Origin of the sequence: Frankia sp. AvcI1 (assembly GCF_001420875.1) — a bacterium.
In the GTDB taxonomy this organism is placed as follows: Bacteria; Actinomycetota; Actinomycetes; order Frankiales; family Frankiaceae; genus Frankia; species Frankia alni.
The window spans coordinates 206617-248069 of sequence record NZ_LJFZ01000009.1 but is presented as its reverse complement, the minus strand read 5'-3'; the positions used below and the strand labels follow the sequence as shown (position 1 = coordinate 248069).

The following is a 41453-nucleotide window of genomic DNA, read 5'->3' as shown; positions in this document are numbered from 1 at the left end:
GGCCGGGATGCGTTCCGTGGGCGTGCCAGGGTGCGAGGTTCCTTCACCTTGATACGCCGCCGGGAACGCTCCGACCGTCCGGCCGGGATGCGTTCGGAAAACGGAAAGGGGCACCGGGCTAGGTGCGCCCGGTGCCCCTTTCGGCTAGGTGGCGTCAGTCGTCGGGAAGCGCTCCCGTCCGCCGGCGGTTGCGCCGCGTGGCGCTGTAAGCGAGCATCTCGCGCGCTTCGTCCAGTCGCTGTGTGAGTTCCTGGAGTTCGGACAGGGCAGCGTCACGGGTGCGCCGGACGGCGCGGCGGGACCCGTACTGTCCGCCGTAGAGTTGCTGTGCCGCGTGGGAGAGCGCTCCGGCCCGTCCGATGTCGTCCGCCTTGCTGCCTTCCGCGAGGACCCGATCCAGGACCGGGAAGTCCCGACCGTCCCCCCATGCCGAACCCCACACAACATCACTGTGACTGGCGAGGTAGCTTCCCACAGCGACGAATTCAGCGTGTGCCACGCCGCGCATGAACTGCTCACCCGGTGTCGCGTCGATTTCGTCGGGATCATCGTCCGACCGGAAGCCGTTCCGCATGGCTGCATCCTTCACCGCCCAAGCCATGATCATCTTTCGGTCTGCGACGAACTCCCGACCCTTGTGCGTCACGTAGAGCCAAGAATTCGGCTCACGGGTCGCGACCGACAGGGAGGCAGGCTGAAACCGGCCGCTGATCTTCGCGAGGTTCTGGGCGAACAGGAGTACCGCATCCTGGGTGACGTCGTCGCTGATGTCCGCCGTGCCGTACTTGCCGAACGGTCCGCCCGCAATCGTGGCGTTACCGTCCATCCGCTTGCGCGACCGGGTGAAGTTCACCTTGCGGCAGTACTTCCGCGCGATAGTCCGGATCTCCCGCCAGTCACTCTCAGTGACCCGCGCCATGTCGTCCGGCCGGACGCGTGAGCCCGGAAGCGCGGACGGCGTGTCCGACGTGAAAACGGCATTACCCATGACAGACCTTCCTTACAGGGGAGTGGTTCCCGGGGAGACTCTCTCACCCCCGGTGCCGATACCTAATTCTCCGCCTATACACGCCCGAATACAACCCCCATTCGTCCATCGATTCAAGATTCTTTTTAGGGGATTGTCGGACCAGAATCGCCGGACTGTCGACAACAGTGAAGGCGAAAGAGGGAAAGCGAGAGCAAAGGGAAGGCGAAAAGCAAAGACAAAAACCAAGAATAGAAGCCAAGAACAAAAACGGAAAGAACAACCACACAAGGGGCCGGTCTACCATCCGAAACCACAGATACTGAGCAGCCAGCGAACGCCAGNCGCCCACCGCATCCCACCCGAACGGGCCCGACCGATTATCAGCTCGTTACCTCGCGTCACAGTCTTGGCCCACTTAGGTACACCCAGCAGGCTTCTGACCTGCGCCACTGTGAGACGATCAGGTACTCGCTAAGCAGGTACGCGGTCAGGCCCCTGGTCGGGCCTGCGGTCAGGGCCTCACACAGGCCGTGTCCCGACCGTCACACTGCGCTTTCTGGGTGGGTGCGCCGACCGCCGAAGATCCCCACCCTTCAGCGACCGGATTTCTGGGCCGGATAGGCATGCGGTATCGCCGGCGGGCGAACGCGAGGCGTGTGGGGCGACACCGGGAGATGTCAGGGTCCGCGGATGGAATCCGCTCCCATCCGCAGAAGAATGCCCCATGGTTTGCGTCGACCAGCTGCCGCGGTACCGGCGTCAACGGCAGGCTCCTGTACGAGCCTATTGTCGGCGGAGCTCTTCGGTTAGAGAGAGGGCTGGTCCTTCTCGACGAGNTCGGCCAGTTGGGCCAGGGTCATGCGGGTGGCGATTTCGGCTTCGGCGGCGGGTATGGCGTCCGGGATGCCGTCGTGGGCGACGAGGACGGTGGTGGCGCCGGCTGCGGCGTCGCTGAGGGTGATCGTCACCGTGACGGCCGCGGCCGGGCCGTCGGTCTCGAAGACGAGCTGTTCGACGACCTGCGTGTCGGGGACGAGCCGCAGGACGCGGCCGTGGTAGGTGCCGGTGCGGGCAGCGATGGTGGTGGCCTGGGTGGGCTGGTCGCGGATGAGGGAGATCCGGAAGGTTCCGCCTTCGCGGCCCTCGAAGGTGTGGACCTGGGCGCGCATCCCGACCGGGGCCCGCCAGCGGGCGATCGCGTCGGGATCGAGCAGCGCGCGGTAGACCGCCGGCCGCGGCGCCCAGATGCGCCAGCTCACCCGCGTTGCGTACACGTCTTCGACGGTAGGCAGGCGAGNCGGACACGTCGCGGCGGGCGGCCCAGTCTCGTCTCGTCGTGGGACAGCTTGACGTGACGTGCACCATGTCCGCCTGGGACAGGGGATCACCCTGGAACCGGCCTGCCACCAAAGGTGACGACATCTTCGCAGNNAGGAGGGGCGTCGTCGCGCGATCGAGTTCGTGNGGCGNTCCGGTGGACCAGTGGCGGGCCGCTCGTGACATCGCCGAATCGGATTGTCATGTTTATGCAGATGGTGCAGCCTTGGGTGAAGTTCCCGTCACGCAGGGATGCGGGCATCCGCGCCCTGGAGGGGGTCGCTGCGCGGCGAAACGGTCGACACAGACCCGCCTGGTCTGTGGATCTTTCCGTGGGGGTTTGTATGACACTCGATGGGGAGCTGTCTGATCCTGATCGCCGCATCCTGTTGCACGATCTGAGACTCACGCTGGCGCCTGAGTGGCTGCCGGACGTGCTGGTGGNCTTGTCACGCGAGCCGATGTCGTACACCGGCCTGCTGGGCACGCTGCGCTCCTACGAGGTGGCCCGGGGGCGGCGGTGGGCGCAGCCGGTGATGCGGGATTCGGTGTTGCACCGGACGTTGCGCTGGATGCAGGACCGTGGGCTGGTCGAACGCGACCGGGGGCAGGAGTGGCCCTTCACCGCCGTCTACCGGCTGACACCGCCAGCGATGGACCTGGTCGGGCTGGTGCTGCCCATGGCGGAGTGGGCCGCGGCGCACGAGGATTTGCTGGAGCTGGACCGGCGGATCTGGGCGGAGCGGCGCCGGCGCAGGAAGAACAGCAGGAAGGCCCACCGGTCGAGGTCACGCTGAACGACTGTCCCGCGGGCCGCGCTGCATCAGCTGCTGGAAGAGGCGGTCGGTGTCGACGGNGGNCTGCTGGTCGAGGTCGGCCAGCGCGTCGACCAGTTGGCCGTAGGTGATTGGGATCGCGTCGTGTTTGCCGAGGTGAGCCTGGGTGCGGGCGATGTGGCGGTAGAGCTGCTCGTTGCACGGGTCGAGGCGGCGCAGCGTGTCGAGCAGGTCCAGACGCTCGGGGGNGTCCTCGCCGACGGAGGCGATGATGCTGGTCAGCGCATCGGTCACCTGCCGGCGCAGATGCTCCCGGTGGGCCTCAGCCCAGGTGCCGGTGAGGTCCTTGGCGAGGTGACCGGTGTAGAGGCCGGTCAGCGGCAGGATCGCGGCGATCTCCTGCGTGGTCGTCGTAGCCCGGCGGCGCGCGGCGAGCGCGTCCTGGACCTGCCAGAGGTCGACGGTGAGCAGGTCGGCGCGCAGCCGCCAGCGGCCGTCGTCCTGCTCGAAAAGATCGTCGATCGCCCCGCCGGTGGCGGTGCGCAGGGCGCGGCGCAGCGGGCTGAGAGCGGCGTAGAAGCGGTTGTCGATCCGGTGGCGGGGTTCGCCGTCGTCGGGCCAGACCGCCTCGATGAGGGTGTCGCGGTGGACCCAGCCGGAATGAGCGGCGAGGTAGGCCACGATTTCACGGCCCTTGATCCCGATGCCCTCGACGGCCTGGAAGTCACTGTCTGGCATTGGCCGGTAGGACAGCTGCCATCTACCGAACAGGGTGAGCAGCAGCGGCGTGGTCACCTCCGGCAGCCGCGGCGACGTCGCCGGCAGCGCGGCGGCCGGCACCGGCGGGGACGGCGCTTCCTCGGGCTCGGCCGCGGTGGCGCCCCCACCATCGCCAGATGGCCGCTCCTCCGGCTCCGGCCGCTGCTGCGCCTCGCTCGGGCCCTCGACGTCGGCCCTCGGGCCGCCGACGTCGGCCGGAGCCGGACGGGCGCTACTGGGGGGCGGCGCGGAGGTGGGGGGCGGGGGCGGGGGCCCCTGGGTAGGGTTTGCCCGCCGGAACTCCTCCTGGTTGGCGGCCGGCGCGTCGGCGTCGGTGAGCAGGTCGAGCAGCTGGGCGGTGTCGGTCTCCGGCAGGGTGAACAGGCGGCTGCCGATCAGCGTGGCGGCGATGTCGGGGCTTGCGGCACCGACGACACCGTCGGGTCGGACCCGGGCTGTCGCGCCGGGCCGCCACTGCCCGTACAGGATGCCGACGACACCGAGCGGGGAGCCGTTGTCGAGCACGGCCTGCAACCGGCGATCCGACGTCTGGTCGGGGGCCGCGACGACGACCAGGGGGGACCGGCGGGGGTCCTCCCCGGCTGCGGCGAGCCGTGCCCGGGTGACGACGTCGGCTTCGAGGCGGTCCAGCAGTGTGGCCAGGTCGGCGACGACGTGCAGCCGCTGCGGCGGTGCGGCGGTGGTCTCCTCGCCCAGCATCCGGTGCACGTCAGCATTGGGGATGAGGATTTCGACGGGGGCGGCGTCGGGCTGGTGACGTTCGGCAAGCAGGGCGACGAGCAGGGCGCGGATCGCCGGGTCGGCGCCGGGTCCGATCAGGCCGAGGCCGCGGGTGGCGGCCAGGTCGAGTGCGAGGGGCTGGCCGTCGCTGGTGGTGCCGACGACCCGGGTGCCGGAGGGGGCGGCGTGGGCGGTGGCGGTGGCTGCCGCGTGGCGGCGGCCGGTGACGTGCGGGTCGCCGGGCGGGCGCACGATGACCAGCTCGCCGTCTTCGTCAACGTCGGCGGTGGCCCTGTTGTAGGCGACGGCGAGCTGGCGGATGACCGGCGCCTCGTCGAGGTCGTCACGGTCACCGCTGCCGGGCACGTAGTGCCGGCGGCGCCACAGCCGCACGGAGAACAGTGCGACCACCAGCAGAGCGACCGCACCTACTCCGAGGTAGCCGCCGGAGGGGAACGGGACCCCTGGTGCCCGGGACGGGGCCGGGGCGGACGGGTGCGCAGACGGCACCGCCGGCGCGGTCGTGGGGTCGGGCGAGGCCGGGCCGGCAGACGGGCTGGCGGTCGCCGGCGGCGCGGCGCCGCCCGGGGTGGGTGCGCTGGCCGCAGGGGTCGAGGGGGCGGGCGGGCTGGTCGCGGGCGGGCTGGTTGCCGGCGAGGTCGACGGCGCAGGGCCGGAGGGCGCTTCGCCGGTCGGGGGTGTGGTCGCCGGGCTGGAGGGTGGCCGGCCGGCNGGGGGTGGGGTGGTGGCCGGCTGGTCGGGCAGGCGCAGCACCCAACCGGGGCGGATCAGGCCGGGCTGGGTCAGCGCCCGGCCGTCGGCCTGGACGACGCCGTGGTTGAGCGCCCAGATCTGGGGCCAGCGGGCGCCATCGCCCAGGCAACGGTCCGCGATCCTCCACAGCGAGTCGTAGACGCCGTTGGCCGGCAGCTGCACGACCACCGTCCCCGGCGCGGCGGCCGGCAGCGTGTCGGTCACGCTGGTGGCGGCGACCGGGACGAACCGAGGGGCGGCGGGCGCGGTGGCGACGGCCGGCGCCGCGACCGGCCCGCCGGTCGGGGTGAGGGGGCCGCGGGACTGAAGGACGGCGAGCAGGACCGCGCCCAGCAGGAACGTGGCCAGNCCCCGCATCCCGCCGACAGGCAGCGGTGGGCTGTGCGTCGGCCAGCGGGCGTCGCGGACGACGTCGGGTACCGCGAGGACGACCGAGACGGTGAACGCGGCCCACAGCGGCCACAGCAGGACCGCGAGGATGTCCACCAGCAGCGTGTCGTCCATCGGACCGGTCAGCCGCGCCTCGATCTCGTCCCAGGACGGCAGATGGTGGGGAAGCGGCCAGCCGATGAAATGCGCGAGCCCCCACGGCAGTCCGACGATCAGGGCGATCAGCGCGGCGAGGGCGACGGCGGCGCGGACGAGGCGGCCGAACGCCAGCCCGCCGGCGGCGAGCCGGCGACGGACGGGCCGGGCCCGGATCGGCCGGCGAGGGGCGGATCGACTCATAGGGCCGCTCCGGGGGCAGGTGGGGCGGGGTGGGCGCTGCCGGTGGCGGTGACGGTGAGCGTGTCCAGGCCGGCGATGCCCAGCAGCTGGTTGTGGTGGGTCACGGTGACCGTGACGGTCACCGTGTTGTCGGCGACGGTCGCGGTGCCGGTGGCGCCGGCCTGGGCGAGGTAGGCGCGGGCGGCGCCGGCCGCTTCGTCAGGCAGGAGGCGGACCACGCCGGTTGACCGGTAGGTCGTCAGGTCGAGCTGTTGGGCGCCGGCGCGGGCGGCCTCCTGCGCGATGCCCATCGCGGTGGTCTTGTCCGCGAGCGCCCCGCCGGCGTCCAGGATCAGGCCGCCGAACATGACGAAGGCGGCGGCCAGGATCACGACGAAGACGGTGACCGTCCCCTCGTCCTGGCCATCGTCACGCGGCCGGCGGGTCACGGNGTGTCCCCACGCTGGTCGCCGTGTTGATCAACCGGGCTGGTGGCGCTGGCGTGCAGGGTCGCCGCGCCCGGCATGGCCAGGAGGGCGAGGTCGTGCAGCTCAACGGTGCACGCCACGCGGACACGCACCAGCGCTCCCGGCGCCAGCCCGGCGGGATCGGTGTCGACCGTCAGGTCGCCGCAGGTGACCCCGGCGTCGGCCAACGCGGTCTGCGCCGTGGCGAGGGCATCGGNGCGGGCCTCGGTGGGAGTGCGGGCGATCGAGGCGGCACGGGCTGCCTGGTGCGCGACGTCGGCGATCCNCAGCTTCGCGTCGCTGATCCGGTAACACAGGACCAGGAACAGCAACATCAGCAGCAGTACCGGCATGACCAGCACGAGCTCCACCGTGCCCGAACCACGATCGCTACCCGAGGAAGGGGGCGTGCTCGACGCCACGACAGAGATCATGGGACTGTGGGAAACGCCGTGCGTTCGTCCCGGCCCGCTTCGTGTGCCCTCCTGTTGCCTGGGGCGTTCGGGGTCGGTGCGGTGCGTTGAGGGTGCATCGGGATTCCTGAAGGGTCGTCGCAGAACTCGACATCTGGTCGGTGGCGATGAAGCGGGGTGCCCGTGGGTCTTGCGGTTGTCCGCTCGATCGACGCGCCGCGGCAGCTGCGTTCGGTGCAGGACGAGGAGGACTTCGAGCAGGAACTGGTGGATCAGTTCGCTCTTGCGCGGGCGGGCGCAGGCCTGACGGACGCGCATGTCGCGCGGGAACGCGCGGTCGTGTTCGAGTTCGTCAGGTTCTTCGGGCGGCCGGTGTGGGCCGCGGCTGCGGCGGATGCTGACCGCTACCTGTCGTGGCTGCGCCGGGAGCGACGACTCGGCCCGGGGACCGTGCAGGCGAAGGCGTGGACCCTGGCTCGGTTCTTCGATTTTCTGATCAGCCGCTATCAGGGCGACGTGCACGCGTTGACGGGTCACGTGCTGGTTCAGCCGATTGATGAGTTCAACCGGCCGGCGAAGGNGGACTACGGGGCCGGGCGGGTCCCGCCGAGCGAGGCGGAGATCGACGCTCTGTTCGCGGCGTGGCGCGCCTCGCTGCCCGCGGCGAGAAAGTATTTGCCTGCTGCCCGTGACTACCTGGCGGCGTCGCTGTGGCGCCGGGCTGGACTGCGCATCCACGAGACGGTGATGCTCGACATCCGCGACTGGCGTCCCGACCTCGGCACGCACGGCAAGCTGCACGTCCGTTTCGGCAAAGGCAGCAACGGCCGGGGCCCGAAGACCCGCCTCGTCCCGGGCATCGACGGCGTCGACGCGCTGCTGGAATGGTGGCTGGTCGACGTACGCCACCAGTTCGGCGAGGACTGGGACAACCCGGACGCACCGCTGCTGCCAAGCGAACGGCGCGCCCGCGGCCACGCCGGGTGCACCCGCGCCGGCGACCACGCCCTGCGCACCGGCCTGACGAAGGCGGTCGACGTCTGGCTGCCGACCTGGTCGGGGCGGCTGAGCCCGCATGGGCTGCGGCACTTCTGCGCCTCGTCGCTGTACGCCCGTGGCATGGATCTCAAGGCGATCCAGGAGCTGCTCGGCCACGACTGGCTGTCCACCACGACCCACTACATCCATGTCCAGGCCGCGCACATCGAACAGGCATGGGAGGCCGCGAACACCCGTGTCGCCGGCCGGCTGCTGGCCGGGGAGGGATGAACCAGTGCGCTGGAACCTGCGGATGAAGGCCGCGGAACGCGGCATCTGGAAGTCGACCGAGTTCCGCCGCCAGCTCGCGGACGCGGGCCTGGAGATCAGCGCGGGGAAGATGTCGGCGCTGTGGACCGGAACGCCGACCACGATCCGCCTCGACGACCTCGATGTCATCTGCGCGGTGCTTGACTGCGGCCCGGAAGAGCTGCTGATCCGCGAGCCGGAGAAGGTCGCCGCGCGCCGCCCCCAGCAGGTCGCCGAGGCGCGGCCAGCGCAGGTCCTTACGCCGCGGTGGGGCCGCAACCGCAGCCTGCCACCGGCATGAGGCAGCCCCGCCTCTGCAAGGCATGCCAGGTCAAGCCGGTCGGTCTGAAGAGCTGGTTCTACTGCTACGACTGCAAACCCGGTGGCCCGTATACGCCGCCGCCGTGCCGGCGGTGCGGCTCCACCGCCGACTACTACACCGCTGGTGTGTGCGGCTGGTGCCACTGCGGCGGCAGCTTCCGCGTCGTCGACTCGTGCCGGGACTGCTTGGCNTGGGGCGTGACCCGGACCCACCGATGGCTGTGCCACGCCTGCATCGGCTGGCGCGAGCACAACCCGACGATCGGCGGATGCCTCGTGTGCGGGCAGCTGCGGCACATCGNCAGGGGCGGGTTTTGCCGGCTGTGCTGGCGCACCGCCGCCACCGCACACCGCGGTCCCGCCCGCACTATCGGCCGGACCTACATCCCGCTCGACGTGGTCGCCCTCAACCGTGACGGTCAGCAGCTGTTCCTCGCCAACACCGAGAAGTCGTCGCGCCGACGGGGGGCCCGAACCACGCTCACCCCACCCGCCGACGCCACCTCCAGCGCTTCGGCCGCGAGCGCCCCCACCGGAGCCGGCAGCCAGCGCCGCCATCGGCAGCCCCCGTTGTTCGACAACCGGCCACCGAGCTGGATGCAACGCCACGGCATCACCGACGCCCGCGACACCCGCACCGCCCGCGCGTTGGACGCCCTCGCCGGCGAGGTGGCCGCCCGGCACGGCTGGAGCCACACCTCGACGAAACGCGTGCGGCTCAACCTCAAGGTGCTGCTTGGTCAGCGACCGCCCGGACAGACCCTCATCCGGGCCACCGACGTCGACCAGCTTCTCGAGCACGGCCTGTTCGGTGTCGACCTGACCCGGATGGTGCTGACCGAAGCCGGCCTCCTCGACGACGACCGCACCCCGGCGGTCGACCGCTGGGCGGCTCGCCTCCTGTCTGACCTGCCGGAACCGATGGCAACCGAGATGGGCTCCTGGTTCCGGGTGCTGCGCTACGGCAGCCCCACCCCGCCCCGCGCGAAACCACGTGCTGCGAACACCGCCCGCTTCTGGCTGTCCGCGGCCATGCCCACTCTCCTGCACTGGGCTGCCGGCGGCCATGACTCGCTGCGCGAGATCTCGCGCGCCGACGTGCTCGCCGCCCTGCCCGCCGATCCCACCACGCGGCCCCGCGTCGGCGGAGCTCTCCGATCGATCTTCCGCACTCTCAAAGCGCACGGCTTGGTCTTCGTCAACCCGACCGCCCGCATCCGCATCGCGGCGCCAGCGCGGCGTCAGCCCTTGCCCGCTGATCTCGCGGCCGTCCGCGGAGCCCTCGTCTCGCCGGACCCCGCCACGGCGTTGCTCGCAGCGCTGCTCGCCTTCCACGGCATCCGCGCCGGACAGCTGCGCGACCTGCACCTGACCGACATCCGCGACGGCCGACTGCACCTCGACGGCCGTGTCATCCCCCTCGGCGCCCCGGTGCGGGCACGGCTGGCGGCCTACCTCGACCATCGAGCGTTCTCCTGGCCAGGCACGGCCAACGCGCACCTGTTCATCCACCACCGCACCGCAGGTCGGACCGGGCCGGTCGGCGCACGTTGNCTCAGTATCAAACTCGGCCTCGCTGCCAAGGTTCTGCGTGAAGACCGCATCCTCGACGAGGCCCTCGCGACCGGAGGCGACGTCCGCCGGCTGTGCGATCTGTTCGGGATCAGCGTGCAGGCCGCGACGCGTTACACCGAGATCGTTGGGCATCCTGCTCTCGGTCGTCGGTTGGACGAGTAGAAGGCCGACGACGATGCCGTACCGTAGTGCTTCCGCGCTCATGACCAGCTCCCATGCCACCGCCGAGATGCTCGCCCAGGCTCGGGCACTCCGCATGNGACGCGGGTCCAAGATCCAGCACTAGGACGAGGCTGTCGACGATGACGCTGCCGCCGGAGGACTTGAACCGCCTGATTGGCGAGAGGTTCTCCTCCAGAAACATCCATCCCCTGTTTCCGTCTGCCCCTCCGACCCAAGAACAGCTCGTCCGCCTGCGGGAAATCTTCGCCGGCCGCACCCCTCCCGAAATACCGTCTAACTATCTGACGGTTCCAGCTGCGGGGCGCATCATGGCCACGGGAACCTCGACACCCTTGATCCCAAATACCTTCGCCAGGCATCCAAGCGGTTTGATCGCGCCAGCCAGCAGCAGCGCCTTCCCGAGGCCGATCGATCAGGTGAGATACTACGCGACGGCAACAGATATTCTGGGCGCTCCTATCCCTCCCGACGAGGTGGTCCGGCTCCTCGCAACAAGATCCTGCATGACATTCCTCTACTTCTGCGCAGGAATGATGATCATGCTTGAATCGCCGGGAGCCGAGCCCGGCATCGAACGTCAATTTGTAGAATCGACGTTCGGCGGCGAGGCTCTGGACCGGGCGCGGACGCTCCTCGCAGCCGACCGGAAAATCTTGAACCCCCAAGCGCTGTTGGTGCTGGCCAAGATGGCACTGATTGTCAGTCCGACGGAAGCTCCACCCGGCGAGCCAGACGACTATCGGAACGTCGTCTTCGCGATGCTTGGCGTTGCGGATCTGCTCATGGAACGGCAGTCTGACGAGCGGCCCGCGGATCGCAACCAATGGGCTGGCCTGCCGGAGAAAACAGCGCTGGACCTCACATCCAGCCTCTACTTCCACAGCGGATCCAGCAGCGCACACGAAATCGCGCACTTTCGAAGAGTCTGGCGACAGCTTGTGCCGCAACTCGTCGCAGAGAAGCCGGAACAGTACCTCGACTTCGCCGGCACATTNCGCCAGGCGACAGGCGTACCATTTGACGACCTCGTCACCGTGACCGCGATAACCTGGGCGACGTGCGCACAGAGTGGACCAGTTATCAGACTGGACGACTCGGCCACTTCGGTTCTGCCGATGGAACGCATCAGGGCTGTCTTGGACCTGCTGTCCGCCGACCGGACCACCCTGGTCAAAGAGATCAACAGCGAGGCTGAGCAGCTCGGCTTCACGTGGACCTTCTCGACCTTCAGCCGCTTTCCCCTGGTCAGGCTCGCCCAGAACACCTATCTTCTTATGTCGCCCCGCCTGCTCTCGGGTCGAGTTTTCGGCGGCCTGATCTATCACGATGTCGAACAATATGTGAGGAGGGACAAAACTAAAAAAGGCCGCCTCATCGATCTCCGTGGTGACGCCATAGAGGCATACGCAGTCGAGGTTCTCAATCGAATCGCGCCGAAAGTCGGCGACCAGCGCCGAGTGTATCTTGAGAGTGACCTCCAGCTCGCTTACGGCGAGACCCAGCTCTGCGATGCGGTAATCGACTACGAAGACACATTCATTCTGGTAGAAGTGACATCGCGGCGCCTGACCAGGGAAAGCGTGGCCGGGCATACCATCGGCGACCTTGAAAAGGACATCGAGAAGCTGTGTGGCGATAAGGCGGAGCAGCTTGATTCTACAATCCGACAGCTCCAGGAAGACGAGTCCGCGCTCACNGGTCTGCCGAACCGTCCCCGCCGCCTTTATCACCCCGTGATCGTGGTAGACGACCACTTCCCCATCTCGCCAGTCACTATGAGCGGAATACGAAGCCACATTGCGAGCAGGGGATACCTGGGAGACGATCGGATCACCCAGCTGGAAGTGATTTCTCTCGACGAACTCGACCATGTCGAAGCAGTTGCCGAGGCCGGGGGGCCGACTTTCCAGCAGCTGCTGGAAGGTAAGAATAGCGCCCGCCTGCGGGATATGCACCTGGTCAACTACATGCGCGCCGAGCGCGGGCTGGTCTGGACCATGTCTTCCTCTGTGGACCGACTCTTCTCTGAACTGCTCCCAGAAGTGCTCGATATGATGACCCCTGGACCCCAGCCTGGACCCTAAGGGCGAAACGTGCCACATTGACCAGCGTGCCCGTTTCGGGAATTTAACAGCGCCCGCGACTATTCGGACTATCTGGTAGCGATGAGTGTACATATATATTGGGTGGTAAGGCCCGTAGATCGGTCGGCATCCCATGGCCATCCCCGCCGGTTCGTCGCTCATGGCGTGTCAGAATTCGCGAACCCACGGGTTTCCGGCCTGCGGGCTTCGACCGGTCCGGCCGCGTGGGCATCCACCCCGAGGTGAAGCCCCGGAACGACGCTGGCGGCGGTGCCGTGGACGTGGACGGCGGCACGCACGGCGTTCCGGGCGACGGTGACCTGCGGGTCGGTGAGGCTGCCACGACCGAGCTGGTCGAGTGTCGCCTGCGCCTGGGTCTCGCCGGCGGCTGCGCTGCCGCCGTCGGCGCGGGCCGCGGCGAGCGCACGGGTGGCGGTGGCCTGCGCGACATGGNTGGCATGCGCCCAGACCGTGACCTGCGCGAGCAGCATCACGACCGTGAACAGCAACGGCAATACGAAAATCATTTCGACGGTCAGCGCGCCGTCATCCCTCCTCCGGCCGGGAGCTGCTGCTGGTGTGCGGTCCGCGCACCGTCGCCGTGGGCGTGGCCGGGTGCTGGGACAGCTCGGGTGGGGGCGCTNCCGCCGCGCGCCGCGGTCACGGTTGCCGGGGAGGGCCCGGCGGGCAGATGCAGGGCGGCCGGAGCCAGGACGCCGTCTGTAGGGAAGCCGGAGAAGATGTCCATTCGGGCCCAGTGTTGCGCGGTGTACCCGTCCACTGGAGGCGCGTCGCGGATGTGTCGCGCCTTCCTGCACGTCTGGGCAGTGGTCCATTTCTTCGTGGCACCTGATCGTTCTTCCGTCGATCGCGGGTTCGCGGGGTTGGCGAGCGGCCGATTCCTGGTGCGGTCCGGGTCCGGGTAGGGGCCATCGAGATCTGCGGAATGGGAGCGGCATGNCGGAGCACCGCCGCCGCAGGTCGGACGCAGCCTGGCGTAGCCCGGAGCCTGCGGCAGTGGACAGACGGNCGGTCGCTGGACACCGAGTGGGCAGGCCGCTGGCTCGTTGGACATGTTCACCGGCCTCCCTACAGCGTCGAACCTTCACCGGCTGGGGGCGGGCTGCCATGGCCGGTCCCTATTTGAAGACGACGCTGCGCGCCGCGTCCAAAATTTGCGGGCCGAAAATTCCGATGACGGCGAGAGCGAGCGCGGCAAAGAACGCGATCCAGATCACGTTTTCGGTCGTGCTGCCCCGATCCTGCTCCGGATCGTCGGGTGGCTGCCCGAGTTTCGCGAGGTAAAGCGCCCACCAGGAACGGAGGAAGGTGAACATGGCGGTCTCCCCGAAGAGAAGCGACTTCTACAACGACTGTGTGATCTTGTCCATGGCAGGATAGAAAACAAACAAAATGAATCCGGCTGCTATCAGGACGCCCGGGATACTCATCCGTTCGGTGGCGGCGTTGGCGTCGGCTTCGGCGTCCTGACCCTGACGGGTTCGCAGCGCCGCGGCCTTGGCGTCCAGGGACTGGNGGACCCGGGCGCCCTCGGTGCCGGCGAGTGCGACCGCGTCGGCAAGTTCGGTCAATTCGGAAACCTGAAGATCGTTTCCGAGGCGGCCCAGTGCTTCCCACGGACTGATCCGGGTTTCCCGGGCCGTGCGCAGCGCCCGGCGTAGTGCGGCGAACGGCCATCCCCGGCCGATGCCCGCCGCGTCGGTCAGCGCGCTTTCGACGCCTGCGCCGCCGGCGAGCAGGACTTGGATGAGGGAGAGGTAGGCGGACAGGGCGTGGCGGACCGCCGCTCTCTGGCGGCTGGCGTCGGCTTTCACGGTGAGGTCCGGCAGGAGGAATCCGACGACGCCGAGCAGGATCGCGGCGGCGGCGGGCACCGCCCAGGGAAAGGGCCGCCCCCCGGCGACGAAGGCCACGCCGACCACGGATGGGAACAGCAGGCCGGCCAGACCTGCCGTGGCTTTCTCCGCCAGGTGGGCGTCGACGGACCGCCCGAGCACGGCCAGGTCCCGGCGCAGCGCGTCGGTCGGCAGCCCGGCGGCGCGCAGCAGGCCGACGAACGGCCGGCCCGCCCGCACCGCCCAGCCGTCCTGCTCGACCGGCACCGTTGCGGGGGCGGCCGGCGCCGCTGGGGCGGGGTCGAGGCGGGCAAGGACCTCTTCCAGGGACGGCCGGGGTGGGAACAGTCCCACCGCAAGCGCCCACAGGCCGACCCCGACGCCAGCGGCCAGCAACATCAGCAGCACGCTCATCGGCCGTCCCACCCCTCGCCCGCCGGCGTCTGGGACGCGCTTACCGCAGGTGGTGCCGGGTCCTCGCCGTCGAGCAGCCGGCCCGGAGTGGTCATCTTCGACATGCGCTTAAGCCAGGCGAACCCCCCGACGAAGATCGTCCCCACAGCGAGNAGGACCAACTGNCCCACGGCGCTGCTGTACGGGGCGAGGAAACTCCGATTGAAGATCACCAGCCCACCGGCGAACACCAGAGAGGTCACGACGACGACCCGCATCGTGGTCCTCATCCTCGCCCGGCCGACCTCGACCCGCCCCAGCATGTCGACCTGAGCGCGGGCGGTCGCCGCGAGCTGGCCCAGCAGCCCGGACAGCTGCCGCGCCTGATGTTGGCTGGCCAGGATCAGCGCCGCGATCACCAGGTCGGCCAGTGGATCGTCAAGGTCGTCAGCCAGCCCCCGCAGGGCCGATCCGAGCCGCTCGCGGCGGTCGATCCGGGCAGCGAGCGCCGCGACCTCGCCGCGGATCGCCGGCGGGGCGGCGGGCGCAGTCGCCGCGATGGCCTGCTCCAGGCCGGCCGCGGCGGCAAGGGTGTCGCGCAGCTGCTCGGCCCACACCGCGATGCCCTGCATGCGAGCCACCTGGCGGGCCTGGTCACGATCGGGGCCCAGCATCCGAGGCAGGCCGACCACCGCCATCGCGATCAGCAGGCCGCCGACGACCCAGCCCGTGAACGCGCCGGCCAGGATGCCGGCGGCGACCGCCGCGGCGGCCCACCGCCCGACGTGCGGGTCGTCCCGCCACGGCAGGGACCGCCGCCGGCGGGGAGAGCGGGGTGGGTCGTCGGCGGGTACCGCGCGCCAGCCGTAGGCGATGAGCAGCAGGCCGGCGCCGATCCCGAGGCCGAGCAGACCGAACAGGCCGGTCATGACCACCACCCCCGGGAGAGCAGGTCCGGGTCGAATCCGACGTCGACCAGGTCGTCGAGCAGCTCACCGGTCGGCGGGGCGGCCGGCATGGCCCGGCGGTCGGGTCCTGGCCGGTACAGCTCGTTCGTCACCACCTGCGTGCCGTCGGCGTCCACCACCTCCCGCACGCTGGACACCACCCGCCGGCCCCGTTCCCCGCGCGGCTCAGCCAGATGCACCACCACGTGAATCGCACTTGCGATCAGCAGGTTCGTAGCCTCCAGCGGGAGCCGTTCGGGCCCCTGCACCGCATAGCTGGCCAACCTCGTGAACACNCCGCGGNTGGTGGAGCTGTGCAGGGTGGTCATGGAGCCGTCGTTTCCCTGCGACATCGCGTTGAGCATCGGGATGACCTCGGGTCCCCGCACCTCGCCGACGATCACCCGGNCCGGGCTCATCCGTAGCGCGGCCCGGACCAGCTCGGACGCGGAAATCGCGCCCTCGCCCTCGGTGTTGGCCTCGCGGACCTGCATTGCCACCACATCCGGGTGCGCCTGCTCGTTCTCGTCCAGGCCGAGCTCATACACATCCTCGACCGTGACCAGTCGTTCGGACGGCGGGATCTGGTCGGCCAGCGCCAGCAACAGCGTGGTCTTCCCGATCGCGGTCCCCCCGGCCACCACGACGTTCTTCCGCGCCGCCACCAGCGCCGCGAGCAGACCCTCCAACCCGTAGTCGATCGTGCCGTTCGCCCGCAACGCGGACAGAGTCACGTGGCGAAAACGATGCCGGCGGATACTCACGGAAGGCCGCTGAGTGACCGCCATCACCGCGAACACCCGGGACCGGTCCGGCAGGTGGAAGTTGACCAGCGGCGCGCCGCGGTCCCAGCGGCGCTCCTCCACCCCGGCGTGCGCGGCCAGGTCCCGGATCAGGCTGACCAGCTCGCTGTCGGACCCGGTGATCGCGGGCAGCCGGAGGCGGCTGCCGTCCGCCCGGCGGATGAAAACCCGGTCACCGGTGATGTTGATGTTCTCGATGCTGGCGTCGGCCAGCAGCGGTTCCAGCCCGCCGAGCCCGAGGACCTCGGCGAGCACCTCGTGAATGATCCGCTGCTCGTCCTGCGGTGGGAGGACCGCGGCCCCGCGCCCCAGCTCCGCGGTGGTGTGCGCCTCGGTGAGATCCACAAGCACGGACAGGGCGAACGCCTGCCGCGCGTCCGCGGCCAGCGGCGGCGCGCCGGCGTCCTCGTCCGCCCGCAGCCGGGCGGCCAGCGCGGCGCGCAACCCCTCCCGCAGCCGGGCACGCAGCCCGTCGGCGACCGGCCCGCCCCGCGGCGTCAGAAGACCCGGCCAGCCGGCGCCGTTACCGGCTGCTCCGGCCCGGCCGGGTTCGTTCCATGAGGGCGGCGTCATCGCGTCCCCGTCCGCGTAGACGGCAATGCGATCTGTCCGTGCCCATCGGCCGGGACCGCGGACAGCGTGGGGGGCGCGGGCTCGGCCGGCAGGCTGGTAGCGAGATAGTCGGCTATCCCGGTCACCGTCCGGCCCAGCTTCGACCGGCCGATGCCGGTCCGGCTCTGTCGACGGCCAGCCAGCACCCCGGCAGCGGCCGTGTCATAAGGCAGCGGCCCGAGAACCCGCGAGCCGAGTACCCGGGTGATGTCGCGGACCCGGTAGTCCGGTGTCCGGCCCGCCTCAGCGGCCACCACCACATACCACGCCGGTAGCCCCCAGCCCTGCACCACGTGGATGCGGGCCGCCAGGTGTGCCAGCTCGTCGTCGCGCGGTCGGACGACCAGCAGCAGCACGTCGGCGGCGCGCAGCGCCGGCGCTGCTGGGGTCAGCGGGTCCAACCGGCCGCAGTCCACGATCAGCGTCTGGCCGTCGGCCTGCGCCGCGGACCACAGCAGCGACCAGCCCCCGCCGGCGAGCTCACCGAGGACCTGACGGGCATGCTCGGCCCCGGGCGGCGCCGACAGCACCTGAAGGCCCCCGGGCAGCGGTTGGACATGGTCGGCCAGCGGGCGCGGCTGCCCGCCGCCGCGACGGCCGGCAGCGGCCAGCGACACCAGACCCCGCCCCGCGACCAGCCCGAACCGCGCGCCCAGATCACCACCGGCAGGGTCGGCCTCGACCAGCAGCGACTCGCCGCCTTCCGCCGGCCAGCGATCCGCCAACGCGAGCGCCAACGTCGTCGTCCCAGGGCTGCCCTTCAACGACCCCACCGCAATGATCATGTGGGGTTCACCGGCCCTGGCCATGGACGGTGACGACGCCGATCTGCCCAGCCGGCGCCNCCGCCAACGCGTGGGCGTCGGCCTCGGCGAGCTGGAGCGAGACCACCGTCGTCTGCTCGGTGTCCGCCGCCACCACGGCCACGACCGTCGCCGGCCACGACCGGGCCCCGCCCGCCGCCGCGGTCGACACCGCGCTGGTCGCGGGGGCAACGACGACCGTCACCCGCGAGCCGGATGACAGGCCGCTGGGGAACTGGCCGGCCTTCAGCGCGACCGCCGCGATCGCCTCCCCGGACGGCGGGACCTGCGCGACACCGACCGCCGCGCGGCTGAGCACGGTGCCGGCGGGCAGGCTGTAGGCGACCGGCTTGCCCAGCACACTGTCCCGCTCGCCGGCAGGGACGGTGTCGACACCGTCGGCGGCGATCCGCACCTCCCGCACGTCCTCGGCGGCCAGGACATGGCCCACCGTCACCGGACGGGCCAGCACCAGCACCGGCTCCCGCGAACCCACCCGCGCCCCCGCGACCAGACCTGCGACGGCGCAGCCCACCACCAGCACCACACCCAGTAGCAGATACGGAACCCGCCGGCGGCGCCGCGGACCGCCGGTCAGCCGGGCAGGTGGGGCACCACCCGTTCGCCGGCCCGCACGGTCCGGACCGGCCGTCCGCGGGGTCGAGGGCTGGGCCGTCACCATCCGGCACCCCCCGGACCGGACCTGGCACGGCTACCTGGCCCGCTTACTCTGATCATGCCGGTCACGGCTGTCATCACCCACCGCCCGTCGTCAACGCGGGAACGTCGATCACTCTGACTGCGGCCATCGACACGGTCGTCAGCCCCGGGAACGCCCCTGCCTGGCCGGCACCGGCCCAGGTCACGTCCCAGCGCACCGTCGCCGTCACCGCGAACGTCCCACCCGCCTCGTCCAGCGACCGGCGGGTGTAGGTGTGGCCGCAGTCCGGCGAGGCACTCTTCGGATCGGCCCCGGCCGGGAACGGCGTGCCCGGCCCCGTGCAGGTCACCGTCCCGCCATCCCCCAGCGACCAGACCACCTCCACGGGCCTGGCGACCGCGGTCACCGACACCCCACCTGCCGCCGCCGACGCCGCCACCTGCTGCCACCCCGCGGGGTCCAGCCACAGCCACGTTGGCAACCGCACCAGCTGATCCCCGACCGGGCTCATCCCGATCGCCGGACCTGCCAGCCGCAGCTGATTACGCGCCTGCTCCGCCAACGCCTCCGGGTCGGGCGCCGGCGCAGCCCCCGGCGCCGCATCCGGAATCCACACAGGCGCCCGATACAACGCGTCCCGCTCACCACCCGAGGCGCACCGGTAGATGTACCAAGCACCCGGCCCCTGCCCCGGCTGCGACACCACCGGACGCACCGACACCCCCGACGACCGGAGCACCGCCGGCCGCACCACCAGCCCACCCGCAGCCGGCAGCGGATAGGAGGCGGGCCGCACATCGCCAGCGGGCGGCGGCTGATAGTCACTGCGGACATACGCGCAATCCGCCGTCGGCAATGCCGGCGGGTCCAAAGCCCTGTCACCCGGAGGCGCAGGACGCGCCTGTCCGCCGCCTCCACCCGGTGGAGGAACGGCGGGCGAAGGACCGCCATCCGGCACTGGGGCGGCAGCACCGTTGTCCCCGGCGAGTAGGTCGCATCCGGGCTTAGGATTCTGGTTGCAATCCGTTTTGCCGTAGATGCCATCGGCGGCGGCCGGGGTGGCGAACACGCAGATGGTTGCCACCGCGAGCACGGCGAGGACGGCGAGGGCAGCGGTTCTTCTCATTGGCATGTTCCGGCGGTGTCAATCCCGTACTTGGTCACCCGCCATTTACCATCGGTGTGCAGCCGTACCTCGGCGACAATCCGATGCAAGGCCCCCGGGGTGCTGTTCAGCAAAGACCCGTCGGTTCTGTACTGCAACCAGTTCCGGTCATCGCCGCAGTCCTCGATCATCACCGACTTCGGTACGTCTTCCGAACTCACCGACGTCACCCGCGGGTTGTTCACCGGTTCGCCCCTGGCGACCAGACCGTTGTAGTGGTCGGCATACAGGTTGCCGGTGATGACCTGNAACGCGTCACCTGCGGCGTACTGCGACAGATACGGAGCCCGCCAATCGGAGGTGTGGCTGGCCTGCGCGTACGCCTTCCACATCCCGAGGTACGCGGCGANCGCGTCCCGCCNCGCGAGGTCTGCCGGAGACGTCCGCGTCGGGGACGGCGTCCCGCTTGAGAGCGCCGGTGAGGAGACAGCGCTGCTGCTCGCGGCCGGATCAGGCGCGGAACCGCCAGAGCTACAGGCGGCCAGCACCACCACGGCAGCAGTCAGGGCACCGGCGGCGCCCCACCGAGCCCGCTGGCGAAGTCGTGGTGTACGAGCCCGGACCTGCACAGTGCCCACCTCGCAGGAAATTCCAACGAACGGCCAACTCGACCCCGGAAAGGAAAACCCTCCATCTAGGACTACTCCGGCCGCGTTGCATCGCGGCGTTCCCACTGCGCAGTAGGACCGGCATCCCAGCGGGAAATGACTCATTTGGACTAGTCGCTACCACCCGATCGGGCTACTGCACTAGATCGCTGTCACGACCCGAACAGGCGATCTGAGGCGTGCAGAGGACCTCGTCGGGCCGCGGCCATAGGCGGGCAGCAAGCCGCGCCAACGCGGGCACCGCCGACGACTCGCACCACATCCACAGGCGCCCCTCGGCAGCCGCGAACACGCCAAGGCAGGTCGAGCCCGAGGGACACGNCACAGCGAGCCGCGCCGGACCACTTGGGACGATGAGCATCGAGGGCTACTGTTGGCGCATTCCGACTCGCCGTCCGCCACCAGCTTCGGTGCAGGACGAGAGAGGAGCCCAAGCCCTCGTGACGACCAGGCCCAGCCTGCGGGTGGAGCAGGCGGAGCTACGGGCGCGGATGCGCACGGCGGGAATGTCCCACGACGAGATCGCCGTCGAGTTCGCCCGCCGCTACCAGCTGCGCCCCCGCACCGCCTACCGCGTCGCGCACGGCTGGACCCAGACGCAGGCTGCGAACCACATCAACGCCCACGCCGCCCGTACCGGTCTAGACCCCAGCGGCGCCGCCACGATGACCGGCCCGCGGTTGTCGGAGTTGGAGAACTGGCCGCTGCCGAACAACCGCCGCCGGCCAACCCCCCAGATCCTCGCGCTGCTCGCCGAGGTCTACGACACCAGCATCCACAACCTGATCGACCTCGACGACCGTGAACACCTCACCCCCGCCGATAACCTCCTTATCAGCAAGACGACGAAAACTATGCGAGTCAGACCCGAAGAACTACCAAAGCCCAGGGACGCGGCGCAGGTCGAGATAGTCGGAAATGGCATCAGAACGCCCGCTCCGGCGATGGTCTCGCCTGCCGCGGACGTGACCGCTTCCCTTGGCGGCGGGTTTGACCGGCAGGCGGAACTGCTCGACGTCGGCCTTCGGCTGCAATACTTCACAGGACCCTCTACGCAAACGCCCTTTCTCGATTATCTTGACGGTTTCATCGAGGACTGTGTCGCCTCCTATGAGGCGCGGGGCCCAGCGCTTTTGATGCCTCTTGTCGTGCGGCAACGGAAGGGCGTGCAAACCCTCGTCGAGGGCTGGCAGCTGCCCAGGGACCGTATCCGGATGCTGCGGGCCGCTGGGCAACTGTCGGGGCTGGCTGGCTATATGGCGGTGAACCTCGGGGACTTCCCGCTCGCGCGTGCCTACTGCTTGGAGGCGTTCACCCTCGCAGTGGCCGTCGAGGACAGCGATCTGGCGGCCTGGGTACGGGGCACCGAAAGCCTGTGCGCCTACTACGCCGGTGACTACCGGCTGGCGTTAGAACTGGCACGCGAGGGACAGACCCACGCCGCGGGCGGGCCGCAGGCGATCCGGCTGGCGATCAACGGCGAAGCCCGCGCCTTGGGCCAGCTCGGCGACCGCGACGGCGTGCGGGAAGCCGTCGGCCGCGCGTTCGACCTCGCCGAGGACACCGAGCTACCCGAGGGCATGTCGCCGTGCATTTCCTTCGGCGCCTACAGCCTCGCGCGGATCGCGGCGAACGCCGCGACCGCCCACGTCGGCACCGGCGACACCGCCCTCGTCCAGAGCTACGCCCAGACCGCCAGCAGCATGCCGGGCGCCGACCGTTCCCGGTGGAGCGATGTCCTGATCACCCTCGATGTCGCCACCGCGCTGACGGCCGGCGCCGACCCCGAGCCGGAACACAGCGCCACGCTCGGCGTCGAGGCCCTCACCCGCGCCGGTGCCGCCCCGATCGAGTCGATCCGCCAGCGCGGCCAGGAACTCGCCCGCCGCACCGCGCCCTGGCGGACCCTGCCCGCCGTCGCCGAACTCGCCGAAGTGTCCCAGGCACTGCCCCACAGCACGCCGCGGTGAGCGAGCACGACCCGGTCCATGACGACTGGGAACGCTTCCGGGTCCTACCCTCGATGACCGACCACTGGGACCGGCCCGGCTGGACCCCGGGCCGGAGCAGCTTCCACTGGTTCCTGACGTTCGATAGCGCCGCGCTGCGCGNCCTAGCCGCGACCTGCCAGCAGCAGCTGCACGACCTCGCATGTCTCGACCCGGTACCCGCCGACGGGCTGCACCTCACCGTGCGCCGGCTCGCGTTCACCGACGAGATCGACCCCGTCATCCTCACCACAGTCACTTGCCAGGTCGTCGAACAGTGCCGTCACCAGCCTGCGTTCCGGCTGCGGGTCGGCCCNCTGGCCGGATCGAGCGGCGCGGTCCGCTTCACCGTCACCCCCTGGGAACCGCTGATCAGACTGCGGCACGCCGTGGACGACNTGTCCTCCGCCTGCGGCCTGCCCGCCGTCAAGCAGCGTTTCCGTCCGCACGTAGGCATCGCCTACAGCAACCGCGACACACCCGCGGAACCGATCATCCAACGGGTCACGGCGCTGCGAGACCTGCCCCCAGCCGAGGTCTCCGTGACCGATCTTCGGCTGGTACGACTGTACCGCGACGGCCGGACCTACCAGTGGGATACCGTGGCCGTCGTCTCTCTGAGCGCCTAACGCCGGGCGGCGCGGTGATGCACCCGAGGGACTCGATTCTTCCGGGTGCGGACCGCTGACCGGCGGCTCAGGATCGGTGAGGAGCAGCTGAGCGAGGCCAACCAGGACACGCGAGATCTAGGCAAGATCTGCCGGCGCCCGCCAGGTCGAGACGACCCTCGCGGTCCTCACAACGGCGTCGTACTCGGTCATGATNCGACCAGTCGGAATACGGGTTGGGAAGCGCAGCACCCGTCCGTCCTCCTTCTCGATCACGTGTCCGAGGGAGCCGACGAAGTTGTCGCCGAGGTAGCCGGTTTCGTTGATGATCCAGCCCTGGGGGAACTCGATGAGGTTCCAGGGTCGTGTCGGGTCGTTGCTGGGCCGTCCGAGGAGCTGAACCGCGATCTTGCGGGCTGTTGTCGTGTCAATCATCGATGTTCTCCGGGTAGCCCCGGTCGACGATGGCGTCGTAGTCGCGCAGGATCCGGGGGGGCGGGACGAACGAGGGGAAGCACATGATCCGGCCGGGGTTCTTCTCAATGACGTATCCCGCCACGCCCGCGTACTCCTCGGTGAGATGCGCAGTCCGGTTGATCAGCCAGCCCTGGGGGAACTCGTGGAGGCTCCAGGGCTGTTGCGGGTCGTCGGNGGGCCGCNCGAGCAACGCGGCGGCGATCTCATGGGCGCGCGTCTCGTCGATCACAGGTCACCGTCCGGGGCGGCGAGGAGGGCGGCGCCGATCAGTGGCCCGTCCGTGGGGTGGGCGGCGGGGATGAGAACGGCCCGGTCGGCCAGGCGGGGGACCGCGTGGGTCTGTAGTGCGCGCCGGGCGGCGGCGAGGTAGCCGTCATCGGGGCCGGCGGCGCTGAGGGCGGCCTGCGCGAGCCCCCCACCGATGGTGATCACGTCGGGGGCGAGGATGTTGAGGATGGTCGCGGCGGCGATGCCGAGCCAGTGGCCGGCAGCCTCGAACGTGCGCCGGGCCGCACGATCCCCGGCCCGCGACTTGTGGACGAGTTCGGCCAGCGTGGGGACTCTGGTACGTGGGGGCGTGGTGGTGCGCGGCGAGGTGGTGGGCGGGGGTGGGTAGCCGCGGCGGATCGCCCGCGCTCCCGCGAGGGTTTCCACGCAGCCGGTGCGGGAGCACGAGCAGCGCAGCGTGCTGGTGTTGTCGACGAGGATGTGTCCGAGGCCGGCGGGGGTGCCCGGGGCGAGCCGGCCGCCCAGGGCGATGGCGCCGCCGATCCCGGAACCGAGCGCGAAGTGGACGTGAACGCCGTGGCCGCCGCGTCGCTGGTATTCCGCCCAGGTCGCGGCGGCGCCGTCGTTGACGACGTGGACCCGTCCGCGTAGGTCGGGGAAGAAGTCGGCGAGCAAGGTGGGCCAGTGGATGCGGGTGTATCCCTGGATGGCCCCGGCGCGGATCACGGTTCCGTCGGCGTCGATCGCGCCGGCGGTTGCGATCGCGACCCGCTCGGCGTCGACCGCGCCGGTCAGCGCTGCGAGGATGCGTTCCTGCACTGCGTGGAATGTCGGTGTCGGGGGGAGCCGTAGCACGGGTAGCGCGGTGACGATCTGGCAGGGCGGGCCGGTGTCGACGATGGCCTGTTTGATGGCCGACGCGCCGATATCGAAAGCGTGGATCTTCACCGGTGCNCCAGCGTCCAGACGCCCACTCCGATCATCCAGATGATCAGGCCGNTTCGCGCTCCTGTGATCATGGCGAGGTGGACTTCGCGGTGGGGNTGGTGCCGCAGGGCCTGGCGGATCAGGTCCGCGTACCAGGCCAGGAGCAGNCCCATCGCCACACAGACGGTAATCACGATTCCCGCGCTGGTAAGCGTCATCCCGGTTCCCTTCCTTGTTCCCACCCGCGGTGGTCGCGTTCGGTGCCCGCGATCGCCGCGCAGTACCTCTCGTAGATCGCGCCGGCTTGCAGGCTGCGCCGCCAGAAGCCGGCCAGCACCCGCCGCTCCAGATCGCAGGGCGCCACCGTGAACGTCGGCGGTACCGCCCCGGTCAGGCCCGCGGGCCGCAACCGGCCCTGCGTGTCGATGTCTGCCATCACCCCGCTCCCCTCCNCTCCTGTCAGAGGTGTGGCCGCTCCGCCCGCAGGGGCGACAGGCAGAGTGGCCGTCCAGCTACCGGCACACGAGCAGGTACAGGAGGAAGGCCACGCCCAGACCAACCCACACGTAGACCAGCCCCCAGCCGGCCCGGCCCGCTTCGTCGACCGCTTCGCGTACGGCCGGGTCCATCTCCTCCCACCGCGTGTCGTCGTCCAGGTCGACGACCCGCCATCGAGGTCCGCACGATGGCTTCATCGGCGGATCGGTGGGGTGCCGGTGGCCTGGGCCATGAGCCGCCGGTAGACGGCGGGCGGTGTGGTCTCGGAGCCGAGGTGTCCTGGTGGGCTGTGGTAGCCGCTGCCACCGATCGGCAGCAGACGCAGCCCCCCGGCGACATCGTGCAGCCGGCGGCGGGTGTCGTCGTCATGCCGGGGGTGATCAACCTCGATGGCGGACAGGCCGCGTGCCGCCAGATCGGTCAGAAGGTCCACGGGCAGCGACGCGCAGGGGTGCGCGAGTGCGGCGACGCCTCCGGCGCCGCGGACCACGGTCAGCGCCGCGGTGACATCTGGCTNCCGTGAGGCGATGTGGAACGGGCCGCCGACGCCGAGCCAGCCCCGCCCGAGCGCGGCGTCGAGGGTGGGCACGATGCCTGCGGTGACCAGGGCTGCCGCGATGTGCCTGCGGCCCACCGGTCCGCCCTGGGCCTGGGCGGCTACCTGCGGCCAGTCGACCGGATAGCCCTCCATGTGCAACAACCGGACGGCNCGCCGTGCCCGCAGCTCGGCGCTGTCCCGGGCCCGGCCGAGCAGCTCGCTCACCGGCCGATCGTCGGGGTCGAACAGGTAGGCGAGCAGACGGACCGGCCACGGCCGCCCACCGACGACCGCCTGGCAGGAGATCTCCACACCCGGGACCAGCGTCATCCTCGCCGGCAGCACCGCCGCCGCCGGGTCGATCCCCGCCACCGTGTCCCGATCNGTGATCGCGAGAACCTTGACGCCGGCCGTGGCGGCCTGCGCGACCAGCTCGTGCGGCATCAGACTGCCACCAGACGTCGACGTGTACGCGTGAAGATCAATCATGGTGCCGTCCGGTCCTGGACGTGACGGTCGGTATGTTCACGCGCAGGCGAAGGAATGCTCCCCGCGTGCACCTGCTCTCGGCTTCCGCGATCCATGGGCCGATGCCGGGCCGGAGCGGGGCCGGCAGGGACACCCCTACTACCGACCCCCTCCGGATTCTGTTCGCGGCGCGTACCGCGGCGGTCGCCAGCGCGGATCGCAGCTCGATCCGGCTGTACGACGATCGCGCTGGCCCTACCGGTCGACGGCCCGCACGACGGCCGTCGCGGCTGCTCATGCGGCCCGCCAGGCACGCAGGCACACCACCGGGGAACGCAGTCGCAGCGCACCGTGGACGTCGACGGCCCGGTGGCAGGCCGCCTCGAACCGACGCGCCGCCCGCACATCGAGATCGGCCCGCACCGCCGCCACCGGGGACGGCGAGATAGGTGTCGACGCGTACAGGTACTCCTCGACACCCTGATGGTCCAGGTCGTCGGTCATCTCCATCACGGTGACGTCGGCGGGGCGCAGCCCCGGCCGGCCGGTGGACATCACCTCGATCAGCGCGTCCCACGGATGCGGACCCTGGGCCACCGCCGCGCCGACAGCACGGCCGATCCGCCGCGCATCGTCGTCCGTGAGGCCGGGCAGCTCGCAGACGGGCTGACGCAGATGCGCCATCGTCACGGTGAACACGACCTGCCCCGACCGGGTGAGGACCCGGCACGCCTCATCGAGCAGCCGCGTCGGATCCGCCGGCACGATCCCGGAGCCGGCGACCATGTCGACAGCCCCGTCCGCGACGGGTAGCCCCGCCGCCAGGTCCGCCACGACCCGCCCGGCACCCCCACGCTCCGCCGCCCCGACGGCAAGCGACGGCACCAGCGCCACGATCCGCGCGGCCTGGCCCATTCCGGCGACGATGCCCGCCACCAGCGACAGACCACCGTCCGGCAGCATGATCAGCACCCGAGGTCTACGGATCATGACTTGCGGGCGACCGCGCCGTAGACGCTGACCTGCGCGTCCGTAAGGTCCGCCGCGGTCTCACCGGGCCGCCCGCGGTGGGCCAGCACGAGGCCCGGTACGACCAGGTCCAGCCCGTCGAAGAACCGCTCCACCTCGGCACGGGTCCGCAACTGCCCGGCGATGCCCTGCGCCCGGTAGGAGTCGGCTACCTGGGTCGTCTGCTCGGTCGTCATCGGCTGNGCAACCTCTCGGCCTCGGGGAATGTTCAAGATCATGGTTGCAGTCGTCGCGAGGCTGGTCATCCCCCCACGCACGAAGCAACCATTCGCGCCATTGCACGCTGCTGACCAGCGATGATGGTTCACCGACAGACGGCTTCTTCCACCACACGAATCCGGTTTCGGAGATCGCCAAGGACCGTATGCTGGGCGAATGGCCTTGCAAGCGCGTCTACGGGGCAGGGAAACCGACCTTGCTCTGCTCTCGCGGGTCCTGCCCACGGGTGATACTCAGGTCGTCCGTGACGAGGAGGNCTACTACCTCACCTCGACGGCGGTGGACCACCGGCCCGAGGACACGGACTTCCATGAGGCAGCGGCCGAGGTGCTCGCCTGGGTCAACGGCATCGGCTGGCTGAACAGCACCGGCTTCCANGCCGTCGAGCTGACCGGGATGTATGACGACGGTGATCGACGTCATGCCGTCCTCACGCCCAGGACGATCAGATTGACCACCCGCATCGGGAGCGTCGTCATAGGAGGAGACGCGGTGGCCTCCGANCCGCCACCGCCGCCGGGCCCTCCGCAGGCAGCCGCCGCGGCCCGCGGTCCGGCGCTCGCGGAAGCCCTGGCGATTCTCGGNCGGACCAAGCACCTTGGGTGGGTCGAGCTCTACAAGGTGTGGGAGATCGCGAAGGACGGACGCGACCCGGTGGCACTCGGCTGGGTGACGAACACCGAGAAGCAGGCGTTCAAGCAGGCCGCGAACCATCCCGGTATCAGCGGACAGGCCGCCCGGCACGCCCGGATGCCCGGCACCCCGAACAAGACCTCGGCCATGGACCTCGCCGAAGGGCGAGCCTTCATACGGCGGGTGATCCTCGCCTGGATCGCGGCGGAATCGAACTGACGCCGGCGACCTACGGCTGAAGCTGCCCGGGAGCAGCGACGGCGGCGACCGCCATCGCGGCATGGTCGCTGAGGCCATGTTGGCGGGGAGCGTGGACGTAGTCGCAGCGGGTCAGGTCGAGCCGGTCGGTGGTGAGGAACGTGTGGTCGAAGCGGTAGCCGTTGCCGCCACGGCCGTACCAGCTGTGGCCGGAGGCGTCGGGGTGCAGGGCACGGTAGGCATCGGTCAGGCCGGCGTCGGTGAAGGAGCGGTAGAAGTCGTACTCCCAGCGGCCGAAGACCGGGTAGTGCGGGACGTGACCGGGTTCGACGACGTTGAGGTCGCCGGTGACCACAACCGGCCCGTCGAACCTGGCAAGGACGCCGGGCAGGGCCCGAGTGACCGCGTGTTGGAAGGCGCGCTTGTTCTNGTTGCGGCGTTCGGCCGGTCCTCGGGACGGGACGTAGAGGCNGACCAGACGCAGCCGCTGTCCACCGATCCGCAGGTCGACGGCGGGTGNGCGGTGGGCAAGGATGTCGACGCCGGTCGGTACGGGTTCGAGGGGCGCGCTGCGGGAGGCGATGACTGTGCTGTAGTCGGGCACGCCCGGCCGCGGGGCGTGGATGTGGGCGTAGCCGTGCTGCGCGAGTGCGTCGAGGAGCGCGGGGCCGCCGGGCCCGTGGCCGACTTCGGTGAGCACGACGATGTCGGCGTCGGGCTGCTGGCCGAGCCAGGCGGCCTGGCGGCGGGCCCGGTCGGGTGCGGCGTGCTGAGCGTTAAACGTGACCAGCCGCAGATCGGTCGTGGACACGGGCCCGGCCGGCGCGGGTGGGCTCGGGAACAGGGACTGCTGCGGGTGGCTCCCAGCGTCATAGCCACGCGGGTTCATGCGTGCGGGGGCGTTTCGTCGAGGAAGACGTCACCGGCGGCGTCGAGATCCTGCTGAAGCTGGCCGAGGGTGGCGCGGACGAAGCTCAGGTCGTCCACGGACAGCGGCGTGTCGAGGGCGGTGAGGTTCTCCCGGACCTGGTCGGGGGCGGTGAAGCCGACGAGCACGGCCGTATTGTCGGCGCTCTGAAGGCTGTAGGCCAGCGCCACCCGCACCAGGTCGCGGTTCGACGGGCCGAACCGTTCACGCAGCGGCGCGAGCCGGCGGTCGACGACTGCGAGGGCATCCAGGGTGTACCAGCGTTTGCGTTGCCGGTGATCCCCGCACCCGACACGCGAGAGGTCGAGGCTAGGCGGCGGTGGGCGCCCATCCGGAGACGGCGAAGTTTTGCCGCTTTCGGTACAGATCAACACCTATCCGCGTGTAGGGGTACGTGTTGTCGGNCAGGGCGTCGAGTGGGAACCAGTCGATGCGGGCGCATTTGCGTGGCTCGGCGTTGACCGGCTCGCCCTCCCACGACTGCGCGTGGAAGAACAGCCCGAGCCGAGCCTCGCCGTGCTCGTTGCGGAAGTGCACGGTCGAGGCGAGCGACAGCGACCCGCGGTCCAGGTGTAGGCCGATCTCCTCGCGGGCCTCGCGACAGATCGNGGTCGCGGCGTCCTCGCCGGCTTCCAGTTTCCCCGAGGGGAAATTCCACCAATTGTCCGCAAAACCGGTACCGGACCGCAAAGCCAGCAGAACGGTTTCGTCCCGGACGAGCAGGAGCATGACGTCGATGACACTGGTGTACGGCACGGCGGGCAGTCTCCCAACGATGCAGGTCAGCGGGTGGTCGGGTCGAGGCCGAGAGCGGTGAGCCGGTCGGCGATCCAGCCGACCCGCGCTCCGGTGGACATGTTCGGCGGTATGTCGTAGATCCGCTGCCCTACGGTGGCGCAGATACTGCGTACGACCCGGTCGGCGGCGGGCTGGATGTCGAGAACCTTCGACCGGTAGGGGTCGCCGATCTGGTGCTGGTCGAACTTGTCGCANCAGTAGAACACCGCGTCGTAGACATGCGCCCAGGCCCGGCAGAAGGCTTCCATCGCGTGCAGGACGGGGGCGTGGGGCCCGTCCGGGCCGCCTGGCAGGACGAGCCAGGCGTAGGCGAGGACGTTCGCGATCGTCTTGTCCGCGATGATCAGCCTGTGTTGGCGGGCGGTGCGTAGCTGGCTGGACAGCTGTGCGGCGAAGAGGTCGACCTCGGTCTCCAGGTCGAACTCACCGCGGCCGTGCACGACGATCTCCTCGATGAACGGGCTGTTGCGTGCCGGTTCGGNCACAGCGGCGACGTGGACGCCGCGTTCGCGGTAGTAGGCAGCGAGGGCGTGGGTCAGCGTGGTCTTGCCCGAGGCNTGGGTGCCCTCGACCGCGACGACGAGGCAGTTACGCAGCATCAGCGAGTTCCTTCCGCGACCAGCAGCTGGTCGCCGCAACCAGCGGGGACGGGACGCGGGAACACGCGCCGGGTCTTGTCGGAGGTGCCGCCTGCGCCGGTCATGGGATGCGCGGCGGCAGGTCGGTGAGTTGGTCCCAGGCGGCGGCCTCGACGACGGCATCGAGGTGGAGGGCTTCCCACTGGTAGCGGTCCGCGTTCCGCGCGGCGATCAGCGCGATCGCCAGTGCGTACGCGACGAGCTGCCGGAGGATCTGTGAGGCTGCCCAGAACCCGTCAGCCCCAGCCAGGGGGAAATCGGCGGGCAGGGCGTGGAGGGCGTAGCCGGCGCAAATGTCCGCCAACGTGACCGGGCCCGGTTGTCTGCCGGTGTCATGAAGGCGAGCCAGACCGCATTCCGAAGGCTGGCTGTGCCACGCGGCGCGCACAGCGGTGATCCCTCGTATGGGCTGTCCGGCGCTGGCGGCGGTCAGGGCCGTGAGTTGGTCGCCGAGCCGGTGTCCAGCGAGGATCGCTGCCCGACGTCGGGCCTGGACCAGCTGCGCATCGACGGAGGTCACGACGGCAGCAGTCTCCGCCGGAACCTCGGCGGCGATGGCGTGGAAGCCGAATCGCACCGTCGCGTCGGTCACCGTCAGCGAGCGTGTCCGTGGCAGAGGGAGGTACACGGCTGCGGCAGCGGTCGCGTTGACCGAGAAGGCGGCCAACAGGGAGGTCCGGTCGGCGAACGGCCGCCGTGCGCCGCCGAACGGGGTGTCGGTCCAGCTCAGGTTGGTCGCCTCACGCATGCGCGATCCGCAACGAGCGGCGCGCCGCCGGCGGTCGGCCGGTGCGGCTGGCCGTGTGGATCGAACGGCCCAGATACTTGGCGTAGTGGTTGCGCTTGAAGCGGTACCGCGCCCAGATCTCGGTGATCGACTCGTCNAGCAGGTTACCCAACGGTTCCAGCAGGTCGGGGGCGTCATAGACCGGCCAGGCANTNGCCAGCCCCCGCGGGCTGACCACGATCATGTGGCCTTCGGTGTCCGCCGTCCAGGCAGTCAGGCGTAGCGCCGGCCGCCAGTCGTGCGCCGTCCGCAGTTCGACCAGCCGCTCGAACGCCGCCGTGGCCTCCTGCACGGTGAGGAACTCGTGGTCGGCGAGGTCGAGCGCGTTGCCCTTGCGCAGCGGGAGGATCAGCTTGAGTTTCCCGGCGTCGAGCACGTCGGCGATCTGGAGGGTGAACGGGAGCGCCGTCAGCGTCGAACGGTAAACGACGGCCGACAGCGACAGCGGCAGACCNGCGTCCTGGAACGCGCGGACTCCTTCCATGACCTTGTCGTAGTCGCCGCGGACCCGGTTCGTCGTCGCACGCGGCCCTTCCAGGCCGACGTTGACGAACGTGACCTTGCCGGCAAGGTCACGCGCGTGCTGGAGTCCCCGCGTCGCGTTGGTCGGCAGGCCGATGACTGTGCCAGTGAACATGTCGACGATGTCCGCGATGTCCCGGCGCAGCAGCGGCTCGCCGCCAGACAGGAACACCCGGGGTACCCCAGCCAGGTTGTCCCGCATCCGTTCCAGCGCGGCCAGGGTGGGGTCGGGCTCCTGCAACGTCTCGGAGCAGAACGAGNAGTCGAAATTGCATCTCTTGGTGACCTGAAGGATCACCGACAGAGGGCCGGCTGCCTCGGACGCGACCGTCTCCAGGTCCGAGGACGCGGCTAGGTTGAAGTGGTGCCCGTCGGTGAAGACCACAGGTTCATCAGCGCGGGAAGACTCCTCGTCCCCGGCGGACCGCGCCGCGGGATCGACCGCAGGCACAGGTGGAGAGGATGCGATCATCAGGTCCTTCTCAACGTAGACGCGCACGCAACCGGCTTGGCCGACCGCCACCTTCGTGGCCGCCGGCGCTTTACGTCTCCAGCGTCCCAAGCGATCCACACCGCAGTCATTCCCCACAGGGCGAACATCTGATTCGAGTGTCGGCATAGCGCCTGACCTGCCAGGATGTAATCCGTCGAGTTCACAATTTCGTCTCGCCGGCGATGATCCGTTCGCGTCCTCGGACGAGGACGCGGGACGGCGTCTGGCGGACGACGGATACCTGGAGCATTCGCCGACGTTCCGGCTCGGCCGGCCGCTGCTCAACGAGGTCTTCTACCTGCGTCCTGACCGCGAACTCGGCGCTGTGACCGCTCCGACGCTGATCGTGCACGGCACGAAGGACACCTTCGTCCCCGTGGACAGCTCGCGGNCAGCCGTCGACCGGTTTGGAGGTGAGGTCCGCCTGGTNGCGGTCGATGGGGCGCAGCACGGCATCGCGGTCCACGACGACCCTGCCTACGCCGACCCCCAGACCCAGATCTGGCAGGAGTCCGTCATCCGTACAGTGGCGGACTGGGCCGGTGCGCAGCTGCGAGCGGAAGACTGGCCGTCACCGTAGCGTCTTTCAGATCGCGCACCGAAGGCCGCGCGACCCACGGCGTGAGCGNGTGCACCGTGCGGCTGACTTCGGTCCACGTGCGCAGGGAACCCCTGATCCGAGCGATGCCGAGAACCTTGGGTTCGGGGGCGACCGCGCCATCTGGATCAACGGCGCCGCTATGCCCGTTGACGGCGCCCAAGGCCGCCCAGTGCCCGAGGCTACTGACCGGCGGGGCCTCTCGTCGGGCGTGCGGATCGTCTATGTCTGGGGGTGGGGCCCGCTGTGTCTTTGAGGAGGAGAGCCGCGCGGCGGCGTAGCGGCTCTGNCAGCGCGAGGTTCTCGCCGTGTGTGGTGCTGTCCAGGATTTCGCTGATCACGGCGAGTTCGGCGTAATGGCCGGCTGGGGTGTCGAGGATGTGGGCGAGTTCGTGGCGGACGCGGGCGGCGGTGGCGGGTACGAGCAGGCTGTAGCCGTGGAGTGTCGCGGCGTCGTAGCCGGCCGGGGCGCTGCCCCAGCCTTCCCAATCGAGCAGATGAAGGTCAGGGCCGACCAGGTTCGCGAAGTGAAGGTCGCCGTGGGCCGTCGTCCATGGGGCGGTCACCTCACTGCCGAATGCCTGCGCGCCCAGGTGGCGGAGCATGACCCTGGAGAGATAGCTCCGATGGATCGTCAGACGGTCCGTCGGGACGGCAGAGATGGCGTCGAGCGCCTCGCGTAGGGCAGCCCACCAAGACGCGGGAAGATCCGCCGCTGTCGTCAGGATCGCGGAAGGGGCGAGGACGCGACCGGATACGAGATCGTACAGCTCGGCGCGGTAGGCCCACCGGCCGGCGGTCCAGTCGTGACAGCCGACGAGTCGCGGGCGGGGCAGGGAGCGGGGGAGCTGCCGCTGCGCTTCGACCGCGCCGTCCCAGAAGGTCGTGACGATCTCGTCGGCCGGTGAGCTGGCAAGGCGAAGCCAGCAGGCGCCATGCTCGGCGGACACGGGTCGTCCGAGGGTTCTGCCTTGCCAGCCCCAGTGGTCGACGGCGTCGGGTGCGGGCCGGACGTCGAGGGCGATGCATGCCTTTGTGTGGGNGGCTCGCATCCGATGGACGACGGCGGGCTGGTCAGGTTCTGGCCACATCGTCCGCTGCCGCTGCCTGCGGTTCGACCGGGCGGACAGGTGATCCGAGGATGCCGTCAGCGGCGGCTTGCGCGAGGACGGCCTGGGCTGGGCCGGACAGTCCAAAACGGTTCCAGTGGAAGATCACATGGTGGGCGAGGACGTCGCGGATGNCGCGCCTCAGCGAGCCGTCGTGGACGGCGCTGGCCAGCTGGCTGCCGGCGGTCGTGAAGGCGGTGAACCACGGCCGGGCGAACGTCAGTGGCTTGTCCTCGGCGAAAAGATCGGATTCCGCTCCTGTGTCGAGGGNGAGGAGGCGGCGCACGTTCCTCGTCGTGCCGGCTATCCGGTCGGAGTCTTGGCCGGTGTCGAGGGGACGCATCTGGGTCACGCGGTGCCAGATATCGCCCTGCTCATGCCAGTCCTGGCCGGCGGCGCGCATCAGGGCGCTGCACAGCAGCAGGGACAGCTCGCGTCGGCCGATCAGCTTCATCGCCGACGTGGCCGCATCGTGGCGGTGCAGGTAGTCGAGGACGACGCTGCTGTCGGCGTGGAAGAGCTGGTGGGCGATGTCCATCGCGGCGGTGCCGCCGAACACCGCAGTCTCGGGCTCGTAGATGCCCGGCCACCATCGCGTGACCAGGTTCTTCGCAGTCATGTCGTCGAGGACGCGCCGGACGAGCGCCTGGGTGTCCGCTGACCTCGTGGTTTGGAACCGCAGGCGCCAGAAGGGCGTCTTGCGGACGAACCACCAGGAGTCGATGGTTCCCTCGGCCTCTGCGTCGCGAACTGGTGGGTGGACCTGCGAGGCCATCGCGGTTTCGGCGGTCGCCCGGTCGGGGAACGCGACGTGCACCTGGTACCAGCCGGACAGCGCGGTCTGGGCCGCGAGCGCGGCCTGACCTGCGGCCTGGTAGAGCTCGACGGCGTCAGCGAGGTGGGCGGCCGGCAGGCCGATGCGGGCTGCGGCGGTGGTGATCGGCGTGCCAGCGAGGACGGCCCGCACCNCTGTCTCAGCGTCACGTGCCGCGACATTCCGGCTCTCGGGCGGGGTGCCAATCAGGCGATCAGGAGGCATGTGTCCCATCCGGATGACGGAAATCCGTTGAGGTCGGCGGTGTGCAGGGCGAGGGCGACGCCGGCGTCACCATCGAGGAGGCCCTCGTCCTCGCCGCTGCCGGCGCGGACGTGCCGGATGAGGGCGTCGGTTAGCCGAGGAAGGAAGGCGCTGATCGGGTGACCAGCTGTGCCGGTGGTCGCGTCGGCCGCGGCGCGGCGCGCGGTGAGGATCAGTCCCGCCCAGCCGTGGCAGAGGCCGGCGTCAACGACGCGGCCGGGCTGGACAGCTTCGGCCAGGCAGCTGGCGAGGGCGTGTTCGGCGNCCAGCTTGCGGGGCTGATCGCCGGTGGCGATCGCGGCGAGCTGCTGCGCCCGCGCGATCCCGGGCGTTCCGTAGCACCAGGACGCGGTGNGCCGGGTCGGTACCAGCTGGCGTATCTGCCCCGCCCTCCTCTCACCATCAGTGATCCACTGCGGCCACCATGTCCCGGTGTCGCCCGGTCCAGGGTCCTGCCGCCAGGCGTCGAACCAGGAACAGATCTGTTCGATGGCGTCTCGGTGGCCGTCCACGACGATTCCGCGGCGGGCANCGAGGGCGAGCACAGCCAGCGGGCCGGCGATGCCGTGGGCCATGCCGAGGTTGCCATGGCCGCCGGCGAAGTCGGCCGAGCGCTGGCGGGNGGGGGNCAGATCGGTCCACCAGCCCGGGAACTGGTCGCCGTGACGGCGGATCGGCTTGGTGAGGCGAACGAGGTAGCGGAGGACCTGGCGGAGGTCGTCGCCGTCAGGATCGACCTGGAGGTGGTAGGCGCCGAGCCCGGTCAGGCCATAGAGAAGGTCGAACTCGGTGAACGCGGGCGGGTCGCCGCGGGCGAGGCGCCCGTGGGCACNGTCGAGTCGGTCCCGCGTGAGGTGGCGGACCGTGGCGTGCAGGGTGGTGAGGGCACGCTGGTAACGCTCTGACCTCGCGGNGGCGGTGTGGACGGCGAAGGCGACGGCCGGAGCACCGACGTACAGGCTGGCATCGGGCCCGGCGTTGATCGGGGTGCGGGTGGCGGCGGCCAGCCAGGCGTGGACGGTGCTCCAGTCGCCGCGCCCGGCGCGGGCGCGTTCGATGTGCAGCAGTGCGGTGCCGGGCGCGCCCCGGGCCAGGGACTGGGAGAGCTTCGCGGCGCTGGGGCCGACCGTGGTGGGGACGGTCAGCCGGGCCGCGACAGCATCAGCGAGGTCGGCGCGGGCGTCGGCGCTCATGCCCGGCTCCGGGCGGCCCAGGCGAGGGCCGTGGCGCGGGCAAGCCGACGGCATTCCTGTTCGGCGGCCTCATCGAGTCCGTTCACCCGGATGTGGTGCATGTGGAGCAGCGAGTGAAGGATCGTGCTGGGGTCCGGCCCGCCTCCGGTGTGCAGCCGGTCTCGGTAGTGGGATAGTGCCTCGCGTCGGCGTGCCCACGAGTCGACGATCTGTGATCCACCGGGGATGGCGCGGAGCTGTGCGAAGTTCTTATGTGGATCAGCGAGCCGCAGAGTCTCGTCCCGGACCGACCGGTCCAGAGTGGGACCGGTCCGGGTCGTCACACTGNGGCCCAACCAGCGCATCGCCTCGTCGAGCTCCCCGGTGAAGGAGATCGCCAGGTCGACGAGACTGGCCACGGTCACAGGGACGGCGGCCTGACCGGGCCTGGTGGATCCGATGGGGTGCAGGAGCTGGGCGAGCGCGGCGGTGGAGTCGGCGGNGAACACGGTCTCGGCCGCTGCCATAGTCGGTCCGGTGCCATAGCGACCGGTCTCGGGAAGGTAGGCGTCCCACTGGACGCGGGCGACGAGCCCGTCCTCTCGCAGATGCGCCGCCCAGGCGGCGACTCGTCGCGCCACGTGCGCGAAGTCGCCGGGCTCGGTCAGCCGGAAGCGGAGCCTCAGGTGCGGGTCGGGGTCGCGATAGCGGAGGAACCATATCGCGGGCGGCGTGTCCCAGGCGTCGAACAGCGCGGGCAGGTAGGCGGTGAGGATCGTCGTGGCGCGGTCCGGGTGGCCATACAGCTTGACGTAGGCCCAGCCGGAGCCGCCGGGGAGGTAGCCGTGGCTCCGTAAGATCACGGCGGGTCGGCGGGCCGGCGACGGCTCGGGACGAGAGGGTTTCTGGGTGGCGGCGAACGCCGCGGTGATCTCGTGGGCGTGGCCGTCGAACCAGCCGCATGCGGTGGAGTCGGGCGCCTCGTGCAGGGTGACCTGCCCCCATCGGTCCAGGTCGGCGCGTAGCAGCTGGAGATGGGCCTTCTCCGTGAGGTCCAGACGTAGCCGCTGATCGGCCGCGCCTAGGTCCACGGCCTCAGGAAGCCGGTAACGCGCCCGGCAACGGGCCATGCTGTCCTCCCACACTTCCCAGGAGGCAGAGGCCGGTGCGACGTCGGCGGTGGTCAGCCGCCAGCACGNCGAAGAGAGCACGGTCCGGCCATATCGGACGCGGGGCAGGAACGGCATCGTCGCGGCGACTCCCCAGGAGAACGGGATGAGCACGGCCGATCCGGCCCGCGGAAGCTCGCACAGGAACCGGGCCAACGGATGCGCGACGTTGGTGAGCTCCACCGCGTTAAACACCGCCGGTTCGATCCTGCGCCCGTCGCGTCGGGAGATCAGGAAGAGGCGGCGGGCGTCGGCGCTGATCGCCAGATCGTCCAGCGGCATCGTGTCGTTCTCGCTCCGGTGCTCACCCAGGGAGATCACGTGCGGCAGGACAACGGGGGCTCTGCTCACGTTCTCGGTGCGTAGCCGCAGCGGCGGGCAGGAGACCTGCGCCCGGACAGCTCCGGCGTCTTGCGTGGGCAGCCCTGCGTAGGCCGTGGCTACGCGGCGGCGGTCCGCCGGGTCGAGCAGATCGAGGAATCGGCCCGTCAGGGTCCCCGCGGCCAGGGACAGCCCATTGACGACGAGGTCATAGCTGCCGCGTTCCAACGCCGCGGTGGTCGGGGCGTGCAGGTGGAAGCACAGTTCGAGGTGCGCGGGCAAGGTGGCCTTCTGATCATCGGCGGTGGGGTCGCGGAGCTCGTCGAGCAAGCGGTCGTCAAGCTCGATCTCCCGAACGCCGTCGAGGGCGGCACGCTGAGCGAGCGCGAGAAGCCGATCGTCTCGCGGGGCCAACCGTGGCGGGGGACGGTCGATGGTGGAGCCTCGGTAGCCGGCGGGGAACCCGAGGCCGATATCCGGGTCGACCAGGTCTCGCAGCGGAACCACGGCGCCCGGCCCGTATCGATCGAGGAAACGGCCGTGGTAGTCGCGCCATGCTGGTGGGCCGAATGGAAACGGAGTGAGGCGCATGATCGCGCTCAGCGCCTTCTCTGCTTCCCTCGCCACGTGAACGGGCAGCATGAGATCGCAGTCGAGGCGCAGGTCGAGAGCGGTAGTCGCTGTCTCTCCAGTCGCCAGCCTGGTCATCTTTCGGTGTGCGGCGCGTCGGAGAGGCGGCTGTTCCTGGGCGGCGGCGCGGTTGTGCTCGGTGAGCACCTCGTGGATGGCGATCAGCGTGGTGAGGGTGCCGGCGATGGCCGGGATCGAGGTGGCATCGGCCTCGGACAGTGCGGCGGCGACGTGGCTGAGCGGATCGGTGGCCGTCATTGGAGGGCGTAGGCCAGTCAACAGAACGCGACGTGCCACCAGCTCACCGAGAAGCCCATCGACCATTGACGCCGCTACCCCGGGATAGGCGTTCGCGATCTCCTGGGCCAGCACCGAGGCCCGGACCGGAACCCGCGCGACGTCCAGGACTCTCGCCACCGCAGGCGTGTACCGCAGGGAGACCTCTGCCGGCCCGTCCGCTCCGTCGGCGCCCGGCTGCTGACAGGGGATGATCAGTCTGCCGCCCCGGACCAGGTGGGTCGGATCGACCATGACCGGTAGGCGACGCACCAGCTCGGGGCACCGCTCCAGGCTGGCGACGACGTCCGCGAGCCAGGCCGCGTCCACTCTGGCCACGACCCGGTGCTCCGCACCCCAGCGCACGGTGAGGCGCTGGTCGAAACGGACTGGGGCGACTCCGGCGAACAGGCCGAAGGGGGTCGCCCGATGCCGACTCCGCAGCAGATAGCGGATCAGCGTGGCCGTCACCCGCCGCACCGGCCGAGGCTCGTGTACCCGCCCGTCGAGGACCGTTTGGACACGNCCGGCGAACAGCGCGCTGGCAACCTCGACTGCCTGGGCAATCGACTCCTGGGACCACACCTGCTTGATCCAGTCCCGCCAGCGTTCCACGTCCGCTGCCGAGTCGCCCGTGAGATCCGGCCAGGTCATCGACTCCGACTCGGCGGTGTGGGACGCTGCGCGGACGAGGGCCGTGTCGACCATCCGATACACCGGAGACGCCTCCTCCTCGTGATCTCCTGTCGTGCTGGAACCCGCGGCTCGCGGGTTCCAGCACGTGGCCGAGCCGGTCGGCTAGGCGACGCAGGTGCTGTTGGAGCACGCGCTCTGGCAGGTGCTCGTGCAGTTGTCGCTGGTGCTGTTCAGGAGATCGGGAATGATCGCGCCCTGCGTGGCGATCTCCACGTCCAGGTCGAAGTCGGCGGGCGCCGGGGTGAGGGTCGTTTCCATGGCGGTTTCCCTTCCGAAGGACAATGGTGGATAGAGAGGGCGGTGCTGGACAGGTGCGAGTCCCTGCTGGTGCGCGGAGGGACTCCGGTCACGGCCAGGAGATCGTGATCCGACGGTGCCGCTTGTCGATCAGACGACCGGCGGGAAGCTCCTCGGCGGGTGTGCCGAGGGGATGGGCCTCGATGCGGGCTTGGTCCTGGCGATGGTCGCGGTCCCAGAGGCGGATCTGTTCGGCCAGATGGTCCGCGAGGGCATCAGCGTTCGGGCCATGGCCGTAGACCCCGAACTCGAATAGGGTCCGTTCCTCACTGGTTGGTCGCACCGTCCGGTACGCGAAGCTGTCGTCGTCGGCCAGCGTCGCCACGCCCAGCGGGGAGACGGACGCGACCAGACCGCGCTCCCGGGCCTGCGGCTTCGCCGTCAGCAGGACGAAGNCGTCCAGGACAGTGGCCAGCCACAGATCGAGGTTGTCGAACGGCTCGAAGCCACCGACCGTCACGTTCGACCAGCGTTCCACCCGAGGCTGATGCAACGCTCGGGCCAGCGCGGGAGCGTTCACCTGCTGCCCCTCGTCGAGGCGCAGGCCGACCTCCTCGCCCTNGGCGCCGTGCAGCAGTACCAAACTCGTGCGGTTCTCCCCGACACCCTGCATCGGGACGAAGCCACACAGCTGGTAGTCCCGGGCGACGAGGCGGTCGCCGTCGAGGTCGAACGCGATGCTCCTGGTCAGACCCCGCATCCGTAGCGGGACGACGATCCGGCCACCAGGGGCCAGCTGGTCGACCCACGCCGGCGGGATGTCCCAGGCGCCGGCCGTGACGATGATCCGATCGAAGGGCGCGTACTGCGGCGCACCGAACTCGCCGTCCGCCCGCAGGAGAATGACCTCGTCATATCCGGCGGCCGGCAGTAGCTGGCGAGCCCGGTCCAGGACGCCGGGATCGATGTCGATCGAGACGACCTCGCCGTCCTTGCCGACCAGCTCGGCGAGCAGCGCCGCGTTGTAACCGCTGCTCCCGATCTCCAGGACCCGCATGCCCGGCCGCACCCCGNCCTGCTCCAGCATCATCGCCTGCACACGCGCGGCGGACACCGAGCTGATGCTGACCCCGTGCTCGTCCTTCTTCGTCACGTAGTGGTNCTCGGCGGCGTACGCCTTCTCCAACGGGACCTCCGGGACGAACAGGTGCNGCGGCACCGCCCGCACCGCCCGCTCGACCTCGGGAGTCACGATCGCCTTCAGCTCGCGCAACTCCCGCACGAGCTGCTCACTCAACCGGGCGACATCCTCCGGCCGAACATCGTCCTGATCAGGGATGGCGTCGGCTGCTGGGGTAGGCACCAAGCTCCTCCTTCACATNCTGGGCGCTTCATGATCGTCCACGGACAGGAGTGAACGCCTCGCAACAATGCCCCACTCGAAGGAGCAACACATTCCCCGCGATGGGAAGATTTCGTTCGGGCCTCAAGAGGACCACTGACCTGCGGAGACAGCGATCGGCACCTGCTCCGGTTCGGCCTGTCGGACAGGTAGGAGGGTCGAAATCTTCACCCGCCAAGTTATCCGCGGGGCCCCAGATCGGTCCTCATCGGAGGAGCCGGCGTCGATCCGGCTCGTCCTTCATCGGTCGCGCCCCGCAGCCTCGGCGGTGCGCGTCTGGCACATGGTGCCGACCCGGATCAGGTCTCCGGCCAGATCCATGCAACTAACCAACAAGCCGGCCACGCGGTTGCCGCGTCGTCATCGCTCCGTCAGCCGCCACGTCCCACCGACGATGCGGCCGGTTCCGTGATGTGGGCTAGGGCGATGGCGTCGATGNGNCGCGCGAGATCGAAATCGGCCTCAGTGATCCGGTGCCCGGCGTCGTGGGTGGTGATCCCGAAGCGGATGGTGTCCCAACGCAGGTCAATGTCCGCATGGTGGCCGATCAGCCGCTCGATGTCGG

At 70.1% G+C, this 41453-nt stretch carries 30 protein-coding genes and 32 pseudogenes; 10 read left to right on the top strand and 52 right to left on the bottom strand.

What is annotated here, in order from left to right; all coding sequences use genetic code 11:
• Nucleotides 1–154: 154 nt before the first annotated feature.
• Both UK94_RS12285 and UK94_RS12280 read right to left on the bottom strand, forming a co-directional pair.
• Nucleotides 155–988: a hypothetical protein gene (locus tag UK94_RS12285; protein ID WP_055749917.1), complete on the bottom strand. Its 834-nt coding sequence runs from the start codon at nt 986–988 to the stop codon at nt 155–157.
• A gap of 819 nt (nt 989–1807) precedes the next feature.
• The coding region (locus UK94_RS12280) for an SRPBCC domain-containing protein (protein WP_235487650.1) at nt 1808–2229 on the bottom strand (422 nt) is incomplete at its 3' end.
• A 519-nt stretch (nt 2230–2748) separates the two neighbouring features.
• On the opposite strand from UK94_RS12280, the gene UK94_RS49270 reads away from it, so the two are divergent.
• Nucleotides 2749–3084, top strand: coding sequence for a winged helix-turn-helix transcriptional regulator (locus UK94_RS49270; RefSeq protein ID WP_313949490.1), 336 nt, complete (start codon nt 2749–2751; stop codon nt 3082–3084).
• Here UK94_RS49270 and UK94_RS73605 read toward each other — a convergent pair.
• From UK94_RS73605 to UK94_RS73595, 7 genes and pseudogenes are all read right to left on the bottom strand, one after another.
• A pseudogene (locus UK94_RS73605) lies at nt 3076–3143 on the bottom strand (hypothetical protein); the annotation flags it as partial. The gene UK94_RS49270 and the pseudogene UK94_RS73605 overlap by 9 nt on opposite strands.
• Nucleotide 3144: 1 nt before the next feature.
• Nucleotides 3145–3311 (bottom strand): annotated as a pseudogene (locus tag UK94_RS49265) (hypothetical protein); the annotation flags it as partial.
• Between the two features lies 1 nt (nt 3312).
• A pseudogene (locus UK94_RS49260) lies at nt 3313–4974 on the bottom strand (hypothetical protein); the annotation flags it as partial.
• Between the two features lie 322 nt (nt 4975–5296).
• The coding region (locus UK94_RS49255; protein WP_235487645.1) for a LysM peptidoglycan-binding domain-containing protein at nt 5297–5499 on the bottom strand (203 nt) is incomplete at its 3' end.
• A gap of 563 nt (nt 5500–6062) precedes the next feature.
• Complete coding sequence (locus tag UK94_RS12265; protein ID WP_055749913.1) at nt 6063–6494, bottom strand: pilus assembly protein TadG-related protein; 432 nt, start codon at nt 6492–6494, stop codon at nt 6063–6065.
• Between the two features lie 236 nt (nt 6495–6730).
• A pseudogene (locus UK94_RS73600) lies at nt 6731–6798 on the bottom strand (pilus assembly protein TadE); the annotation flags it as partial.
• Between the two features lies 1 nt (nt 6799).
• Nucleotides 6800–6946: TadE/TadG family type IV pilus assembly protein (locus tag UK94_RS73595; RefSeq protein WP_268761315.1), on the bottom strand; the 147-nt coding region annotated here is incomplete at its 3' end.
• A gap of 654 nt (nt 6947–7600) precedes the next feature.
• Between UK94_RS73595 and UK94_RS34650 the strand changes: the two genes are divergently transcribed.
• Together UK94_RS34650 and UK94_RS12250 are read left to right on the top strand one after the other, a co-directional pair.
• The gene (locus UK94_RS34650; RefSeq protein ID WP_235487641.1) at nt 7601–8194 is read left to right on the top strand and encodes a tyrosine-type recombinase/integrase; all 594 of its coding nucleotides are present in this window, start codon (nt 7601–7603) and stop codon (nt 8192–8194) included.
• Nucleotides 8195–8198: 4 nt separating this feature from the next.
• Complete coding sequence (locus UK94_RS12250; protein WP_055749910.1) at nt 8199–8513, top strand: helix-turn-helix transcriptional regulator; 315 nt, start codon at nt 8199–8201, stop codon at nt 8511–8513.
• Nucleotides 8514–10087: 1574 nt separating this feature from the next.
• Here the strand turns inward: UK94_RS12250 and UK94_RS49245 are convergent.
• The coding region (locus UK94_RS49245) for a hypothetical protein (RefSeq protein WP_235487600.1) at nt 10088–10330 on the bottom strand (243 nt) is incomplete at its 3' end.
• A 1658-nt stretch (nt 10331–11988) separates the two neighbouring features.
• Between UK94_RS49245 and UK94_RS49240 the strand changes: the two genes are divergently transcribed.
• The coding region (locus tag UK94_RS49240; protein WP_235487598.1) for a hypothetical protein at nt 11989–12375 on the top strand (387 nt) is incomplete at its 5' end.
• A 1139-nt stretch (nt 12376–13514) separates the two neighbouring features.
• Here UK94_RS49240 and UK94_RS12230 read toward each other — a convergent pair.
• From UK94_RS12230 to UK94_RS49220, 8 genes and pseudogenes are all read right to left on the bottom strand, one after another.
• Nucleotides 13515–13712, bottom strand: coding sequence for a hypothetical protein (locus UK94_RS12230; protein WP_055749906.1), 198 nt, complete (start codon nt 13710–13712; stop codon nt 13515–13517).
• Nucleotides 13713–13739: 27 nt separating this feature from the next.
• Nucleotides 13740–13911 (bottom strand): annotated as a pseudogene (locus UK94_RS49235) (secretion system protein); the annotation flags it as partial.
• 1 nt (nt 13912) lies between these two features.
• Nucleotides 13913–14630, bottom strand: a 718-nt coding sequence (locus UK94_RS12225; RefSeq protein ID WP_235487639.1) for a secretion system protein, incomplete at its 3' end; no start/stop codon positions are given.
• A 919-nt stretch (nt 14631–15549) separates the two neighbouring features.
• Nucleotides 15550–15867, bottom strand: coding sequence for a hypothetical protein (locus tag UK94_RS73590; protein WP_268761307.1), 318 nt, complete (start codon nt 15865–15867; stop codon nt 15550–15552).
• 8 nt (nt 15868–15875) lie between these two features.
• A pseudogene (locus UK94_RS49225) lies at nt 15876–15979 on the bottom strand (ATPase, T2SS/T4P/T4SS family); the annotation flags it as partial.
• Nucleotide 15980: 1 nt separating this feature from the next.
• Nucleotides 15981–16947: ATPase, T2SS/T4P/T4SS family (locus UK94_RS12215; RefSeq protein WP_235487596.1), on the bottom strand; the 967-nt coding region annotated here is incomplete at its 3' end.
• A gap of 884 nt (nt 16948–17831) precedes the next feature.
• Nucleotides 17832–18471: SAF domain-containing protein (locus tag UK94_RS12205; RefSeq protein WP_235487594.1), on the bottom strand; the 640-nt coding region annotated here is incomplete at its 3' end.
• Between the two features lie 73 nt (nt 18472–18544).
• A complete protein-coding gene (locus UK94_RS49220; RefSeq protein WP_235487591.1) occupies nt 18545–18937 on the bottom strand; it encodes a hypothetical protein in 393 nt (130 codons plus the stop codon).
• Between the two features lie 1726 nt (nt 18938–20663).
• On the opposite strand from UK94_RS49220, the gene UK94_RS49215 reads away from it, so the two are divergent.
• From UK94_RS49215 to UK94_RS49200, 4 genes and pseudogenes are all read left to right on the top strand, one after another.
• On the top strand, nt 20664–22193 hold the full coding sequence (locus UK94_RS49215; protein WP_235487589.1) for a hypothetical protein: 1530 nt from the start codon (nt 20664–20666) through the stop codon (nt 22191–22193).
• A gap of 221 nt (nt 22194–22414) precedes the next feature.
• Nucleotides 22415–22527 (top strand): annotated as a pseudogene (locus UK94_RS49210) (2'-5' RNA ligase family protein); the annotation flags it as partial.
• A gap of 1 nt (nt 22528) precedes the next feature.
• Nucleotides 22529–22609 (top strand): annotated as a pseudogene (locus UK94_RS49205) (2'-5' RNA ligase family protein); the annotation flags it as partial.
• A 1-nt stretch (nt 22610) separates the two neighbouring features.
• On the top strand, nt 22611–22840 hold a 230-nt coding region (locus tag UK94_RS49200), incomplete at its 5' end, for a 2'-5' RNA ligase family protein (RefSeq protein WP_235487587.1).
• A gap of 2123 nt (nt 22841–24963) precedes the next feature.
• On the opposite strand, the gene UK94_RS12155 is transcribed toward UK94_RS49200, so the two are convergent.
• The 3 genes from UK94_RS12155 to UK94_RS12140 all read right to left on the bottom strand — a co-directional run bounded on the left by UK94_RS12155 (nt 24964) and on the right by UK94_RS12140 (nt 27160).
• Complete coding sequence (locus UK94_RS12155) at nt 24964–25146, bottom strand: hypothetical protein (protein WP_055749893.1); 183 nt, start codon at nt 25144–25146, stop codon at nt 24964–24966.
• 1103 nt (nt 25147–26249) lie between these two features.
• Nucleotides 26250–26945 carry a hypothetical protein gene (locus UK94_RS12145; protein WP_157734212.1) on the bottom strand — a complete coding sequence of 232 codons (696 nt, stop codon included), beginning with the start codon at nt 26943–26945 and terminating at the stop codon, nt 26250–26252.
• A complete protein-coding gene (locus UK94_RS12140; protein ID WP_055749890.1) occupies nt 26942–27160 on the bottom strand; it encodes an SAM-dependent methyltransferase in 219 nt (72 codons plus the stop codon). The genes UK94_RS12145 and UK94_RS12140 overlap by 4 nt, the downstream gene beginning before the upstream one ends.
• Before the next feature lie 628 nt (nt 27161–27788).
• Here UK94_RS12140 and UK94_RS49195 point away from each other — a divergent pair.
• On the top strand, nt 27789–28055 hold a 267-nt coding region (locus UK94_RS49195; RefSeq protein ID WP_235487585.1), incomplete at its 5' end, for a hypothetical protein.
• A gap of 10 nt (nt 28056–28065) precedes the next feature.
• On the opposite strand, the pseudogene UK94_RS49190 reads toward UK94_RS49195, so the two are convergent.
• From UK94_RS49190 to UK94_RS12110, 10 genes and pseudogenes are all read right to left on the bottom strand, one after another.
• Nucleotides 28066–28463, bottom strand: a pseudogene (locus UK94_RS49190) (endonuclease); the annotation flags it as partial.
• A gap of 43 nt (nt 28464–28506) precedes the next feature.
• A pseudogene (locus UK94_RS49180) lies at nt 28507–28553 on the bottom strand (hypothetical protein); the annotation flags it as partial.
• 1 nt (nt 28554) lies between these two features.
• A partial coding sequence (locus tag UK94_RS49175) for an endonuclease/exonuclease/phosphatase family protein (protein WP_235487583.1) occupies nt 28555–28845 on the bottom strand: 291 nt, incomplete at its 3' end.
• Nucleotides 28846–28919: 74 nt separating this feature from the next.
• Nucleotides 28920–29333, bottom strand: coding sequence for a hypothetical protein (locus UK94_RS12125; RefSeq protein WP_235487581.1), 414 nt, complete (start codon nt 29331–29333; stop codon nt 28920–28922).
• Between the two features lie 34 nt (nt 29334–29367).
• Nucleotides 29368–29570, bottom strand: a pseudogene (locus tag UK94_RS49170) (NUDIX domain-containing protein); the annotation flags it as partial.
• 1 nt (nt 29571) lies between these two features.
• Nucleotides 29572–29691 (bottom strand): NUDIX domain-containing protein (locus UK94_RS49165; protein WP_235487637.1); only part of this gene is annotated, 120 nt, incomplete at its 3' end.
• Nucleotides 29692–29744: 53 nt separating this feature from the next.
• A pseudogene (locus UK94_RS49160) lies at nt 29745–29954 on the bottom strand (thymidylate kinase); the annotation flags it as partial.
• Between the two features lies 1 nt (nt 29955).
• Nucleotides 29956–30241, bottom strand: a pseudogene (locus tag UK94_RS49155) (thymidylate kinase); the annotation flags it as partial.
• Between the two features lies 1 nt (nt 30242).
• Nucleotides 30243–30317, bottom strand: a pseudogene (locus UK94_RS49150) (thymidylate kinase); the annotation flags it as partial.
• A 142-nt stretch (nt 30318–30459) separates the two neighbouring features.
• Complete coding sequence (locus UK94_RS12110) at nt 30460–31146, bottom strand: hypothetical protein (RefSeq protein WP_055749884.1); 687 nt, start codon at nt 31144–31146, stop codon at nt 30460–30462.
• Nucleotides 31147–32829: 1683 nt separating this feature from the next.
• Here UK94_RS12110 and UK94_RS49145 point away from each other — a divergent pair.
• Nucleotides 32830–33054 (top strand): annotated as a pseudogene (locus UK94_RS49145) (hypothetical protein); the annotation flags it as partial.
• A 34-nt stretch (nt 33055–33088) separates the two neighbouring features.
• Here the strand turns inward: UK94_RS49145 and UK94_RS12095 are convergent.
• From UK94_RS12095 to UK94_RS73580, 21 genes and pseudogenes are all read right to left on the bottom strand, one after another.
• On the bottom strand, nt 33089–33748 hold a 660-nt coding region (locus tag UK94_RS12095; protein WP_235487579.1), incomplete at its 3' end, for a hypothetical protein.
• Between the two features lie 124 nt (nt 33749–33872).
• A pseudogene (locus tag UK94_RS49140) lies at nt 33873–34041 on the bottom strand (hypothetical protein); the annotation flags it as partial.
• A gap of 1 nt (nt 34042) precedes the next feature.
• Nucleotides 34043–34177, bottom strand: a pseudogene (locus UK94_RS49135) (bacteriocin biosynthesis protein); the annotation flags it as partial.
• Nucleotide 34178: 1 nt separating this feature from the next.
• Nucleotides 34179–34724, bottom strand: a 546-nt coding sequence (locus UK94_RS49130) for a thiopeptide-type bacteriocin biosynthesis protein (RefSeq protein ID WP_268761314.1), incomplete at its 3' end; no start/stop codon positions are given.
• A 203-nt stretch (nt 34725–34927) separates the two neighbouring features.
• A pseudogene (locus UK94_RS49125) lies at nt 34928–35249 on the bottom strand (lanthionine synthetase LanC family protein); the annotation flags it as partial.
• Nucleotide 35250: 1 nt separating this feature from the next.
• A pseudogene (locus UK94_RS49120) lies at nt 35251–35339 on the bottom strand (hypothetical protein); the annotation flags it as partial.
• Nucleotide 35340: 1 nt separating this feature from the next.
• A pseudogene (locus UK94_RS49115) lies at nt 35341–35497 on the bottom strand (lanthionine synthetase); the annotation flags it as partial.
• Between the two features lie 20 nt (nt 35498–35517).
• Nucleotides 35518–35607 (bottom strand): annotated as a pseudogene (locus tag UK94_RS49110) (hypothetical protein); the annotation flags it as partial.
• A gap of 7 nt (nt 35608–35614) precedes the next feature.
• Nucleotides 35615–35817 (bottom strand): annotated as a pseudogene (locus tag UK94_RS49105) (lanthionine synthetase); the annotation flags it as partial.
• Between the two features lies 1 nt (nt 35818).
• Nucleotides 35819–35898, bottom strand: a pseudogene (locus tag UK94_RS49100) (hypothetical protein); the annotation flags it as partial.
• Nucleotide 35899: 1 nt separating this feature from the next.
• Nucleotides 35900–36178 (bottom strand): annotated as a pseudogene (locus UK94_RS49095) (lantibiotic modifying enzyme); the annotation flags it as partial.
• Between the two features lie 482 nt (nt 36179–36660).
• A pseudogene (locus UK94_RS49090) lies at nt 36661–37355 on the bottom strand (thiopeptide-type bacteriocin biosynthesis protein); the annotation flags it as partial.
• A gap of 1 nt (nt 37356) precedes the next feature.
• Nucleotides 37357–39078 (bottom strand): annotated as a pseudogene (locus tag UK94_RS49085) (lantibiotic dehydratase family protein); the annotation flags it as partial.
• Between the two features lie 273 nt (nt 39079–39351).
• Nucleotides 39352–39507 (bottom strand): FxLD family lanthipeptide, encoded by a 156-nt coding sequence (locus UK94_RS32440; RefSeq protein WP_095212685.1) that lies wholly within the window; start codon nt 39505–39507, stop codon nt 39352–39354.
• A gap of 88 nt (nt 39508–39595) precedes the next feature.
• Nucleotides 39596–39941 (bottom strand): annotated as a pseudogene (locus UK94_RS49080) (methyltransferase, FxLD system); the annotation flags it as partial.
• A gap of 1 nt (nt 39942) precedes the next feature.
• A pseudogene (locus UK94_RS49075) lies at nt 39943–40107 on the bottom strand (methyltransferase, FxLD system); the annotation flags it as partial.
• Nucleotide 40108: 1 nt separating this feature from the next.
• Nucleotides 40109–40559 (bottom strand): annotated as a pseudogene (locus tag UK94_RS49070) (methyltransferase domain-containing protein); the annotation flags it as partial.
• 1 nt (nt 40560) lies between these two features.
• A pseudogene (locus UK94_RS49065) lies at nt 40561–40647 on the bottom strand (hypothetical protein); the annotation flags it as partial.
• A gap of 1 nt (nt 40648) precedes the next feature.
• A pseudogene (locus UK94_RS49060) lies at nt 40649–40697 on the bottom strand (hypothetical protein); the annotation flags it as partial.
• Between the two features lies 1 nt (nt 40698).
• Nucleotides 40699–40849, bottom strand: a pseudogene (locus UK94_RS73585) (methyltransferase, FxLD system); the annotation flags it as partial.
• Nucleotides 40850–41329: 480 nt separating this feature from the next.
• Nucleotides 41330–41436, bottom strand: a 107-nt coding sequence (locus UK94_RS73580) for a 4a-hydroxytetrahydrobiopterin dehydratase (protein ID WP_268761313.1), incomplete at its 3' end; no start/stop codon positions are given.
• Nucleotides 41437–41453: the final 17 nt, after the last annotated feature.

Excerpts from the sequence above, each read along its gene's own strand:
- UK94_RS12285 (WP_055749917.1), bottom strand. The coding sequence starts at position 988 with ATGGGTAATGCCGTTTTCACGTCGGACACGCCGTCCGCGCTTCCGGGC.
- UK94_RS12110 (WP_055749884.1), bottom strand. The coding sequence starts at position 31,146 with ATGCGTGAGGCGACCAACCTGAGCTGGACCGACACCCCGTTCGGCGGC.
- UK94_RS12145 (WP_157734212.1), bottom strand. The coding sequence starts at position 26,945 with ATGATCCGTAGACCTCGGGTGCTGATCATGCTGCCGGACGGTGGTCTG.
- UK94_RS12155 (WP_055749893.1), bottom strand. The coding sequence starts at position 25,146 with ATGAAGCCATCGTGCGGACCTCGATGGCGGGTCGTCGACCTGGACGAC.
- UK94_RS32440 (WP_095212685.1), bottom strand. The coding sequence starts at position 39,507 with ATGGAAACGACCCTCACCCCGGCGCCCGCCGACTTCGACCTGGACGTG.
- UK94_RS49270 (WP_313949490.1), top strand. The coding sequence starts at position 2,749 with ATGTCGTACACCGGCCTGCTGGGCACGCTGCGCTCCTACGAGGTGGCC.
- UK94_RS12140 (WP_055749890.1), bottom strand. The coding sequence starts at position 27,160 with ATGACGACCGAGCAGACGACCCAGGTAGCCGACTCCTACCGGGCGCAG.
- UK94_RS12230 (WP_055749906.1), bottom strand. The coding sequence starts at position 13,712 with ATGTTCACCTTCCTCCGTTCCTGGTGGGCGCTTTACCTCGCGAAACTC.